The organism is Pseudomonas putida, from assembly GCF_028682635.1.
Taxonomy (GTDB): Bacteria; Pseudomonadota; Gammaproteobacteria; order Pseudomonadales; family Pseudomonadaceae; genus Aquipseudomonas; species Aquipseudomonas putida_AE.
In genome coordinates, this window is the sequence record NZ_JANHLK010000006.1 from 283,011 (window position 1) to 334,281 (window position 51,271).

The window sequence follows — 51,271 nt, forward strand, 5'->3', positions numbered from 1 at the left end:
CAAGCATCACCTCCAGTGAGATCAATGGTCTGACCTTGCAGGGCGGACACCTGAGTTCAACCAGCCTGCGCAACGAGGCGGGTGATGAAAAAATGCAGGCGATGCTCGGGCATGTGCCGCAACGTCAGGTCAGCAGTGACGGGTTCAACTTTGCCGGTGGCGATTATGCCTTCAACGACAAGCGCACCTCGGTCAGCGCCTGGTACGGGCAACTGGAGGACATCTACAACCAGCGCTTCCTCGGCCTCAAGCACAGCGAACCCGTGGGTGACTGGATCCTCGGCGCCAACCTCGGCTACTTCGATTCGCGCGAGGACGGCAAAAAACTGCTGGGCAACATCGACAACCAGGCGTTCTACTCGTTGCTGTCGGCCAAACGTGGCGGCCACACCTTTTATGTCGGCTATCAGGGCATGTTTGGCGACAGCGCGTTCCCGCGGGTATTCGCCAACATCTCACCGTTGGGTAACGAGGTGCCCACCTATGAGTTCGCCTACACCGATGAACGTTCCTGGCAGGCACGTTACGACTACGACTTCGCGGCCCTGGGTGTACCGGGCTTGACCAGTACCCTGCGCTACATCAGCGGCAACAATGTCGATACCGGCAAGGGGTATGAGGGCAAGGACCGTGAGCGCGACCTGGACATCGGCTATGTGCTGCAGAGCGGCAGCCTCAAAGGCCTGGGGATCCGCGTGCGTAATGCGATGGCGCGGTCCAATTACCGCAGTGATATCGATGAAAACCGCCTGATCCTCAGCTACACCTGGACGCTGCTCTGAGTGCAGCGGCGAATCACAGGTTGCTGGTGCAATCGCCGATGACGTTGTACGTCACCCGCCGGGTCTGGCCCTGATGATCGACATACACCATGGTCGCCGGCACAACCCCGCAGGCGGTCGCGGTGTCCGAAACAGACACCACCTTGGCGATGTCCAGCGGCTGCGCGGGGTTGTACAAGACAGCGAGAGGCTCGTTGTCAGCGGCCATGGCCGAGGTGGCGATGACGGCCAGAAACAGGCTGATCAACGTTTTCATGCTGGCGTGCTCCGCGTGGGTTTCGATGAGTTGATTTTAGTCTTCGGCACCCGTGGATAAAGGGGCCAACGGCGGATGCAGCGTTACGCAAAATGTAATAGTCGCAACTGTAGGAGCGAGCTTGCTCGCGAAAAACCTGAGAGCTGCGCGGGTGTCAGGCTCCCCGCGTCATCGTTGACCTCCATCGCGAGCAAGCTTGCTCCTGCAGGTTTCTCGCAATGAACAGTATTTTCGCCCGAGGGGGGCTTATGGATTTGCTTAACAACTTGCGCGTGTTCATCCGTGTGGTGGACTGCGCCAGTTTCACCGCCGCGGCCGACACGCTGGATCTGTCCACGGCGCAGGTATCCCGATTGGTCGCGGACCTGGAAGAACATCTCCAGGCACGCCTGCTGCAACGCACCACGCGACGCCTGAGCCTGACCGAAGCAGGCGAGCGATTCCTGTTGCGCAGCCGGCAGATCGTCGAAGAAATGGACGAGGCGACGGCCGAGGCCCGTGGCGCGCATATCAACCCCGCCGGGCGCCTGCGGGTGCACAGCATGAACGGCCTGGGCGTACTGATCACGCCTCTGATCGCCCGCTACAGCGAGCTATATCCCGACGTGGTGTTCGAACTGACCTTGTCCCAGCGCAATCCCGATCCACTGGAGGAGGGGCACGACGTGGTGATTTCGATCGCCCCCGAACTGCCCGATTCGCAATTGGTCGCCCAGGCCCTCGGACAGATCTACAGCGTACCTTGCGCCTCCGCAGACTACCTGCGCCGCAAGGGCATTCCACAGCAACCGCTGGCGCTGAACGAGCATCAATGCCTGCGCCTGCTTGATCCCTTGTATGGCGATCAATGGGTATTCCAGGACGAACACGGTGAACATGCCATCAGTCCTGCCAAGACCTTCCAGTGCAATGTCGCCGAGTCGATGGTCAAGGCCTCGGAGGCCGGCATGGGCATCAGCCTGCTGCCTTTCCACACCGCCACACGGCCCTTGAGCGATGGCACCTTGTTGCGTGTATTGCCGACCTGGCGATTGCGCGAGCGCAATGTCTATGCGCTGTATCCATCACGGCGTTTTCTCGATGCCAAGGTCCGCACCTGGGTGGATTTTCTCAAGGCCGAGCTTCCCAAATTGTTTGCCGAACATGAAGCGGTGATGAACGATCCACGTCATTGGGCTTGAGGTCGAAGGGGCGGTGAAGGGCGGTGTAGACTGAGGCTCTTTCTCTTTCGGAAAGACAGGGGAGTGGGCCCAGCCATGATCGGTGCCGAGTTATTGTCATCCCAGACCCTGAACGTGGGGTGGTTGATCTACATACCGGTATTACTCTGGGCCGTCGTGCGCGCACCCTGGGTCGAGTTGTTCACCGACAATCGTCGCCAGCATCTGCTGTTCGGTACGGTGTTCGCGCTGTTCATGCTGTGGCTGGTGCGGCGGGACTTCGATACCGGCGTGTCCTATCACTTCATCGGCATGACAGCGGTGACGCTGTTGCTGGACTGGCCGCTGGCAATCGTCGGCGGTCTGGTGGCGCAGGCAGGCCTGGTGTTGCTGGGGCGTCAGGACCTGATGGCCATGGGGGTCAATGGCACGCTGTTCATTTTGTTGCCGGTGTTGATCACTGAATGCTGTGCGATAGCGGTGGAGCGCGCGCAGCCACGAAATCTCTTCGTGTATATCTTCGTTTCCGGTTTCTTCGCCGCAGCCCTTTCAGCATTGCTGTGCCTGGTGCTGGCGCTGACGTTGTTGTGGTACGACGAACGGTTCGCCATGCCGTATTGGCTGGAAGATTTTGTCGGTTACCTGTGGTTGATCATTTTTCCCGAGGCGTTCATCAACGGCATGGTGGTGAGCGCGCTGGTGGTGTTCAGCCCTGAGTGGCTCGAGACCTTCAACCGCACGCGTTATCTGTCGGCGCCCTGGAAGGACGACGACCCCGAATCTTGATCCATTTCAGATTCGCCAAATGATGACGATCCCATACTCCGTTTTTCCAGCGGTTCCCTAAATCTGCTGATCAATCAAAACCGCGTTGCTATAGATCAAGCTACCATCGCTCGCGCGGTGCCCAACCAAATGGTATTGACCACGATCGAGGTGCAAATAGACGCGCATTTGGCAGTCGGACAAGGGGTCGAATCCCTCTGGCAGTTTCAAATCCAGAGTGCTCATGTCGACATCAACCATGGCTTCAGGCCCATGGGAACTCTTCAGGTGTTCTTCAGCCTGCTCCAGGCGCTGACGAAGTGGCACATCGACGTAAAAATGGATTTCACCTATTGGGGTGGATTTTTGGTCGGGGCTGGTTTTGCACCAGCCTTCGATCGTCATGGCGCTCATAACGAAGCCTCCGTCGTAGACTGCTGGATTCTATTGCTCTGTCTCTGATCTGAAATTCAGTATAGCTGGCAACCGGGACTCGCTTGCCAACCTCACGGCACAACCCGATGGCACTATACTTTTAACTGACTTTGCCACCCGGATGGGTGGTACTTGTCTGCCCTGCCTGGACGTCAGTGGCGATGCTTGCGCATAACCAATGAGCAACAGGAATAGGATGAAGAGAAATGGCAATAGCAATTGTCCTGGTACTCATCGTTATTGGATCAGTGCTATTCCATGTACTAGCGCCTTGGCATGCAACACCGGCAGCTTCCAACTGGGGATCAATAGACACCACTCTGTTTATCACCCTGATCATTAGCGGAATCTTTTTCATCGCCATTACGCTATTCATGGCGGTAGCCGTGATGCGTTATCGTCATAAAGAGGGGGCCAAGGCCCACTACCAGCCGGAAAGCAAGAGGTTGGAATTCTGGTTGATTGTCGTTACCTCGATAGGTATTGCCGCGATGTTGGCGCCAGGCCTGGTTGTTTACAACGATTTCATCCGGGTACCAAAAAATGCTTATGAACTTGAAGTGGTCGCCCAGCAGTGGCAGTGGGCCTTTCGTTTTCCGGGCCAGGACGGGAAACTGGGCAAGTCTGAAATTAAGTTAGTTGATTCCGTCAACCCGTTTGGCGTTGATCCCAAGGATCCCGCCGGCCAGGACGATGTGCTAATAAAAAGTAACGAAGTCAGACTTCCGCTGGATCGACCGGTAAAAGTTTTACTGCGCTCTAAAGATGTATTGCACAATTTTTATATACCGCAAATTCGCAGCAAGATGGATATGGTGCCGGGGATGGTGTCGTACTTCTGGTTTACGCCGACTAAAACCGGGAAATATGAAGTCCTTTGCGCTGAATTTTGTGGCGTAGGTCATTACAACATGCGCGGCCAGATGATCGTGGAGGAGCAGGGTGCCTTCGATCAATGGCTCAGCAGCCAGCCGACTTTTGCCCAGACATTAGCCACAGCCGCCAAACCCGGTCATGACAGCGTACTGGAAAAAGGTCGTCAGTTGGTCGAACAATACGGCTGCGGTGCCTGCCACAGCCAGGATGGCAGTACCAGCCTCGGGCCGGGATGGAAGAACCTGTACGGCCGCACCGAACAGCTTGCCGATGGCACCAGCGTTCAGGTCGATGAGGCCTACCTGAAACAATCGATCCTCGAACCGCAGGCCCGTCTGGTACAAGGCTACCCGCCGGTCATGGTGGCCTATACTCTCAATGACGATGAACTGGGTGCGCTCGTCGCCCTGATCAAATCACTGGGTGCTGCGTCGCAAGAACCTTCTGCCAGCGAAGCGCTGGACAGAGGTGACGACTTGGCGACGCAAGGACAGCGGCTAGCCGGGTCGCTAGGCTGTCTGGCCTGCCACAGTGTCGATGGCAGCAAGGGTATCGGCCCGAGCTGGCAGGGCCTGTATAACGAGCCCGTAACCCTTGCCGACGGTACGAGTATCAAGGCAGACGAGGGCTATATAAAGGATTCGATCCTCAATCCCGGTGCCAAAATCGTCAAAGGCTATGCAGCCGTCATGCCGGCCTTTACCCCGAGTGATCAGGACTTGAACGCGCTGATCGCTTTCATCAAATCAAAAGCGAATGCCGACGCTGACGCGAACAAGGCTGAGCCAGGGAAGTCGCCGTAAAGCAGCCAGAAATACACGCAAACTTCGGCAGGAGGATGACGTGATGGCCTATGCGGAGCAAGCCGAAACAGAGGCACTGCACGAGCCCAAGAGTTTCCTGACCAGATACATCTGGAGCCAGGACCACAAGGTCATCGCCATTCAATACTCCCTGACGGCGTTGTTCGTGGGGGTTATCGCCGTGGTGTTGTCTGGCTTGATGCGCATACAGATAGGCTTCCCCGGCAGTTTGGCGTTCATGGACGCCAGTGCTTACTATCAGGCGATGACCATGCACGGCATGATCATGGTCATTTACTTGCTGACGGCCTTGTTTCTGGGGGGCTTCGGCAATTACCTGATCCCACTGATGGTGGGCGCACGCGACATGGTCTTCCCCTATGTCAACATGCTGAGTTACTGGTTCTATCTGCTCGCGGTACTGGTGTTGCTCGCCGGTTTTTTTGTCCCCGGCGGCCCCACCGGTTCGGGCTGGACGCTCTATCCGCCACAGTCCATTACCCAGGGGACGCCTGGGGTCGAGTGGGGCATTGTGCTGATGCTCGTCTCGCTGGCGATTTTCATTGTCGCCGCCACCATGGGCGGATTGAACTACGTCACCACGGTGTTGCAGGCGCGTACCCACGGCATGACGTTGTTTCGCATGCCGCTCTCGGTATGGGGCATCTTCATGGCCTCGATCATGGCCTTGCTGGCTTTCCCGGCGTTATTTGTCAGTGCGGTCATGATGCTGTTCGACAAATTGTTGGGCACCAGTTTTTTCATGCCGGCGATGATCTCGCTGGGACAGCAGCTCGATCACCAGGGTGGCAGCCCGATATTGTTCCAGCACCTGTTCTGGTTCTTTGGCCACCCGGAAGTCTATATCGTTGCGCTCCCTGCATTTGGCCTGGTCTCCGACCTGATCAGTACGCATGCGCGTAAAAACATCTTTGGCTACCGCATGATGGTGTGGGCCATTATTGCGATTGGCGTACTGAGCTTTGTGGTCTGGGCGCATCATATGTATGTCAGCGGAATGAACCCGTATTTCGGTTTTTTCTTCGCCGTCACCACCTTGATCATCGCGGTGCCAACCGCTCTGAAAGTCTACAACTGGGTCCTGACCCTGTGGCAGGGCGACATCCATCTGACCGTGCCGATGCTGTTTGCCCTGGCCTTTATCGTCACCTTCCTGGTGGGCGGTCTGACCGGGCTGTTTCTCGGCAATGTGATTGTGGATATTCCGCTCTCGGACACCTATTTCGTCGTCGCCCATTTTCATATGGTCATGGGCGTCGCACCGGTCCTGGTGGTGTTCGGCGGCATTTATCATTGGTTCCCGAAAGTGACCGGGCGCATGTTGAACGACACCCTGGGCAAGCTGCACTTCTGGATTACCTTCCTGGGCACCTACGCCATCTTCTTCCCCATGCACTATCTGGGCTTCCAGGGCATGCCTCGCCGCTACTACGCCTACGACAACTACGCGTTCATTCCACAGTCGGCGCAAGAGTTGAATGCCTTCATTACGGTGGTCGCATTGACTGTCGGTGTTTCCCAGCTGCTGTTCCTGTTCAACCTGGCCTGGAGTGTATTCAAAGGCAAACCCGCAGGCGGTAACCCCTGGGGCGCGGCCAGCCTGGAATGGCAAACACCGAACACTCCACCGAAACACGGTAACTGGGGAGAGAAGTTGCCGGTCGTGCATCGCTGGGCCTATGACTACAGTGTGCCGGGCATAGAACAGGATTTCGTTGCGCAAACGGTGTCTGCCGAGGAGTTGGAGCAAATGCGCCAACTCAGTGCCGGAACCCGAATAGCGGACGTTAAACCATGAACAGATTGCTATTGAGAAACGCGGATGACGGTGACCCTGCAGGCGGTTGGAATCGCGATCCTGAAGGTATTCAGGCCGAGGGTGCCGATAGAAGCCGAATCGCAAAAACAGGCCTGCGCTTGTTTCTGGCCGTGGTCAGCTCGTTATTCTTTCTCTTCCTGATCGCCTTTATCGCCCGCTCCCAGATGGTCGACTGGCTACCCCTGACAGAGCCCCTGGCGCCGCTGGCCAATCCATGGCAACTCTGGCTGAATTCGGCGTTTCTAGTGTTCAGTTGCATCGCACTGCAGTGGTCGCGTATGGCGGCCCGACAGGTTCGACTGGACGCCACGGTTATCGGTTTCGTCGTGGCGGGCGTGTTTGCCATTGCCTTTCTGGCGGGACAACTCTGGGTCTGGCAGCAGTTTGTCGCCTGGGGCTACTTTGTCGCCAGCAATCTGGCCAACAGTTTCTTCTACCTGTTGACCGGCCTTCATGGGCTTCACCTGCTGGGCGGATTGATAGCCTGGGGCATGATCGTCGCTAAATTCCTGCATCGCGTGCCGTTGCCGCAACTGCGCGCCAGCGTAGAGCTCTGTGCCATTTATTGGCATTACCTGTTGGGTCTTTGGTTCGTGCTATTCGCGCTGCTGACCAGCACGCCAGAAACCTATGAAGCCATCGCCAGGCTCTGCGGCCTGAGGTGAAAAACCATGGCATCGCATCCACAAGCCCCAGCCGGCTCCGGCTCATCCAATCCACCAGGCTCGCCGCCTGCACCGGGATGGGAGGGCATCGCCAGCGACTGGTCCTCCGATAGAGAGGCGTTCAAGCAGGTGCCTTGGGGCAAGGCAATGATGTGGATATTCCTGCTCAGCGATACGTTTGTATTCACCTGTTTTCTCACCGGCTACATGTCGGTACGCATGACCATCACCGACCTCTGGCCAAATCCCAGCGAAGTGTTTGCATTGACGATCGGCGGTAAGGAAATCCCGCTGATTCTGATCGCCATCATGACTTTTGTGCTGATCAGTAGCAGCGGCACGATGGCCATGGCTGTCAATTACGCCTATCGCCGCGATCGCGCGAAAACCACAGCACTGATGCTGGCGACGGCTGCCTTGGGTGTGACCTTCGTCGGCATGCAGGCCTTTGAATGGAGCAAGCTCATCTCAGAGGGGGTGCGTCCCTGGGGGAACCCCATGGGGGCGGCGCAATTTGGTGCCAGCTTTTTCATGATTACCGGTTTCCACGGCCTTCATGTGTCAATCGGCGCGATTTATCTGAGCATTGTGGCGATGAAAGTATGGCGGGGAGACTATGAGCGCTCCGGAAACTATCAGAACGTCGAGATAGCCGGGCTTTATTGGCACTTCGTGGATTTGGTGTGGGTGTTTATTTTTGCTTTCTTCTATTTGTGGTAGAGGAGCGCGGGTGATGGCACATGCTCAGGGTCAGCAACATCCGATCAGCCTGTATCTCAAGATCTGGGGACTGTTATTCCTCCTCAGTACCCTGTCGTACCTGGTCGACTATTTCAAATTCCACGGCTACCTCAGGTGGTCGCTGATTATCACGTTCATGTTGCTGAAGGCAGGCTTGATTGTCTCCATCTTCATGCATCTGGCCTGGGAACGGTTAGCCATGGTCTACGCCATATTGGTTCCGCCCCTGTGTTTGTTGGTGCTGATCGGACTGATGGCCACCGAGGCGGACTATGTTTTCCTCAGCCGGGTCATTTTCTTTGGCCAATGAACCGCTGTCGGATGGCCCTCAGTCTCCAGGCGCTAACCTGATATCACTCGCTTGAACTGATGCCATTTGTGCTGCCAGGCGACTGTCCAGTGGGGAGCTGCCGCTCCCGTGCCGGCGATCGTCAGATTGGGATGATGGCCGATGACCTGGTCCAATAGCGGTTCCTGATTCGGCTCGACATCCACAAAGAAAATATGTTTGCCTTCTTGCACCGCCTGCTTGAAATTGCGGAAGTGGGTGTTCGGCACCTGGAACCCAAAAAAACCGCCTTCCCAGATGCTGAAGCCCAAAATGACAATGGCCAGGAAGACAAACGGCATCCAGCCTGCGGCGGATTCAGTCCAGCCCATCCACCAGGCGCCACCCAGGACCAGTGCTGCGAGTGGCACACCGACCAGCGCACCAATCTCCCCGGAGTGAACGGTATCCTGTTCCATCAACGAGCTGATCTCGTGGAGGTGATGTTCTTCAACATCGGCAATCTTTTCACTGAGCACATGAATTTGTTCGGAATTGATGCCGCTGGCTTCCAGCTCATTTTCAACGGTTTCAAGATCGTTGAGGTTGTCACTGATGTAATAGTGCCGATTCATGCCACACCTCCCATCTCGTGTTTGCTCTGGACCTCCTCTGTCCTGCAGCCTGTACCCGTGGGGAACGTTGCACACGTCGTGCAATTTGAAAGAAGTATAGCACTCGCTAGCATGATGGATTTTGGGTGTCAATACCCCGGGGCGACATCAGGGCCTGGTTCATCTCGTCGATTTCTGCCGCGAGTCAGGCCCTGCGATGCGCGGAATCAGTGACGCGGGTCGAAATCGCCGCTGAACAGCTCGTCCTCGGCATCCGGGGCCACCGGAATCTTGTGCTCTTCCGACGCCCAGGCGCCCAGGTCGATCAATTTGCAACGGTCGGAACAGAACGGCCGGAACTTGCTCTCGGGGCTCCATTCGACAGGGGCACCACAGGTTGGGCATTCGACGGTTGGGATCTGGCTCATGACTGGCCTCCACGCAAAGTAAGGTAAAAGTGATGCAGGCGTTCGACCTCGCTGTGCAGCCAGGCGAGGTCGCGGTCGTTGACCACCACGTCGTCGGCATGGCTTACGCGATCCTGGCGGCTGGACTGGGCCTTGAGAATCGCCTGGACCTGCTGTTCGCTGGTCTGGTCACGCCGCAGGGTGCGTTCGATCTGCAACTGTTCGGGGGCATCGATCACCAGCACCCGCTGGGTCATGGCGTACTGGCCAGACTCGATCAACAGCGGCGAAACCAGGATCGCGTAAGGTGATTTTGCCAGCGCCAGGTGATGGGCAATCTCTTCGGCGATCAGCGGATGCAACAAGGCTTCGAGCCAGAGGCGTTGCTCCGGTACTTCGAAGATCAGTTTGCGCAACGCGGCGCGGTCCAGTTGTCCGTCGTCTTGTAACACGCCGGGACCGAAGTGTTCGGCAATCTTCGCCAGCGCCGGTCGACCGGGCTCCACCACCCAGCGAGCGGCATGGTCGGCATCGACCGCGTGCACGCCCAGGTCGATGAAGTGTTGGGCCGCCGCGCTTTTGCCGCTGCCGATGCCGCCGGTCAAGCCGAGAATCCAGGGTTTTTCCACAGGGGTATTCATTTCAGACCGACAAACTGCCAATAGAAGTCGGTTATTTGACCACCCCAGAGCAAGGCAATCCAGCCGGCAATGGCCAGATAGGGGCCGAAAGGGATTGGCGTCGATGTTTGCGCCTTGCGCAGGCGCAGGTAAATCACGCCGATGATCGCGCCCACCACGGACGACAGGACGATCGTCAGCGGCAGGATCTGCCAACCGCCCCAGGCGCCAAACATCGCCAGCAGCTTGAAGTCGCCATGACCCATGCCATCCTTGCCGGTGATCAGCTTGAACACCCAGAACACCGTCCACAGCGTCATGTAGCCGGCAATGGCGCCCCACAACGCCTCGGGCAATGACACGAACAGCTCGAGGCTGTTGACGATCAGCCCGAGCCACATCAGCGGCAGCACCAGCACATCCGGCAGGAGTTGATGCTCGGCGTCGATCAGGCTCATGGCCAGCAGGCCCCAGGTCAGGAGCATCGCCATGCCGGCTTGCCAGCCGAACCCGAAGTGCCAGGCAATGAACGCCGACAGCAGCGCGCAGGCCAGTTCGGTCAAAGGATAACGTTTGCTGATCGGCGTCGCACAGGCCGAACAGCGCCCGCGCAGGAACAGAAAGCTCAATACCGGAATGTTTTCCCAGGCGCGAATCCGGTGACCGCAGTGTGGGCACTGGGAGTGGGGCAGCATCAGATTGAAGGTCGACAGCGGCGTTTCGCCGGGCAGGCCGAGGATGTCGTGGGCCTGCACGCGCCACTCGCGTTCGAGCATTTTCGGCAGGCGCCAGACCAGTACGTTGAGGAAGCTGCCAACCAGCAGGCCGACTACCCCGGCGATGACGACGAAAGCCAGCGGGAAGTGGATCAGGATTTCGTTCAAGGGCATGTCAGATCGCTGAGCCGAGTTGGAAGATGGGCAGGTACATTGCAACCACCAGGCCGCCGACAATAACACCCAGCACCACCATGATGAACGGTTCCATCAGGCTGGTGAGATTGTCGACCAGATTATCGACCTCGTCCTCGTAGAAACCGGCGACCTTGTCGAGCATGTCGTCCAGTGCGCCAGACTCCTCGCCAATGGCTGTCATCTGAATGGCCATGTTGGGAAACACGCCGGTCGTACGCATGGAGAAATTCAGCTGCATGCCCGTCGCAACGTCCTGCCGGATGCGCAGCACCGCGCGTTTGAACACGATGTTGCCGGTGGCGCCGGCCACCGACTCCAGGGCTTCCACCAGCGGCACTCCGGCAGCGAAGGTGGTCGACAGCGTGCGGGCGAAACGCGCCACGGCGGACTTGTACATCAAGGTACCCGCCAGCGGCAGTTTCAGCAGCCAGGTGTCCTTGCGATCGCGAAAACCCTGCGAGGTTTTCAGCGCGTGACGCACAGTGAAAGCGCCCGCGCTGAGTGCGCCCAGCAGCATCCACCACCACGCCTGCAGCCATTGCGACAGGTCGATGACCATCAGGGTGAAGGCCGGCAGTTCAGCGCCAAAACCCTTGAATACCGACTCGAACTGCGGCACCACGTTGATCAGCAGGATAGCGGTCACAATGATCGCCACGCACACGACGATCAGCGGGTAGGTCATGGCTTTCTTGATCTTCGCCTTGAGGCTTTCGCTTTTTTCCTTGTAGGTCGCCACCCGTTCCAGCAGGGTGTCCAGCGCGCCGGCCTGTTCCCCGGCGTCCACCAGGTTGCAGTACAACTCATCGAAGTATTGCGGCTTCTTGCGCAGGGCCGTGGCGAAGCTGTTGCCTGCCGCCACGTCCTGTTTCACCTCGTCGATCAGCTTGCGCATGGCCGGGTTGTCGAAGCCTTCACCGATGATGTCGAAGGAATGCAACAACGGCACGCCGGCTTTCATCATGGTCGCCATCTGCCGGGTAAAAAGGGCAATGTCCTGGGGCGTGATGCGTTTGCCCAGCTTGAACATCGACGTGGATTTCCTGCGCACCTTGCCGGGATTGATGCCTTGCTTGCGCAATTGCGCCTTGATCAGTGCCGGGTTCTGGCCGCTCAGCTCGCCCGTCACCTTCGCGCCTTTCCTGTCTGTGCCTTCCCAGCTGTACACGCTGGTGCTTGCTGCCTTGACTGCCATGTTCAGCCCTTTGTAACCGCCGATGCGTTGATCGCAAGCCGACCGGCTCATAGATCGTGAATGTGCCGATGCGTTCCTCGGGAAACGACTTATAGCCTAGTCAATCGGTGGAACCAAACAGCGCTGTCGAGGTGACGAAAAGTGTCAGATAGTGCGGTTCCTGGGGGTGGGAAGGTGCCTCGTCGCGATCGCGCACCCCCGAGAACAGGGCGCGCCGGGCTTGGCATGGGCTGTGCTGCTGCAGGTGCAGATCATGAGATTTCGACTCATGCATGGAGGCTGTCCTTGAACAATCAAAAAGGTTTTACCCTGATCGAGCTGCTGATCGTGGTGGCGATCATCGGGATTCTGGCGACGTTTGCGATACCGGCTTACTCCAAGTACCAGGCGCGGGCCAAGGTGACGGCGGGGCTGGCCGAGATATCGGCGTTGAAGGTGGCGTTCGAGGATGTGATCAATCAAGGCGACGACCCTGATTTGTCCAATGTCGGCGGCGCTGCATTAACGTCCAACTGCACGACCTCGGCCAGCGGTAAAGCCACTGATGGTTCCGGGACTATCGGTTGCACGATCCTTAACGCGCCGGCTCAGGTGCTGAATAAAACCATCACCCTTTCGCGTACGGTGGCAGGCTGGACCTGTGCCACCACCGTCGACCAGGAGTACGCGCCGAAAGGCTGCACGGGGGTTGCCCCGAAAGCCTGATCCATTCATTTATTGCCTGATACCCCGCCTGTGCGGGGTATTTTTTGTTCGACGTTCAGGACTTATCGAGTATTTGAGAAAACTTCCGACAATTCATGGCCTTAGGCCTTACTCAAAACCCGCAACTTGCATGTAGAGAATTTCCAACTCATGCATTTTGCATGATTTCGAGAAATCGCTGATTTTATAAGTTGTTGATTTATATGGTATTTGCATCTGTTTCAAAGTTGGCACAGCGTTCGCAATATCTCCGGTAAGCCTGCTGAAAAGACAATCAGCAGATTTTCCAGAAAAACAGGAGTTACTCGTATGAAGAAGTTCGCTATCGCTGCCGCTACTGCTACCGCGCTGACCCTGACCATGGCCAACGCTGCATTTGCCCAGACTCAGGCCACACAAGCACCCATGATGCTGGCCGCCGGTGAAGTCACCGAAGCGAAAGAGGATGTTTCCGATACCTGGATCACTACCAAAGTCAAATCGGACCTGGTCACCGAAAAAGGCATTCCCGGCACCGACATCAAAGTGGAAACCAATAAAGGTGTTGTGTCTCTGTCGTCCACCGTTGCGGTAACGGATGCCCAGAAAACCACCGCAGTGGCTATCACCAAGAAAATCAAAGGCGTCAAGGCGGTCTCCGCTGACGGCCTGAAAGCCGAGTAAGGCAAGACTTCTCGCCTGGACTGGGAGAAGGCGCGGTAGGCGGGCCGAGTCATACGTCTGCCGCAACTGAGAAGTTCATGCGACCGGCCACAGGGATGTGGCCATTACAGGCCCCGGCATTCGTGTCGTGGCCTGTTCTATTTAGGACCAGGCAAAACAACTGTGGGAGCTACCCTGCTGGCGATAGCGATGTAACATTCAACACCTATGTTGACTGTCACACCGCTATCGCCAGCAGGCTGGCTCCCACATTGGGATGTGTGGTGTTCAATTGCAGCGTTTGTCTATCACTCGGCATCCAGCATCCAGCATCCAGGCCCCGGCATTCGTGTCGGGGCCTGTTCTATTTAGGACCAGGCAAAACAGCTGTGGGAGCTAGCCTGCTGGTGATAGCGGTGTGACATTCAACGCCTATGTTGACTGTTACAGCGCTATCGCCAGCAGGCTGGCTCCCACATTGGGATGTGTAGTGTTCAATTGCAGCGTTTGTCTATCACTCGGCGTCCATTATCCAGTCCCTGGCATTCGTGTCGGAGCCTGTTCTATTTAGGACCAGGCAAAACAACTGTGGGAGCTAGCCTGCTGGCGATAGCGATGTAACATTCAACACCTATGTTGACTGTCACACCGCTATCGCCAGCAGGCTGGCTCCCACATTGGGATGTGTGGTGTTCAATTGCAGTGTTTGTCTATTACTCGGCGTCTTGGTGCATCCAGTCCCTGGCATTCGTGTCGGGGCCTGTTCTATTTCAGTCCAGGCAAAACAACTGTGGGAGCTAGCCTGCTGGCGATAGCGATGTAACATTCAACACCTATGTTGACTGTCACCCCTCTATCGCCAGCAGGCTGGCTCCCACAGTGGTATGTGCGTTGTTTAAATGCAGTGTTTGCCCATCACTCGGCGTCCAGGTGCATTGGGGTGACGACCTTGCCGTCCTTTTCCGCTTCGCCCAACTGGGCGTCGATGAAGTACACCCGGTCGTCCGCGAGCTGACCCTTGTCGACCAGATAATCCTTGATGCTGCTGGCGCGTTCCTGGCCCAGCTCACGCAACAGCACTTCGCTGGAGCTCCAGAACTGGATCACGTCCGCTCGCATTTTCGCCGTGCGTTCTTCCTTGCCCAGGTCTTTCCATTCGGCGGGCGGCTGGACCTTCAGGCGCGTGCGGTAGATCCCTTCGAGCAGCGGACCTTTCTCGCTGTCCGGTACCTCAACCAGATTCGCCTTCGCCGGCACCTTGTCGCCGCGGCGCTGGAGCATTTTGTAGTAGTTGTACTGATATTCCCGTTCCAGGCGTTGCTCGGCGAGCAGCGGGCCATCACTGCTCTTGGCAGCGGTGCCTTCGATTTCCAGGCGCAAGGTCGGGCGTTCCTTGAGGGCCTGGGACAGTTTGACCAGGGCCGCTTCGGCGTCCTTGCTCAGGTCGCTCGAGCCCGGCGCGAATGACACGGTACCCAGGTCCTCCGAGCCACCACCGGCCACCAGGCCACCAATGAGTTTGAACGGCGCGGCGGCAGCCTTGACGATCAGGTTGCGCAGGGTTTGCCAGACAATCGGCATCACGCTGAACTGCGGATTGTTGAGGTCGCCGGTCACCGGCAGTTCGATGGAAATCTTGCCGTCGACGTCCTTGAGCAGGGCGATCGCCAGTTTCAGCGGCAGGCTCACGGCATCCGGGCTGTCGACTTTTTCGCCCAGTTGCAACTGCTCGACCACTACCTTGTTTTCAGCCTTGAGCTGGCCTTTGGTGATCACGTAATGCAGGTCGAGGTTGAGTCGGCCTTTGCGGATGCGATAACCGGCGAACTTGCCGGAGTAGGGGGTCAGCGTGGTCAGTTCCACGCGTTTGAAGCTGGTGGCGATGTCGAGGCTGGCCATCGGGTCGAACGGGTTGACCGCGCCCTTGATGGTCACCGGTGCGTAGCGGTCGACCTTGCCCTTGATATCGACAGTGGCCGGTTTCGCCTGGCGGCTGTCGATGGTGCCGATCGAACCGTTGAGCTGCTGGATGGCGGTGGCGAAGTTCGGGGTCAGGCTGAAGTCGGCGAAGTTCGCCGAACCGTCGTTGATGGCAATGCCGCCGATATGGATGCCCAGGGGCTTGTCCTTGCTGGCGACGGGTTTGGCCGCGGCAGGCTTTGCCCCTGCGTCGGGCGGTTGCGGAATCAGCAGGTCATCGATGTTGGTGGTGCGGTCATCGTTGATCATGAAGCGTGCATAGGGTTGCAGCAGGTTGATCTTGTCGATCGACAGGCTGTCGCCATGTTGGTAGTTCAGGCCTTCGACCACCAACTGCTGCCACTTGAGAAAGTCCCGGGTTTTCAGGGTGTCGAGGGTGTGCAGCTGATCGACCTGAGCGCGGCCGGTGACGCTGAGGGCCAGAGGCTCGGTGCTTTTCAGGTTGACCGCCAGGTCGCTGCCGAGCATGCCGCTGCGCAGCTCCAGGCGAATGAACGGGCTGATGTAGGACTGGGCGACACGCAGGTCAATGTCCTTGGTCTGTACGTTGAGCCTGGCGCTGACAGGCGCCAGGTTGACCTCGCCATCGGCCGTGAGCTTGCCCTGCTTGCCCACGCCGGTGTCGAGCTTGAGGGCGAAGGGCGAGCCATTGAGGCTGTCGAACTTCTGCAAGTCGAGATTCAGCGGGCTCAGCTCTACTTCCACCGGCGGTTGCGCCTTGCGGTCCGCCAGATGCACTTTGTAATCGCGCAATTGCACATCGGTGAGCAGCACTTGCCAGGGTTTGCCAGGCTCTGCCGGTTCGGGTTTCGGCGAATCGGCGGCCGCCGGGGTGCTCGGCGGTTCGGCGTTGGCCTTGGCCGCCGGTTTTGACGGTTGGCTGGCGAACAGTTTCTGCCAGTCGAGCTGGCCATCGGCTTCCAGTGCCGCCCAGGTTTCCAGCTTTTGGCTGCGGATCTTGCCGACCACCACTTGCTGTTTGGCCAGGTCCACCGTGGTTTCGCTGATGTCCAGACGCTCGAGCTTCGCCAGCGGCCGTCCGTCCGGGGCCTTGATCGCGAAGGGTGCGACGCTGACTGCGAGGTTGTTCAGCAGCAGTTCGGTCTGCTTGGCCAGGCTGAGTTTGTAGTCGGTACTGAGGCTCATCACCCCGCTTTCGAGGTCCAGGGGCACGGCGTCGCGGACATAGGGCCAAAAGGCTTTCATCTTGCCGTCGGTAATTTTCAGCTTACCTTCAGAGGCGAACGGAATGAGGCTGAAGTTGCCGGTCCAGTCGACCTGGCCACCGTTGGGGCCAATAGCGACCAGTTCCATGTCGGCGCTGTCTTCGGGCAAGGTGCTGAGGTTTTTCAGTTCGAAGTCGAGTTTGTCGTAGAGAAATTCGATCGGTTCGCTGGGGCGCTCATCCTTGAAGTGCAAGGCGCCGCCCGCCAGTTTGATCCGGTCTATGCGCAGCGGGAACGGCTTGGCGTTCGGATCGGCCGGCGTGGGTTCGCTCGCTGGCAGTTTGAACAGCCCGCGCAGATTGAGTTTGCCGTCCTTGCCGAAGAGGATTTCGGTCTTGGATTTTTCCAGTTCGATTTCCGACAGGTGCAGCGCCTGGGTCCAGAGGCTGTCGAGCTGCAGGTTGGCGTACAGGCGTTCGAAGCCGACCTGCTCTTTGCCGGGCTCGCCGATGTTCAGGCCCCAAAGGGTCACTTCAAGGCTGAACGGGTTGAGTTCGATACGCTGGAGGGTGGCGGGCGTCGTGGCGTAGTGGGCCAGTTGTTGGTTGGCAACGCGCAATGCGATGCCCGGCAAAATCAGAAAGCCCAGCAGACTGTAGAGCGCCAGAGCAGTCAACAAGGCGCCGATGGCGCGAATCAATCCTTTGTACATGTGCGGCTTCATCTGTCTGGATCGGAGTGCCTTGGAGTATGGCACGCGATTTCGGTTCCGAAGTCCTCACATCCTGCGGGATTTGTCGGAAAACAACGGCGACATTCAGAACTGCAGAATCAGGGTTTTCAGGGGTGGCTGCTGGTCCATCGACGGGAAATCGCCGCCTGGTTTCATCACCGTCCACTCCCGTACCGGCCGGCCGGCTTTCTCGGCGCAACGCAAAACCTGCTCGCGCCAGTCGTCCATGCTGACTTTTGCCAGGTTGTTGCAGCAGATCAGCACGCCGTTGTCAGCGGTGGTCAGGACTGCCGGCTTGAGCAGGCTCTGATAGTCGCGCAGCAGGTCGACGGTACCGAAAGCACTCTTGGCCCAGGCCGGTGGATCGAGCAGCACCAGGTCGTACTGTCGCTGTTCCAGGCGCTGATAGCTCGGCAGTTTCTGCCCGCGACGCTGGCTGATGGGCAGGCCGGCCAACTGGCGAATGGCCGGGAAGTAGTCGGACTGGATGAATTGCATGGTCGACAATTGCGGGTTGAGCAAGCCATTCTCGCGCCCGACCGCCAGGTTGCCTTCGGCGAAGTCCAGGTTGCACACCTCGCTGGCACCCCCGGCTGCGGCGCTGAGACCGACCCCGCAGGTGTAGGCGAACAGGTTCAGTACGCTTTTGTTTTTGCTGTGGTCCTTGACCCAGCCACGGGTGTTGCGCAGGTCGAGGAACAACAGCGGGTCCTGCCCGGCGTGGCGCCCGCGCACCCGATAATTGAGGCCCCACTCGTGGCCCACCAGGTCTTGCAGCGCGGCTTCGTCGGCACGGTAGACAGTGTCTTCGCGGTCGATGCGCGAGTTGCCACGGGAGCGGTCGTTGTAGACCAGCAGGGTTTCAAACCCCAAGTGTTGATTGACCATTTCGTGCAGTTGCAGCAACGCTTCGCGGTCGAGCGACTGGTGGAAACTCTGCACCATCAGTTGCGGGCCGTAGCGGTCGATGGTCAGGCCGCCGGCGCCTTCCTGGCTGCCATGGAACAGGCGATAGCAGTCGGTGCCCTGGCTGTGCAGTTCGGCCAGCAGATCCTGACGATGTTCAAGGGCGGCGCGCAGCGCCTGATTCAAGGAGGACATGCCGGGCGCCTTGCAGGTGGAATTGGGCGCGGGAGTTTAGCAGGTACTGAGTTTGAAGCTTCAAGCTTCGAGCTTCAAGCTTGCCGCTCCGAGCTTCAGCTCAGCAGACCCATCCGTCTCTTCGCACGATGTACCGAGCCATTGCGCACCGCCCAGCGCAGCATCGGCGCACTGCGGTTGACGCTGGCGCGGATCAATTTGCGTTGCAGCGGGCCTTGGTGCACGCCAAGCATGTCACTGGCCCAGTCCGGCAGCAGATCGATCCCGGCCTGCATCATCAAACCGCCGAATGGCTTGGCCAGACGGCTGGGGGAGGGGGCGTTCAACAGCAATCGCAGCACTTCCCGACTGCGTTCGTCGCACAGCAGCTGCGGGCGAATGCGCTCAAGATAAGCGGCAATCTCCTGCCGGGAGCGCGGCACGTCACGGGCGCCCAGGCGTTCGGCCACCAGCGCGATCTCTGCGTAATAACGATCCTGATCGGCCAGGGACAGGTGCGGATTGCGATAACGCAAATGGGCGGCGAGGAAGTTGCTGACCTCCGCCACATGCACCCAGGTCAGCAGATCGGGGTCGCTGGCGGCATAGGGCCGGCCATCGGGTGCGGTGCCTGTGACTTGCAGGTGGATGGTGCGCACTTTTTCGATCAGCCAGTCGGCATCCTGTCGTGAGCCAAAAGTGGTGCCGGAAATGAATTGCCCGGTGCGACGCAGGCGACCGAGCATGTCCTCGCGAAAGTTCGAATGGTCCCACACACCCGCCAGGGCCAGCGGGTGCAGGGCCTGCAACATCAGGGCGCTGATGCCGCCGATCAACATGCTGCTGAAGTCGCCGTGGACTTGCCAGCTCACCGAGTCGGGCCCGAACAGCCCGGGGTCGCCCTTGGGGTTTTCCAGGTCGAGTTTGCCCAGGGACAGGCCGGTCAGGCTCATGATCTGGGTTTCGATGCGATTGCGGATGAATTCCATGGTGTCCCGGTGATTGACTGTAGGAGCTGCCGCAGGCTGCGATCTTTTGATCCTGAAAGCAACGTCAAAAGATCGCAGCCTGCGGCAGCTCCTACAGGAGGCGGCAGTACGTTATTGATTCAGGCGCTTGTCGATCAGGCCCTGGACCACGCTCGGATCGGCCAGGGTCGAGGTGTCGCCCAGGCTGTCCAGTTCGTTGCAGGCGATCTTGCGCAGAATGCGCCGCATGATCTTGCCTGAACGGGTTTTCGGCAAGGCCGGCGCCCACTGGATCAGGTCGGGCTTGGCGAAGCTGCCGATTTCCTTGCTGACGTGGGCGAGCAGGGCTTTTTTCAGTTCTTCATTTTGCTCGACGCCGTTCATGGGGGTGACGAAGGCGTAGATGCCCTGGCCCTTGACGTCATGCGGGTAACCGACCACGGCGGCTTCGGCGATGTTGTCGTGCAGGACCAGGGCGCTCTCCACTTCGGCGGTGCCGATGCGGTGCCCGGAGACGTTGATGACATCGTCGATGCGCCCGGTGATCCAGTAGTCGCCATCTTCGTCGCGGCGGGCGCCATCGCCGGTGAAGTAGTAGCCGGGGTAGGGCTTGAAGTAGGTGTCGACCATGCGTTGCGGGTCGCCATAGACGCTGCGGATCTGCGCCGGCCAGCTGGATTTGATCGCCAGCACGCCGCTGCCGGCGCCTTTGATTTCCTTGCCATGCTCGTCCAGGAGCACCGGTTGTACGCCGAACATCGGCTGCGTCGCGCAGCCCGGTTTGATCCGTTGCGCACTGACCAGCGGGCTGAGCATGATGCCGCCGGTTTCGGTCTGCCACCAGGTATCGACAATCGGGCAGCGCTGTTCGCCGACGACATTGAAGTACCACTCCCAGGCTTCCGGGTTGATCGGCTCACCGACAGTGCCGAGCAATCTGAGGCTGGCGCGAGACGATTCCTTCAACGGTTCTGCGCCTTCGCGCATCAGCGCGCGCAGTGCAGTAGGGGCGGTGTAGAAAATGTTCACCTTGTGCTTGTCGATCACCTGCCAGAACCGCGAGGTGCTCGGGTAGCTCGGCACGCCTTCGAAGATCAGGGTGGTGGCGCCATTGGCCAGGGGGCCGTAGACGATGTAGCTGTGGCCGGTGACCCAGCCGACGTCGGCGGTGCACCAGAACACTTCACCGTCGCGGTAGTCCAGCACGTATTTGAAGGTCATGGCCGCTTGCAGCAGGTAGCCCCCGGTGGTGTGCAGCACGCCTTTGGGTTTGCCGGTGCTGCCGGAGGTGTAGAGGATGAACAGCGGGTCTTCGGCGTCCATCGGCTCAGGCGGGCAGTCGTCGCCTACGTCGCGTAGCGCCTGGTGATACCAGAGGTCCCGGCCCTCGACCCAGTTCACCGGGTTCTGGGTTCGTTCGACCACGACCACGGTGCTGACATCCGGGCAGCTTTGCAGCGCCTTGTCGACATTGTGCTTGAGTGGCACGAATTTGCCGCCGCGCACGCCTTCATCGGCAGTGATCACTGTGCGGCAGTCGGCGTCGAGGATCCGGTCGCGCAGCGAATCCGGCGAGAACCCGCCGAACACCACCGAATGCACCGCGCCGATGCGTGTGCAGGCGAGCATGGCGTAGGCCGCTTCGGGGATCATCGGCATGTAGATGCACACCCGGTCGCCTTTCTTCACGCCACGACTTTTGAGCACGTTGGCCAGGCGGCAGACGTAATGGTGCAGTTTCTTGTAAGTGATCTGGGTGGATTCGGCGGGGTCGTCGCCTTCCCAGATGATCGCGGTTTGATCGCCGCGCTTGGCCAGGTGACGGTCAATGCAGTTGAAGCTGACGTTCAGTTTTGCGCCGGCAAACCAGTGGGCTTCACCGGTCTTCAGGTCGTAGCGCTGGACGGTTTGCCACGGTGTGCTCCAGTCGAGGAAGCGGGTGGCTTGTTCGGCCCAGAAGGTGCTGGGGTGTTCGATGGATTCGCGGTACAGGCGGTGATAGTCGTCCTGACTCAGTTGTGCAGCCCGGCGCACGGCATCGGCTTTAGGGAACGTGCTGATATCGAACATGACGGTTCCTTCTTCTTGTTGTGGCGAAGAGGGGAGCTGCGCGACCCTCGTAGGAGCTGGCTTGCCAGCGAAAGCGGTGTATCAGTCGACATAAGTATTGCCTGATATACCGTCTTCGCTGGCAAGCCAGCTCCTACAAAGGTTAGTACAAGCGTCAAATCAGCCGCGGTGACGTCCGCGGAAGTAGTTGATCAAGCCCTGGGTGGACGCGTCGTCAGCCGGGGTTTCTTCGCTGCCGACCAGGCGGTTGTAGACGCCTTTGCCCAGTTCCTTGCCCAGCTCCACACCCCATTGGTCGAAGGCATTGATGCCCCAGATCACGCTTTGCACGAAGACTTTGTGCTCGTACATCGCCACCAGCGCACCCAGGCGCCGCGGGCTGATGCGCTCGACCACCAGGGTGTTGCTCGGACGGTTGCCCGGGATGACCTTGTGCGGCGCAAGGCTCTGCACCTGCTCTTCGCTCATGCCTTTGTCACGCAGCTCGGCCTGGGCTTCGGCCAGGGTCTTGCCGAGCATCAGCGCCTGGCTTTGCGACAGGCAGTTGGCGTACAGCCACTGGTGGTGGTCGGCCACCGGGTTGAAGCTGACGATCGGCACGATGAAGTCGGCCGGGATCAGTTGGGTGCCCTGGTGCAGCAACTGGTGGTAAGCGTGCTGGCCGTTGCAACCTACGCCACCCCAGATCACCGGGCCGGTGTCGGTGCTGACGGGCGTACCGTCCTGGCGCACGCTCTTGCCGTTGGATTCCATGTCCAGCTGTTGCAGGTGCTTGGTGATGTTACGCAGGTAGTGGTCGTACGGCAGGATCGCGTGGCTTTGCGCGCCCCAGAAATTGCCGTACCACACGCCGAGCAGGGCCAGCAGCACCGGCATGTTCTGGTCGAACGGGGTGTTCAGGAAGTGCTGGTCCATGGTGTACGCACCGGACAGCAGTTCCTTGAAGTTCGACATGCCGATGGCCAGGGCGATCGGCAAACCGATGGCCGACCACAGCGAGTAACGCCCGCCGACCCAGTCCCACATCGGGAAGATGTTCTCTTCGCGGATGCCGAACGCTACGGCGGCGGCGTTGTTGCTCGATACTGCGATGAAGTGGCGATGCAGTTCGGCTTCCGAGCCACCCTGGGCCAGGTACCAGGCACGTGCGGCCTGGGCGTTTTTCAGCGTTTCGAGGGTGTTGAAGGATTTCGACGAAACGATGAACAGCGTGGTCTCGGCGCGCAGCTTCATGGCCAGTTCGTGGAACTCGCTGCCATCGATGTTTGCCAGGTAGTGGCAACGCACACCTTTCTGGGCATAGGCCAGCAGGGCTTCGGACACCAGCTCGGGCCCCAGGAACGAACCACCGATGCCGATGTTGACCACGTCAGTGATCGGCTTCTCGGAGTAGCCGCGCCACAGGCCGTCGTGGATACGGCCCACGAGGTCGGTGATCTGGTTCAATACCTTGTGCACCTCAGGCATCACGTTGACGCCGTTGACCGACAACTTGTCGCCGACCGGACGACGCAGGGCGGTGTGCAGGGCAGGGCGTCCTTCGGAGGCGTTGACGATCTCGCCATCGAACAGCGATTTGATCGCGCCCTTGAGGTCGACTTCGTCGGCCAGGCCCACCAGCAGGTCGCGGGTCTGGGCGTTGATCAGGTTCTTCGAGTAGTCGAGAAACAGACCGCAGCTACTGAGGGTGAATTGATTGAAGCGCTGCGGGTCGGCGTTGAAGGCCTCGCGCATGTTGAAATCCTGCATGGCCTGGCGGTGGTCTTTCAACGCCTGCCAGGCGGGCAGGGCGGTCACGTCGTGGGGGGTGCGGTAATACGCCATCGCTGCGGGTTTCCTTTTACTTGAACTGCCTTTAAGACACTGAAAATACCGGAATGTCCTGACCACTGACTGGCGGTAACCCGGTTAGCCTGCGTGCACACGATTAAATAGCGCAGACCGGTAACAGTAAACCCAGTGAGACGATCTGTCTTGGCTTTGTCGGACCTGCGACCGGTACTTTTTTGTACCGGTGCGGTCGTGGGGGGATTTCAGGCGGGGGTGTCGAGGTTCAGGTGCAGGTTGTCGATCAGGCGCGTCGTCCCCAGGAACGCCGCCACCAGGATCACCAGGTCGCGATCTTCCGGGGTGGCCGGGCGCAGGCTCAGCCCATGGCGAATTTCCAGGTAGTCGGGACGCAGGCCCGCCGCTTCGAGCTGTTGCAGCTTGGCACGGATCAGGGCCGGGTAATCGCGCTCGCCTTGTTTGATCGCTTCGGCGATCTCGCTCAGCGTGCGATACACCACCGGCGCCACGGCGCGCTGATCTGCGTCGAGGAAGCCATTGCGCGACGACAGCGCCAGGCCATCGGCCGCCCGCACCGTCGGCTCGCCAATGATCTGGATCGGCATGTTCAGGTCATGCACCAGCGCGCGAATGACTGCCAGTTGCTGAAAGTCTTTCTGGCCGAAGATCGCCAGGTCCGGCTGGACCATGTTGAACAGCTTGCTGACCACCGTTGCCACGCCTTCGAAATGCCCCGGACGGCTGGCGCCGCACAGGCCTTCGGAAAGCTGCGGGACGCTGACGCGGGTCTGGCCGGTCATGCCGCCGGGGTACATCTCTTCAACGGTCGGCGCGAACAGCAGGTCGCAACCGGCTTCGAGCAGTTTTTCCTGGTCGGCGGCGAGGGTGCGCGGGTATTTGTCGAGGTCTTCGCCAGCACCGAACTGCAGCGGGTTGACGAAAATGCTCGCGACCACGAAATCCACCCGCTGGGTGGCCTTGGTGATCAGCGCGACATGCCCGCTGTGCAGGTTGCCCATGGTCGGCACAAAGCCGATGCGCTTGCCTTCACTGCGGGCACGGGCCACGGCGGCCCGTAGTTCGCGTACGGTTTTGACGGTGTTCATGCAGAGAATCCGTGTTCGATGCCTGGGAAAGTCGCCGCTTTGACTTCAGTGACGTAAGCGCTCAGGGCCGCGTGAATGCTTTCCTGGCCGGCCATGAAGTTTTTCACGAACTTGGGGACGCGACCGGTAATCGACAGGCCCAGCATGTCGTGCAGGACCAGTACCTGGCCGTCGGTGCGGTGGCCGGCGCCAATCCCGATGACCGGAATGCCCACGGCCTGGGTGATTTCTTCGGCCAATTCGCTCGGCACGCATTCGAGCAGCAGCATCGACGCGCCGGCCTGTTCCAGCGCGATGGCATCGGCACGCATCTGCCGCGCCTGGTTTTCGTTGCGACCCTGGACCTTGTAGCCGCCGAGGATGTTCACCGATTGCGGGGTCAGGCCCATGTGGGCACAGACCGGAACGCCCCGTTCTGCCAACAGGCGGATCGAGTCCGCCAGCCACAACGCGCCTTCAACCTTGATCATGTGAGCGCCGGCCTGCATCAGCAGGGCGCTGTTGGTCATGGCCTGTTCCGTGGTGGCGTAGGCCATGAAGGGCAAGTCGGCAAGGATCAGGGCGTCGGTGTTACCGCGTTTGACGGCTGCCACATGGTAAGCCATTTCGGCGGTGGTGACCGGCAGGGTGCTGTCGTGACCTTGCAGAACCATGCCGAGTGAGTCGCCCACCAGCAGCACTTCGACGCCGGCCTGGTTGCAGGCGTGGGCGAAGGTTGCGTCATAGCAGGTCAGCATGGTGATTTTTTCACCTTTTTGCTTGAGACCTTGCAGAGTGGTCAGGGTGATGGCTGGCATGAAAAGTTCCTCATTCAGGCGCTGTGGAAACTACTGCGAGTAACGCGCGTGATTCTTCGTTGAATACAGGCGCACGGTCTTTTGTCGTGCTTTGAAGGCCTGGATTGCGCCCTTGATGCCGTGGTGACGGCAGCGGGACGCCTATAGTCGTGAGGAGAACGTGGGAAGTCAATTGCGTGTGTTACCGCATTGTTACGCCCGCGGTGTTACCGGGGTGACTGATGCGTTTCAGCAAATGCCAACATCAAAAGATCGCAGCCTTCGGCAGCTCCTACAGGTCATCACCGTCCTGTAGGAGCTGCCGAAGGCTGCGATCTTTTGGTGCAACTCAGTCTACCGGCAGGCGTTCCAGCCCGACGAACGGGCAGGCAGCGAGCAAGTCGGCCAGTGCTCGGCCATCGGCCAGGCGTAGGTCGGCGGGCGTCAGTTCGGCCAGGGGATACAGGACGAAGGCCCGCTCCTGCATATGGTAATGCGGGACTTTCAGGCGAGGTTCGTCGATCAGGCGGTCACCGAACAGCAGGATGTCCAGGTCCAGCGTACGCGGGCCCCAGCGCTCAAGGCGCTCGCGGCCCTGGCCGGTTTCGATGGACTGCAAGGCGTCCAGCAGCTCAAGCGGTGCCAGAGCGCTGTCGAGCGCGGCCACTGCGTTGGTATAACGCGGCTGGCCGGGCAGCAACGAGTCGCTTTGATAGAAGGCAGAAACCCCGACCAGTTGCGATTGCGGCAACTGAGCCAGTGCCTCGATGGCGCTGCGCAGCTGTTCGGCGGGGTCAGCCAGGTTGCTGCCCATGCCGATGTAGATGCGTTCCATGGATTACTCGCCCGTGGTGCTCGAAGCGTCCGCTGAGCGCTTGCGCTTGGAGCCGCCGCTGCGGCGACGTTTGCGTGGGCCGCCGGTACCGTCGTCCTTGCCACTGAGGTCGCGAATCATGTCGCGACGCTCGCTGTCATTGGCATCCTGGTAGTCGGTCCACCATTCGCCCAGGCCATCGGTCTGCTCGCCCGCGCTTTCGCGCAGCAGCAGGAAGTCGTAGCCGGCGCGGAAGCGCGGATTGTCCAGCAGCAGGTCGGCGCGTTTGCCGCTGCGCCGTGGCAGGCGCTCCTGCATGTCCCAGATCTCGCGGATCGGCATGGTGAAGCGTTTCGGGATCGCGATGCGCTGGCACTGCTCGGCAATCAGCTCGTGAGCGGCTTCCTGCATCGCCGGAATCGGCGGCATGCCACGATCCTGCAGGCGCAATACGCGCGCCGGCAGAGCGGGCCAAAGCAGGGCGGCAAACAGGAACGCCGGGGTGACCGGCTTGTTCTGCTTGATGCGCAGGTCGGTGTTGATCAGGGCTTCGCTGATCAGGGTGTGGGTGTAGGTCGGGTTGTATTCCAGTGCCTCGGCGCTGGCCGGGAACAGTGGATCGAACAATTGCAGGTCGACCAGCATTTCAAAAGTGTCGGCCGCGTGGCCGGACAGGAATAGCTTGAGCACTTCTTCGAACAAGCGGGCCGACGGGATCTCGCGCAGCATGGGCGCGAGGTCGCGGATGGGCGCGGCACTGTGTTTTTCGATGCCGAAATTCAGCTTGGCGGCAAACCGCACGGCGCGCAGCATCCGTACCGGGTCTTCCTGGTAACGCTGCTTGGGGTCGCCAATCAAGCGGATCAGTTGGTTGCGAATGTCGTGCACGCCGTTGGCGTAATCGAGAATGCGTTCGCTGACCGGATCGTAATACAGGGCATTGATGGTGAAGTCGCGGCGTTGCGCGTCTTCTTCCAGGGTGCCGTAGACGTTGTCGCGCAGGATGCGCCCGCTTTCGTTACGCGAGGATTGATTTTGATCTTCCTCTTCGTCGTTCTGCGGGTGGTTGGCGCGGAAGGTCGCGACTTCGATGATTTCGCGGCCAAAGTGGATATGCACCAGTTTGAACCGGCGGCCAATGATCCGTGCATTACGGAATTCGGCACGTACCTGTTCAGGGGTGGCGCTGGTGGCGACGTCGAAATCTTTCGGCGTGATGCCGAGCAGCATGTCACGCACACAACCGCCGACCAGGTAGGCCTGGTAACCGGCGCCCTGCAGGCGTTCGACGATGTTCACCGCGTAACGGCTGAATTGCCCCTTTTGCAGCGAATGTTGGCCGCTATTGAGCACTTCAGGCGTGCTGCGGATGTGTTGCGTACGACGCACGGGAGTACGGAATGACTGGAACAGCTTCTTCAGCATGGGATGCACTGTTTGAAGGAATGTTCGGCCAAAACGAAGAATGACCGCATGATGGGCGGGGATTCTAGCATTTAGTCGAGGGATGGTGTAGGACACAGCGGATTTGAGGTGTAGGAGCGAGGCGGGGCGGGCGAATCGCAGAAACTACAAGGGGAGCCGAAGCTCCCCAAGAAGTAGTTGCATGCTCATTTTTGTTATTGGTTTCGGGCTTCTTGTTTTTGTTGAGTGCCCTCGCCATGAAGCTTTCCTTCATGACACTCCCAATCGGGAGCCAAGAGCAAACGGATTGCTTTGGTCGCTGTGCTGCAGTGATCTTGCGATCCAACCAGTTCAGGCTCTGTCTTAAGACAGTTTTTTGTTGTTTTCGGCCTGGTCGTGGGGCATGCCCCAAATACAACGCCTCTCCAAAAGAATCAGTTAGCTGCGCCTCTCGCCGTCTTGTTTTTATTGTGCGTGAGTCGATACGTCTTATTTTTATTGTCTTGTGCATTGCTTGTTATTGTTCTTGTACCAAACATATAGCAGGGTGCGTGCCAACTTTTGCGAACCCCAGTAAAACAAGGGGTTAGGCGAACCGAAGGGGTATATGGGGGCGAAAAAAAGCCGGGGCTTCGTTACCGTAAGCCCCGGCTTCTGTTACGTGAAAAACCTGAGGTAACAGTTTTTTCACAAAATCATGTGTTACCCGCACATGAGACAGGTGGGGTTCAGCTTTCGCTGGCCACCCCGGTTTTGCGCCGCGGGATACCCAGGCGCTGACGGCGTTCCCACAGGCATTTGCGACTGACCCCGAGTTTGCGCGCCAGCTCGGTCTCGGTCATGTGGTCCTGATGCTCGAGCACGAAGTGCTGGAAGTAGTCTTCCAGGGACAGGTCTTCGGTCGGCTCATGATTGTTGTTACCGGCGTTGCCGTTGCCCTGTTGTGGGGGCAGGCCGATGAACTCGTCGTCTTCCAGGTCGCCCAGTTCGATGTCGATGCCCAGCAGCTCGGCGGAAATCTCGGGGCTCTCGCTCAGGATGACCGCGCGCTCTACCGCGTTTTCCAGCTCACGAACGTTACCCGGCCACGAGTAGTGACGAATGGCTTGCTCGGCGTCCGCGGCGAACTTGAGGTCGGTACGGTTGATCCGCGCGCTTTGCCGCGCCAGGAAGGCGTTGGCGATTTCATTGACGTCCGCGCCACGTTCGCGCAGTGCAGGCAGTTTCAGGGCGATCACGTGGAGGCGGTAATAAAGGTCTTCACGGAACTGGCCGATCTTTGCCAGGCTCTTGAGGTCTCGGTGAGTCGCGGCGATCAGGCGCACATCGACCTTTTGCGACTGGACCGAGCCCACTCGACGAATTTCACCTTCCTGCAACACGCGCAGCAGGCGCGCCTGGGCTTCCAGTGGCAGCTCACCGATTTCATCGAGGAACAAGGTGCCGCCGTCCGCCGCTTCCACCAGGCCGGCACGTCCGGCGCTGGCGCCAGTGAACGCGCCCTTCTCGTGGCCGAACAGTTCGGACTCGATCAGGCTTTCAGGAATGGCGGCGCAGTTCACCGAGATCATCGGTGCCTTGGCCCGCTTGGAGAGGTTGTGCAGCGCACGCGCCACCAATTCCTTACCGGTACCGGACTCGCCCTGGATCAGGACATTGGAGTCAGTCGGCGCGACTTTGCGAATCTTGCCATACAGGTCTTGCATCGGTGGGCACGAGCCGATGATGCCGATCTCGCCGTTGCTGTTGTCGGTGCCGGGTTTGGCCGCGCCATTGCCGGCTTTGGCGGCAACCGGTTCGCTGCTGGCTTGCGCCGATTGCCGGTCACGCAGGATGCGCGCGACGGCCTGGAGCATTTCGTCGTGATCGAAAGGCTTGGCGATGTAGTCCACCGCGCCCATCTTCATCGAGTCCACTGCCGAGCGCAGGCTGGCATAGCTGGTCATGATCAGCACCGGCGTGCCCTGGCCCAGCTTGATCAACTCGGTGCCCGGCGCGCCCGGCAGGCGCAGGTCACTGACGATCAGGTCGAACGTGGGAATGGTGAAGCGTTCTTGTGCTTCCTGCACTGAACCGGCTTCGCTGACCTGGTACTGGTTGCGTTCCAGCAGGCGGCGCAAGGCGGAGCGGATAATTGTTTCGTCTTCGACGATCAAAATGTGCGGCATTGATTCGATACTCTCGACGGTCTCAGTTCACAGCGGACGTCGCTTCGACATGACGCGGTAAAGTCACCCGGATCCGGGTGCCGCGTTGGCTCTGTACATCAGCCGGGCTGTCGATGGTGATTTGTCCATAATGCTCTTCAACGATGGAATAGACCAGTGCAAGGCCCAGACCGGTACCTTCACCCGGGTCCTTGGTGGTGAAGAAGGGTTCGAACAATCGGTCCATGATGCTCTTTGGAATTCCGCTGCCTTCGTCTTCCACGATCAGGTCGACCGTGTGTTCGCCGGCTTCGCTTTTTACCCGCACCGCGCTGCCCGCAGGCGAAGCGTCGCGGGCGTTCGAGAGCAGGTTGATCAAGACCTGGGCGAGCCGCTGCGGGTCGCCTTCGACCCAGTGGTCGGGGTCGCACAGGTTGTAGAACTGCACTTCGAAATTGCGCCGGTTCAGGGCCAGCAGGCCGATGGCGTCCTGGGCCACTTCCGCCAGACAGACGGGCTCGTCGCTGTGCTGGTGGCTGCCGGCATGGGCGAAGCTCATCAACGACTGCACGATGCGCGACACGCGCTTGGTCTGTTCGAGGATCTGCCCGCTGATTTCCTTGAGCTCGCCGTCTTCCTCGCGCTCTTCGCGCAGGTTCTGCGCCAGGCAGGCGATGCCGGTGATCGGGTTGCCGATTTCATGGGCCACGCCCGCGGCCAGGCGACCGATGCTGGCCAGGCGCTCGGAATGCACCAGTTTGTCTTCGAGCATCTGGGTTTCGGTCAGGTCTTCCACCAGCAACACCAGGCCACTGTTGCCCGGTGCGAGTGGTTCATCGATCGCCGCTTTGTGCAGGTTCAGCCAGCGAGTCTGGCCGTCGAGGGCCAGGTGCTGTTTGTGCAAGTGCTCGTCCGGGACATTGATGAAGCCCTGCAGCAGCGCTTTCCACGGATCGGCAATGGTGCTCAGGCGCGAACCGACCACGCGTTGCGCGGCGATCCCGGTCAGTTCCTCCATGGCTTTGTTCCACATGAGGATTTCCTGGTCCTTGGCCAGCGAGCAAACGCCCATCGGCAACTCTTGCAGGGTCTGGCGGTGATAACGGCGCAGGGCATCGAGTTCGGCGGCCAGGCCGGTCAGGCGCGAGTGGTAGTCCTCGAGGCGGCTTTCGATGAAGTGGATGTCTTCGGTGACATAGTTTTCGCCGCCGGCCTTGTAGGGCAGGAACGTCTCGACCATGTCCTGGGCCACGCTCGGCCCCATCAGGCCGGAGAGGTTGGCTTCGATCCGGTCGCGCAGGCGGCGCAAGGCGTACGGCCGCCGTTCGTCGAAGGGCAGGTAGAGATCGCGCAGGGCCTGCTCGACCTCCTTCTGCGCGGCCTTGGCACCCAGCGGTTTAGCCAACTGGGTGGCGAATTCCTGGGGCGAGGCGGCGTGCAGTTCGCGGCGTTGCGGGCGGCGCACGTTGTCCACGGCGCAGGCTTCGGCGGCGCTGGCTTCTTCGGTGCTGGCATTGGTGAACAGCGAAATCAGGGTGAACATCAGCACGTTGGCGGCCAGGGAGGCGATCGCGGCCATGTGCCAACTGGTGTCGTCGAGCACGTAGATCATGTTCAGCAACGGGATATAGAAGCCCTGCAGGTTGCCGACCAGCGGTAGCAACATGGTCACCAGCCACACCAGGATCCCCGCTAGCAGCCCGGCAATGAAGCCGCGACGGTTGGCGGTCGGCCAATACAGCACAGACAATACGCCAGGCAGGAACTGCAGGGTGGCCACGAAGGCGACGATGCCGAGGTTGGCCAGGTCCTGCTCGGCACCCAGCAGCAGGTAGAAGCCGTAGCCGGCCATGATGATGGCGACGATCAGGGCTCGACGGGTCCACTTCAGCCAGCGGTAGATGTTGCCTTCGGCCGGCGGCTGGTACAGCGGCAGCACCAGGTGGTTCAGAGCCATGCCGGACAGGGCCAGGGTGGTGACGATGATCAGGCCGCTGGCGGCGGACAGTCCACCGACATAGGCCAGCAGTGCCAGGGCCTTGCTGTTGGCGGCGATGCCGATGCCCAGGGTGAAGTATTCCGGGTTGGTGGTGGCGCCGAGCTTCAGGCCTGCCCAGAGAATCAGCGGCACGGCCAGGCTCATCAGCAACAGGAACAGCGGCAGGCCCCAGCTGGCGCTGACCAGCGAGCGCGGATTGAGGTTTTCGGTGAAGGTCATGTGGTACATGTGCGGCATGACGATCGCCGAGGCGAAGAACACCAGCAGGAGTGTGCGCCAAGGGCCTTCCTGCAGTGGCGTGTGCAGTGCGGCGAGGGCGGTCTGGTTTTGCAGCAGCCACAGTTCCAGCTGTTGCGGGCCGTCGAACACGCCATACAGCGCATAGAGGCCGACGCCGCCGAGGGCGATCAACTTGATCACCGACTCGAAGGCAATCGCGAACACCAGGCCTTCATGTTTTTCCCGGGTGGCGATGTGCCGGGAGCCGAAAAAGATCGTGAACAGCGTGATCAGGGCGCAGAAGCTCAGTGCCACGCGATGCTGGACCGGCTCGCGGGTGAGGATGCCGATGGAGTCGGCGACCGCCTGGATCTGCAGCGCCAGCAGGGGCAGAACCCCGACCAGCATGAAAATCGTGGTCAGCGCGCCGGCCCAGGTGCTGCGAAAGCGGAAAGCGAACAGGTCGGCCAGGGACGACAGTTGATACGTGCGGGTGATCTTCAGGATCGGATACAGCAACACCGGCGCCAGCAGGAATGCACCGGAAACGCCCAGGTAGCTGGACAGGAAGCCGTAACCATACTGATAGGCCAGGCCCACGGTGCCATAAAAGGCCCAGGCACTGGCATAGACCCCCAGCGACAAGGTGTAGGTCAGTGGATGGCGAATGATCGCCCGGGGGATCATGCCCCGTTCGCTGACCCAGGCCACGCCGAACAGCACCGCCAGGTACGCGGCGCTGATCAGGATCATCTGGGTCAGGCTAAAGCTCATCGGCATCTTTTTGGCTCTGCAGGATGAAGGTCACGACGATCAGGATCAGCCAGAGCAGATAAGGGCGATACCAGGCGCCAGTGGCGTCGATCCACCAATCCATGATGGCCGGGGAAAACAGATAAATCCCCACTACCAGGAGCAGGACCAAGCGATAGATGTACATCCCGGCCTCTCTTTTTTATGCGCGTGCCCGAAAACGTGCGGCGATGGTAACGGATGGGCGCGCCACTGCAAGCACGATCACTGTAGCTGCGCCTCGGGCAGGCTCAGTGTGCGCGGGATCAGCAGGGCATCCCAGTGGGTTATGCCCCAGTCCAGCACTTCCCGTGGCGTGGCGTAGGCCAGTTCGGCGCCGGGTTTCTGCCCCAGTGCGCGCAGGGCCCGCAGCAACAAGGGGGTGGCCTGGTCTTCGCTCAAGGGTGGTGAGCGGTAGGACTTGCCGAGCTTGTTACCATCGGGCTGGGTAATCAGCGGGATGTGCAGGTAGCGCGGCTGGCGCAGGCCGAGCAGTTCCTGGAGGTAGAGCTGGCGCGGCGTCGAGTCCAGCAGGTCGGCACCGCGGACGATGTCGGTGATGCCTTGCCAGGCATCGTCCAGGACCACCGCCAGTTGATACGCGTACAGCCCGTCGCGGCGGCGAATCACGAAATCGCCGACATCCCGGCCCAGGTGCTGGTGGAACTCGCCCTGCACGCGGTCGATGAAGTGATAATCCAGTTCAGGCACGCGAATACGAATGGCGGCGTCTTCCGTGCCGTGTCCGGCATTGCGGCACAGCCCCGGATAAATGCCGTGGTACGGCTCCAGCTGTTTGCGCGAGCAGGTGCAGGCGTAGGCCAGACCCTGGCTGAACAGGCGATTGAGCACTTCGGCATAGGCCTCGTGGCGGTCGCTCTGGCGGACCATCTCACCATCCCACTCGAAACCGTAGCTCTCCAGAGCCTTGAGGATCGCCGCCTGGGCGCCGGGCTCTTCGCGGGGCGGGTCGAGGTCTTCCATGCGCATCAGCCAGCGGCCACCCACCGAGCGGGCGTCGAGGTAGGAGGCCAATGCGGCGACCAGCGAACCGAAATGCAGGTGGCCACTGGGCGTGGGGGCAAAACGCCCGATGTAGGTAGAGGCGGCGATGGCAGTCATAAGGGCAATATTACTTTTTCCAGGCTTGCGCCAACCACCCTGTGGGAGCGGGCTTGCTCGCGAAGAGGCCATCAGCCTCAACATCAATATAGGCTGATGCACCGCTTTCGTCGGAACGCCGCCCGGAGCAAGCCCGCTCCCACAGGGTTTCCTGCCGAAGCAAATATCAGAAACAAAAACGGAGCGTTCGCACGCTCCGTTCTTCGTTCAAGCCGCGATTATTTGCCGACTTGCTTTTCCTTGATTTCCGCCAGTGTCTTGCAGTCGATGCACAAGTCAGCGGTAGGACGGGCCTCAAGGCGCTTGACGCCGATCTCGATGCCGCAGGATTCACACCAGCCGTACTCTTCGTCTTCGATCAGCTGCAGCGTCTTGTCGATCTTCTTGATCAACTTGCGCTCACGATCGCGGGCTCGAAGCTCGAGAGCGAACTCTTCTTCCTGGCTGGCACGGTCTGCCGGGTCCGGGAAGTTGGCCGCTTCGTCCTTCATGTGGTCCACAGTCTTGTCGACACCTTCCATCAGCTCTTTTTTCCACTGATTCAGAACCTTGGTGAAGTGCTTGCGCATGGGCTCGCCCATGTACTCTTCGCCAGCTTTCTGAACATAGGGCTCGAAGCCGCTGATCGTCTGATTCGCTTGTTGCTTTGCTTGGGTGGACATGAAATAGACCGCCTCTACTCTTGTAATCCATCTGCGCAGGATTGCTCCATCACCGGCACCTGCCGGCCCTGCGGCTGCAAGCGGGCGAACTTACCAGATCAAATCAGACCGCGCTACTCCCGGATGTCGAGGGCGCAGCCCGCGGTGCTGGCAAATGCTGGCAAAGTGTTGCCTGGTGGCTCTGGAACCCGGCTCAATTAATGATTTTAGTCAAACCTGGGGCACTCGCTCAGTTCGTTTGTGGCCCGGGTCATATGGCCTCTGACCGCTTTAGGTTCTCGCTCGTTCCTGCGCTTGGGTAGAATCGATTCTTTTCCCTGTTGAAGGAAGGCCAATGGCTCAGTCCTACAGTGCCCGCAGTCGCGCGATCGAACCATTTCATGTCATGGCGTTGCTGGCGCGGGCCAATGAATTGCAGGCTGCCGGTCACGATGTGATCCACCTGGAAATCGGCGAACCGGACTTCACCACCGCCGAGCCGATCATCCGCGCCGGGCAGGCCGCGCTGGAAGGGGGCAAGACGCGCTACACCGCCGCCCGTGGCATTCCCGAGCTGCGTGAGGCCATTTCGGCCTTTTATCAGCAGCGTTATGGCTTGAACATCGACCCGCGCCGCATTCTCATCACGCCCGGCGGTTCCGGTGCGTTGCTGCTGGCCAGTGCCTTGCTGGTCGATCCAGGCAAGCACTGGCTGCTGGCCGACCCGGGTTACCCGTGCAACCGGCACTTCCTGCGACTGGTGGAAGGCGCGGCGCAGCTGGTCCCGGTCGGACCGGAGGTGCGTTATCAACTGACCCCGGATTTGATCGCCCGGCATTGGGATCACGACAGCGTGGGCGCGCTGGTGGCTTCCCCGGCCAACCCGACCGGCACCATCCTCACCCGCGACGAGCTGGCTGGCCTGTCCCAGGCCATCAAGCAGCGCCACGGCCACCTGGTAGTGGACGAGATCTATCATGGCCTGACCTACGGCACCGATGCGGCCAGCGTGCTGGAAGTCGACGACAGTGCCTTTGTGCTAAATAGTTTTTCCAAGTATTTCGGCATGACCGGCTGGCGCCTGGGCTGGCTGGTAGCGCCGGACGCGGCGGTGGGCGAGCTGGAAAAGCTTGCGCAAAACCTCTACATCAGCGCGCCAAGCATGGCCCAGCACGCGGCGCTGGCCTGTTTCGAGCCGGCCACCATTGCGATCCTGGAAGAGCGTCGCGCCGAATTCGGTCGTCGTCGGGATTTCCTCCTGCCGGCCCTGAGAGACCTCGGTTTCGGCATCGCCGTCGAGCCGGAAGGTGCTTTCTACTTGTACGCCGATATCAGCAAGTTCGGCGGCGATGCCTTCGCGTTCTGCCGTCACTTCCTCGAAACCGAACATGTCGCCATCACCCCCGGGCTGGACTTCGGTCGTTATCAAGCCGGGCACCACGTACGGTTTGCCTACACCCAAAACCTCGAACGCTTGCAGGAAGCGGTGGAGCGTATCGGTCGTGGCCTGCGGAGCTGGCAAGGCTGATGCGTTTTCATCCTCCCCTCGAAGAAGGTCGGCTGATTCGCCGCTACAAACGTTTTCTCGCCGACATCGAAACCGTCGATGGCGAGTTGCTGACCATTCACTGCCCCAATACTGGCTCGATGCTCAATTGTCAGGTCGAAGGCGGGCAGGTCTGGTTCAGCCGCTCCAATGACCCCAAGCGCAAGCTGCCCGGCACCTGGGAAGTCGGCGAGACCCCGCACGGGCGCTTGTTCTGCGTGAACACGGGGCGGGCCAATGGCCTGGTCGAAGAGGCGCTGCGGGCGGGCGTGATCACCGAGTTGAACGGTTTCACCGAACTGAAACGCGAAGTTGCCTACGGCCAGGAAAGCAGTCGCATCGATTTCCGCCTCGATTACCCGGGTGGCCCAGCGTACGTGGAGGTCAAAAGCGTCACCTTGGGTTACGACGGCACGCCCGTGGCGGCGTTTCCCGATGCGGTTACCCAGCGTGGGGCCAAGCATTTGCGTGAATTGGCGCATCTGGCCCGGGACGGGATTCGCGCGGTGCAGTTGTATTGCGTCAATCTCACGGGCATCGAGGCCGTGCGGCCGGCTGAAGAGATCGACTCAGCCTACGCCCAGGCCTTGCGCGAAGCCGTGGCGTGCGGAGTTGAAGTGCTGGCCTACGGCGTACGCCTGAGCCATGAGGAGATGGTGGTGGACCGGCGTCTGCAGGTGTTGCTCGGCGGTTAGAGGCTGACCCAGATGCCTTGCGCGTCTTCGCGGCAATCGACACGGGTCAACGATTGCCCTGCGCAAGGGCCGGCGACACATTCGCCATCTTCGATCAGGAACAGGGCGCCATGGGTGGCGCACTGGATCAGGCTGTTGCTGGGGTCGAGGAACTGGTCGGGGCTCCATTCCAGTCCGACGCCACGGTGCGGGCAGCGGTTGATATAGACGTAGACCTGGCCGCCCCGGCGCACGGCGAACAGCCTCTGGCCGTCAATGTCGAAACCGCGGCTGCTGGCATCGGCCAACTCGATGCCGGTACAGAGAAATTTCATGCTGATCCTCAAATGGCGCAATTGCCCGGTGCGAGCAGAACTCAGGTGCTCAGGATACTTGGCGCAGCGCCGGATGACTTTTCCACAGGCAAAAAAAGACCCGGCAAGAGCCGGGTCAAATAACCGTGATTAGCCTGATGAGGAGATAATCTGAGAGTCCGAACCAAGGGCTTTTCAGAAGATCGACCAGTCTCGCGACCAGTTGTGATAATCATATCGATTCTCATTACCAAGTCAACAGGTGATTTTCCATTTCTTCGATTCGTGTCGCACGCTCGTTCCAGGTCCTTGTATTCATTGAGCTCTGCCTGTCGTTTTCAGTGCCATCAGTTGTGTAACCTGTTTATTCAGCAGGTCGATACGGCGGGCCATGCTCTCGATCAGGCAGCTGGCAATCTTCGGATTGCTCTGGGTGAGGCTCAGGAACTGGTCCTTGGGAATACGCATTATGGTGCTTGGTTCGCTGGCGATGACCGTAGCGCTGCGTTTCTCGCCGGTAAACACCGCCATGGCGCCGAAAATCTCGTCCTTGGGCACATCGCCCACTTTGAATCCATCGACAAATGCTTCGGCGTGACCCTCGATGATCACGAACACATGGTCCGCCTCATCGCCCTGATGGATCAGCGTTTCGCCGCTGGCGACGCGCTGGAAGCCGTTGGTGGCGCGAAATTCCGGTTGCTTGAGGCGCGCTACGGCATCGGACAGCAGGGCCGTCTGGCCTGCCATGTATTGCAGGAACAGTTCCGAGCGGGTCGGGTCGGCGTAGATGTGCTGGAACACCTGCGATCGAAGGTAGGGCGTCAGCGCCAGAGGCGTCTTGCTGCACAGGCGACAGCGCGGCAACCCCGCGTCCTGGCGCAGGCCGATCAGGTCGCCCTGGCGCAGATAGAACAGTGCGCGATCATCGATGCATCCGTGCAATCGACCGCTGTCCAGCATGTACAGCTGATCGCTGGGTAGCGCCGCGGCGAGGTCGTCGATGGCAGGAAACTCGACGGCGGGCCCACTCGGTGCCAACCCCTGCAACAGGCGGGCAGGGAGGTTTTGCAGTCGATTGATCAGTGTTTCGGCGTAAGCCGGTTGTTCCCCGAGTAAGTACATGGCGAGCGGTACTCGTTCAATTCTTGTGGCGTGACGAGATGGCTTCGAGTTGTTTGTTCAAGGCTTCCTTGCGTTCGGCGGGAATGTCGTTCCAGTGCACGTCCATCAACGCGCCTTCGATTGCGTACAACAACACCTTGGACGCCCGAAACCCGCGCGTGCGCACGGCCCGATAGGCATCCACCGCCCCCAGGCGACGCAAGTCCGAGGCGCTGTGGATGCCCACGGCATGCAGCCACTGCGCCGACGTCTTGCCAAGATTCTTCAGGTGTTGCAGTTCATCATTCATCAAGCCTCCTTGCGATGGCCGAATGGTGCGTGGGCAAGCTTCTGAGGAGTGTAGCCATCAGTAGGAAAAGCGTGATTGTTTGCTCGTTTTTGACGCAAACGCTTCTAAGAGGGTGCAGGCGCGAGTGCTTCGAAAAGCTGCGAAGAGGAGGGTAAGGATGATAAAAACGATAGAATTTCAGGAAAAAAAGCACGCAGTCAAGCGCGAGGCGAGGGCGCTGGACTTGTCAATTCAGACGGGCGATCAGCGGGTGCGATAACGCAGGCGCGTACCGAAGTTCATCGACATCAGGATTTCGTCGGCGCTCAGTTCCACCGGGAAGTAGGCGCCGGAAATCTGCGCGTGGGCGAGGCTCGCCCCTTCAAGCGATGCGTTGCGAAAATCGATGCCGCGCAAATCGGCGGAGCGGAAATAGGCGTCGGTGAAGTCGATGCCGTCGGCGTTCAGTTCGCGCAGGTCCAGGCCGCGGAAATCACCACCGACCATGTCGATAGGCCCTTGCTCGGGGCGTTCTTTATTGAAGCCCGCGATGTCGTCTTTGTGCAGCAAGGCGTAGAGCGGGGTGTCGAGCAGTTTCGGTTGGCTCATTTTGCGTCACCTGTTGGATTCATGACGCGAGTGTAGTGCCACTATCTAAAAGCCGCGAAGCCGGGGCAGGCTTCACGGCCCAAAGGTTTGCTTACAGTCCCGGCAGGCGCTGGCGAATCTGTTCCACCACCGTGTCGAGGGTGCCGCTTTCATTGGTCTGTACGCGCTTGCTGCAGAGAATTTCTGCAGGCGTCAACGCTTCACGGCTGGCTTGCTGGGCTTCGATCACTGCCAGGGTAGCGTCGGACGGATCCTTCTTGTCGACCTGGCGCAGGGCCAGCCAGCTCTCGATCACTGCTTGCGGTGCATTGCAGTCAAGGATCAGGAACGGTGCGCCGGTTGCCTCGGCCACTTTCGCCGCGCTGTCGCGCTGCGCATGCTTGAGGTAAGTGGCGTCGACCACCACCGGGAACCCGGCGTGCAGGATCACCGCGGCAATGTCGTGCAGGCGCTGGTAGGTCGCGGCGCTGGCGTCAGCGCTGTAAATGCCGGCCTGCAGGTCATTGGCCACGGTTTGCTCGCCGAACAGACGCTTGCGTTCGACATCGGAGCGCAGGCGAATCGCCCCCAGTGCTTCCACCAGGCGCATCGCCACGTGGCTTTTGCCCACGGCGGACACACCGTGGGTGATGGCCATGAAACGCGAAGGGATGGTGCTGTAGCTTTCCGCCAGGTTGGCGTAGTTGCGGTATTGGCGCAGTGTCGTGGCGCGCTGTACCGGGGTCGCCTCGGCCGGCATGCTGAACAGACTTACCTTGGCGCGAACCAGGGCGCGGTAGGCCTTATAGAAGTTGAGCAGTTCCAGGCCCTGGTAATCGCCGGTCAGCTCCAGGTATTGGCTGATGAAGCGACGGGCCAGGCACTTCAGGCCGCGGTCTTCGAGGTCCATCGCCAGGAACGCGGTGTCGGCGTACACGTCGGTGAAGCGGAACGGTTCGTTGAATTCGATGCAGTCGAAGATCACGACCTGGCCGTCAATCACCGTAGCGTTGCCCAAGTGGATATCACCGTGGCATTCGCGAATGAAACCCTCGGCCTTGCGCTGGCTGAACAGTGGCTTGAGGCGTTCGAAGCTGCTGTCGGCCCAGGCCTGCAGGGCGTCCAGTTGCAGCAGGTCGGCCTTGTCGCTGAGGAAGGGGCGAATCTGCTCGAAGTTTTGCCGCACAGGGGCCATGACACTGTCCGGGGTCCCGGCTTCGTGTTCTGCCGGCACGCGCGGTGCGTCAAGGTGGAAGCGGGCGATCTGGTCAGCCATCTGGTCGACGTGCGCGGGCGTCAATTCGCCGTTGGCTTGCAGCGTGCTGAGCAAACCGTCCTGGCCAAACTGGCGCATTTTCAGGGCGTACTCGATGGCAGGACCTTCGCCGCCCAGTTGCGGTGCTTCGGCGCTACCGGTGATCGGCAGCACTTCGAGATAAAGATCCTGGGTCAGGCGCTGGTTCAGGCGCAGCTCTTCAGCGCAGAAATGCCCGCGAGCCTCGAGGGTGGTGAAGTCGAGGAAGCCGAAGTTCATCGGCTTCTTCACTTTATAAGCAAAGGGGCCGGTAAGCACGACCCAGGAAATGTGGGTCTCGATGACCTTGAATCCATCTACAGGATGCGGGTAGAGGGCCTTGTTTTGCAGGGCGGCGATCAGGGACTGGCTCACAGGCGATCCTTAAGAGTCGGAAAAAATTCAGGTCGTCATTATGGCGTCTAGCCAGCCTAACGCAAACTTGCGGGCCTCCTGTTGAGTATGAATAAAGTGCGTATAATCCGCCGCCATGACTCGTACTCGATCCCCCCGTACCCCAAAAAAACCACCCTCCAGAGGCCTGCGGCCCTGGCTGGGCTGGGCCCTTAAACTCAGCCTGGTCGGCCTCGTGGTGCTGGCCGGGTTCGCCGTGTACCTCGATGCCATCGTGCAGGAGAAGTTCTCCGGCAAGCGCTGGACCATTCCGGCCAAGGTCTACGCGCGCCCGCTCGAGCTGTTCGTCGGACAAAAGCTGAGCAGGGACGATTTTCTCACCGAGCTCGATGCCTTGGGCTATCGCCGTGAAAGCGTGGCCAACGGTCCGGGTGCGGCGTCGGTCAACGGCAATACCGTCGATCTGAATACCCGTGGCTTCCAGTTCTATGAGGGTATGGAGCAAGCGCAGCCGGTGCGTGTGCGCTTCTCGGGTGATTACGTGGCCGAGCTGTCGTCGACCAAGGGCTCGAAGTTGTCGGTGGTGCGCCTGGAGCCGCTGCTGATCGGCGGCCTGTACCCGAAAAACCTCGAAGACCGGATCCTGATCAAGATCGACCAGGTGCCGCCGTATCTGCTCGAAACCCTGGTCGCTGTCGAGGACCGTGATTTCTATCACCACTTTGGTGTTTCGCCGAAGTCGATCGCCCGTGCGATCTGGGTCAACGGTTCATCGGGCCGCATGCGCCAGGGTGGCAGTACCCTGACTCAACAGCTGGTCAAGAACTTCTACCTGACCAACGAGCGCAGCCTGAGCCGTAAGCTGACCGAAGCGATGATGGCGCTGCTGCTCGAACTGCACTACGACAAGCGTGAAATCCTCGAGGCTTACCTCAACGAGGTGTTTGTCGGCCAGGACGGTCAACGCGCGGTGCACGGTTTCGGGTTGGCCAGCCAGTTCTTCTTCAGTCAGCCTCTGGCCGAGCTCAAGCTGCATCAGGTGGCCTTGCTGGTCGGCATGGTCAAGGGGCCATCCTCCTACAACCCGCGCCGCTATCCGGAGCGTGCACTCGAGCGGCGTAACCTGGTGCTCGATGTGCTGCAGGAACAGGGCGTTGCCACGGCCGAGCAAGTCGAAGCGGCGAAGAAAATGCCGCTGGGCGTGACCAAGCGCGGCAGCCTGGCGGACAGCTCGTTCCCTGGCTTCCTGGACCTGGTCAAGCGCCAGCTGCGCGAAGATTACCGCGACGAAGACTTGACCGAGGAGGGGCTGCGGATCTTTACCAGCTTCGATCCGATCCTGCAGATGAAAGCCGAAGCGTCGGTCAATGACACCTTCAAGCGCCTCTCCGGCCGCAAGGGGTCGGATGATGTCGAGGCGGCCATGGTCGTGACCAACCCGGAAACCGGTGAGGTGCAGGCGATGATCGGCAGTCGCCAGGCCAGCTTTGCCGGGTTCAACCGGGCGCTGGACGCGGTGCGGCCGATCGGCTCGTTGATCAAGCCGGCGGTTTATCTGACGGCGCTGGAAAAACCCAGCCAGTACACATTGACCAGTTGGCTGTCGGATGAGTCCTTCTCGGTCAAGGGCGCGGACGGCCAGGTCTGGAAACCACAGAACTACGATCGCCGCTCCCACGGCACGGTTTTCCTTTATCAAGGGCTGGCGCACTCCTACAACCTGTCGACCGCGCGCCTGGGCCTGGCCGTGGGCGTGCCGAATGTCCTCAAGACACTCGGGCGCCTGGGTGTCAGCCGCGAGTTCCCGGCCTTCCCGTCGATGTTGTTGGGTGCCGGCGGCATGACCCCGATCGAAGTGGCAACCATGTACCAGACGCTCGCCAACGGTGGTTTCAATACGCCAATGCGCGGGATTCGCAGTGTATTGACGGCTGAAGGCGAGCCGCTCAAGCGCTATCCGTTCCAGATCCAGCAGCGTTTCGACCCGGCGTCGATCTACCTGATCCAGAGCGCTATGCAGCGGGTCATGCGCGAGGGTACCGGCAGCTCGGTTTACAACGTGTTACCAAAGACTTTGACCCTGGCCGGCAAGACCGGGACCAGTAACGACTCGCGGGACAGTTGGTTCGCCGGGTTCAGTCAGGACTTGCTGGCGGTGGTCTGGTTGGGGCGCGACGATAACGGCAAGACCCCGTTCACCGGTGCCACCGGTGCGTTGCAGGTCTGGACCAGCTTCATGCGCAAGGCCGACCCGTTGCCGCTGGACATGCCGCAGCCGGATAATATCGTTCAGGCCTGGGTCGATTCGCGCACCGGACAAGGTTCCGACGCCGGTTGCCCGGGCGCCGTGCAGATGCCGTATATTCGCGGCAGCGAACCGCCTCCCGGTGCCGCTTGCGGTGGCGAAAGCCCTTCCGGCGAAACGGTGATGGATTGGGTCAAGGGCTGGATGAATTAAGCAAAGAGGGTTTCAAGTGAACAAGTGGTTGATTCCAGCGGTTACCGCCGTGGCTTTGCTCAGCGGCTGCTCCACGGTGCAGCGCGGCTCGATTCCGGTGGAGGACTCCGGCACCAGGGTTTCCAACAGCGAGCGCGTATCGGCGAACGGCGGATACCGTCAGACGACGGTGCAACGTCCTGTGCAGTCCAGGCCTCAGGAGATTCCACAAGGCGATACCGGTGTGGTCGTGATGGTGCCAGGTGGTGGTGCGGTGGCGTCGGCACCGATCAGCACTGGTCCAATTACTCCGGGGCCCATTACTCCAGGACCAATAACGCCAGGCCCGATCGACACGTCGCCTGTACAGTCGGCACCGGTCAATCAGGGCAGCTACAGCATGCCGTCGACGCCGAGCGGTATTCCGTCGGCCAGTAGTTCCGGTGGCCTGTCCGCCGACGAGCAACTGGACGGTCCGGTACTGGCCCTGTTGACCACCGCTCAGCAACAACAGGCCAGCGGCGACCTCAATGGCGCTTCGTCCAGCCTCGAACGTGCCCAGCGTGTGGCCCCGCGTGAGCCGCAAGTGCTGTATCGCCTGGCACAAGTGCGCATGGCCCAAGGCGATGCGCCGCAAGCCGAGCAATTTGCCCGCCGTGGCCTGACCTTCGCCAACGGCCGTCCGGCACTTCAAGCCAGCCTGTGGGAACTGATCGCCCAGGCGCGTGAGAAGCAGGGCGACTCCTCGGGCGCGGCACTGGCTCGTCAGAAAGCCAAGGTCACGTCGTAATGGATGCACGCTTTCTAAAAATCGCCGATCAGCTACTGCTGATCGAGCGTGAATTGCGCGTGCAAGGGTGGTGGGACGAAGTTCCACCCTCCGCTGAAGCGCTGTCCAGTGTTGAGCCGTTTTCGGTCGATACACTGGACTTCGAGCAGTGGCTGCAATGGATCTTCCTGCCGCGCATGAAGATGATCCTCGAGCAGGACCTGCCATTGCCGAACGCATCGGGCATCCAGGAAATGGCGGAAATGGTCTTCGCCGGACGCAATGTCCAGGGCAGGGATCGCCAGCTACAGGTGTTGCTCAAAGAGTTCGATCAACTGATCACTGCCTCCCGCTAACCCCGACCTGTGGGGCCTGCGGGAACCTGTAGGAGCTGTCTCGTGGAACGAGGCTGCGATCTTTTCAAAGATCAAGAGATCGCAGCCTCGTTCCACGAGACAGCTCCTACATGCAGTTGTCGGCAATCTGTTTCTGCGTTTCGCCGATGCGCTCCTGACGTTGCGTGTCATCAAGGCGTCGCATCTGGCCATCCACTTCCTCTCTCAAGCGCGGATTATTCTGCAACTGCGCCAGGTTGGTTCGTGCCTGTTCGCAGAAAGCCCTCAATTGATTCTGTTGCTCGGCCACCTGCTTTTTCACCGACTTGTCGATGGCCTGCTGGTCGCCAATGGCGCCGCTGTGCGCGGCGGCGCCGGATATTCCAGAGGAGGAGGCGGGCGTGACGAGGGTTGTGGCTGGCTGATCCCTGGGCGGTTGCGCATCGAAATGGGTAACGCCCTGGGCGTCTACCCACTGGTAAATTTGCGCGGCCAGGGACAGCGGGCTGAGGGCGGCCATCAGGCCGGCGATGAAGAAGTGCGTACGCATGCCAATTCCTAGTCAAAAGTTGCGCAATTGAAGCTAACACACTGGGGGTTTACAGGTTTTTTCTTGCGTTCTCATGTGGTTAGTAGAATAAACCTCATAGACGACTTGACTTGCAGGGGACGAAACAGAAGAATCCAAAGTCCGCTGTAGAGGGACTGCCAGAAGCAGACCCACTCGGCAGATCATGAGGCGCACATCCGCGCCGACCTGTTACACCCGCAACGCGTTACCTCGCGCTGGGTGGGAAAGGCCCGCAACACTTGGGACGATCCCAATACTTGCTCAGTCAGTGCTGACGTAGTCGGCGACCACCGTCGCTCATGCTCTGCTGAGAAGTAAACCTATTAAGACCCGTCCCTTTTGTGGGCGGTATTCTGGCGTTTTAGAGGTGAACAACGTGGAGCTTTTATCTGGCGGTGAGATGCTCGTCCGCTTTTTGCGTGACGAAGGCGTCAAATATATCTACGGGTACCCGGGTGGTGCTCTTCTTCATGTCTATGATGCCCTGTTCAAAGAACCGGAAGTGACCCACATCCTGGTTCGTCACGAGCAGGCCGCGACCCATATGGCTGACGGCTACGCCCGTGCCACCGGTAAAGCCGGCGTGGTACTGGTGACTTCCGGCCCGGGCGCGACCAACGCCATCACCGGTATCGCCACGGCCTACATGGACTCCATTCCGATGGTGGTGATTTCCGGCCAGGTGCCGAGCACCATGGTCGGTACCGACGCCTTCCAGGAAACCGACATGATCGGTATCTCCCGGCCAATCGTGAAACACAGCTTCATGATCAAGCACGCGTCGGAAATCCCGGAAGTCATGAAGAAAGCCTTCTACCTGGCGCAATCCGGTCGTCCTGGTCCTGTCGTTGTCGATATCCCGAAAGACATGACCAACCCGGCCGAGAAGTTCGAATACATCTTCCCGAAAAAAGCCAAGCTGCGCTCCTACAGCCCGGCCGTTCGCGGCCACTCGGGGCAAATCCGCAAGGCGGCAGAAATGCTCCTGGCGGCCAAGCGTCCCGTGATGTATTCGGGCGGTGGCGTGATTCTCGGCAACGGCTCCGCGCCGCTGACCGAGCTGGCGAAAATGCTCAACCTGCCAGTGACCAATACCCTGATGGGCCTGGGCGGTTTCCCTGGCACCGACCGTCAGTTCATCGGCATGCTGGGCATGCACGGCAGCTACACCGCCAACCTGGCGATGCACCATGCTGACGTGATCCTGGCCGTCGGCGCACGGTTCGACGACCGCGTCATCAACGGCGCATCGAAGTTCTGCCCGAACGCCAAGATCATTCACATCGACATCGACCCGGCTTCGATCTCCAAGACCATCAAGGCCGATGTGCCTATCGTGGGTCCGGTCGAGAGCGTCCTGACCGAAATGGTCGCGATCCTCAAGGAAATCGGCGAGACCCCGAACAAGGAGTCCGTTGCCAGCTGGTGGAAGCAGATCGACGAGTGGCGCGGTGACCGCGGCCTGTTCCCTTATGACAAGGGCGACGGCAGTGTCATCAAGCCGCAAGCGGTGATCGAGACCCTGTGCGAAGTGACCAAGGGCGATGCCTTTGTGGCTTCCGACGTGGGTCAGCACCAGATGTTCGCCGCGCAGTACTACAAGTTCAACAAGCCGAACCGCTGGATCAACTCCGGTGGCCTGGGCACCATGGGCTTCGGTTTCCCGGCGGCCATGGGTATCAAGTTGAGCTTTCCGGATGACGACGTCGCCTGCGTAACGGGCGAGGGCAGCATCCAGATGAACATTCAGGAACTCTCGACCTGCCTGCAATACGGTTTGCCGGTAAAAATCGTCATCCTGAACAACGGTGTGCTGGGCATGGTTCGCCAGTGGCAGGACATGAGCTACGGCAGCCGCCACTCTCATTCCTACATGGAATCGCTGCCTGATTTCGTCAAGCTGGCAGAGGCCTACGGCCACGTTGGCGTGCGCATTACCGATTCGAAAGATTTGAAGTCGAAGATGGAAGAGGCGTTCGCCATGAAAGATCGCCTGGTGGTGATCGATATTTCGGTCGACACCAGCGAGCACGTCTACCCGATGCAGATCAAAGACGGCTCCATGCGCGATATGTGGCTGAGCAAGACGGAGCGTACTTAATCATGCGGCACATTATTTCCTTGCTTCTGGAAAACGAACCTGGCGCTTTGTCTCGTGTAGTCGGCCTGTTCTCGCAGCGCAACTACAACATCGAAAGCCTGACCGTGGCGCCAACCGAAGACCCGACCCTGTCGCGTCTGACGCTGACCACCGTGGGTCACGATGAAGTCATCGAGCAGATCACCAAGAACCTGAACAAGCTGATCGAAGTGGTCAAATTGGTCGACCTGTCGGAAAGTGCTCACATCGAGCGCGAACTGATGCTGGTCAAGGTCAAGGCCACCGGCGCCCAGCGCGCCGAGATCAAGCGCACCACCGATATTTACCGTGGACAGATCGTCGATGTCAGTGCCAGCGTGTATACCGTTCAATTGACCGGTACCAGCGACAAGCTCGACAGCTTCATCCAGTCCATTGGCACCGCCTCGATCCTGGAGACCGTCCGCAGTGGCGTCACCGGTATCGCCCGCGGCGACAAAGTACTCAGCATCTAAACCAAATTAGCGAATGGCCTGAACGGCCTGATATAGGGGAAATTCATGAAAGTTTTCTACGATAAAGACTGCGACCTGTCGATCATCCAGGGCAAGAAAGTTGCCATCATCGGTTACGGTTCCCAGGGCCACGCTCAAGCGTGCAACCTGAAAGACTCCGGTGTTGACGTGACTGTTGGCCTGCGCAAAGGCTCGGCCACCGTTGCCAAGGCTGAAGCCCACGGCCTGAAAGTGACTGACGTTGCTTCCGCCGTTGCTGCTGCCGACCTGGTCATGATCCTGACCCCGGACGAGTTCCAGTCCTCCCTGTACAAGAACGAAATCGAGCCGAACATCAAGAAAGGCGCCACCCTGGCCTTCTCCCACGGCTTCGCGATCCACTACAACCAGGTAGTGCCACGCGCTGACCTCGACGTGATCATGATCGCGCCGAAGGCACCAGGCCACACCGTGCGTTCCGAGTTCGTCAAAGGCGGCGGTATCCCTGACCTGATCGCGATCTACCAGGACGCTTCGGGCAACGCTAAAAACGTAGCACTGTCCTACGCAGCTGGCGTGGGTGGCGGTCGTACCGGCATCATCGAAACCACTTTCAAGGACGAGACCGAAACCGACCTGTTCGGCGAGCAAGCCGTTCTGTGCGGCGGTACCGTTGAACTGGTAAAAGCCGGTTTCGAAACCCTGGTTGAAGCTGGCTACGCGCCAGAAATGGCCTACTTCGAGTGCCTGCACGAACTGAAGCTGATCGTTGACCTCATGTACGAAGGCGGTATCGCCAACATGAACTACTCGATCTCCAACAACGCCGAGTACGGCGAGTACGTGACCGGCCCGGAAGTCATCAACGCCGAATCCCGTCAGGCCATGCGCAACGCCCTGAAACGTATTCAGGACGGCGAATACGCCAAGATGTTCATCAGCGAAGGCGCTACCGGCTATCCTTCGATGACCGCCAAGCGTCGTAACAACGCCGCGCACGGTATCGAAGTCATCGGCGAGCAACTGCGCTCCATGATGCCGTGGATCGGTGCCAACAAGATCGTCGACAAAGCCAAGAACTAAGTCGAGCTCTTGTACGAAAAACGCGGCTTAGGCCGCGTTTTTTCGTTTGGGGGGCTGGTTCTGGTATAAAGCTGCATCGTTTGCGGTCGAACCGTCGTCCCAGACACCTGTCGAAACTTTCCACCCCGTTGCAAGGTAATGTCCATGAGCGAACGTCCCGAAGAGCCAAACCAGGCCTCTGACGCCGAAAGCCTGCTGCCCATCGATGAACATGTCGAAGAAGGGCATGACGCTGAAGGCCGTAAAGTCCGGCATCGTGGTATCTATCTTCTGCCGAATCTGTTTACCACGGCGAACCTGTTCGCCGGTTTCTATTCCATCATCAACTCGATGAGTGCCCAGGCTGCCTTGAGCGCCGGTGACTCGATCGGTGCGAGCAAGTATTTCGCCTTTGCCGCCATCGCGATTTTCGTGGCCATGGTGCTCGACGGCCTCGACGGCCGCGTTGCGCGCATGACCAATACCCAGAGCGCCTTCGGTGCCGAGTACGACTCACTGTCGGACATGGTCGCCTTTGGTGTGGCACCGGCATTGCTCGCCTTCGGCTGGGCCCTGGGCGACATGGGCAAGGTTGGCTGGATGGTCGCCTTCATCTATGTAGCGGGCGCGGCGTTGCGCCTGGCGCGTTTCAATACCCAGGTCGGTACCGCCGACAAGCGCTATTTCATCGGTCTGGCCAGCCCGGCCGCAGCCGGTGTGGTGGCGGGGATAGTCTGGGCGTTCAGCGATTACGGCATCCAGGGTTCGAAGATGTCCTTCCTGGTGGCGCTGTTGGTTGCGGCGGCCGGCATGCTGATGGTCAGCAACATCAAGTACAACAGCTTCAAGGAACTGGATTTGAAGGGGCGCGTACCTTTCGTGGCGATCCTCGCCGTGGTGCTGGTGTTTGCGGTCGTGTTCAGTGATCCGCCGCGTATCCTGCTCCTGGTATTCCTCGGCTACGCAGCCTCAGGTCCCGTGCAATACCTGTTACATCTTCGTCGGCGCAAAAGCGCCGAGTGATGTAATTTCCCTCATACTCCGCAGTACGTTGGTGCGTCTGTTCTCCAATGCTGCGGAGTAGCCATGCTGATCAAAGTCCCAAAAGCGTCCGACTGCCATGAGTCGGACGTCACGCCTGAATCCCTCTATCTTTCCCGACGCAATGTTTTGGGTGCGGCCGTGGCCGGATTGGCCGTGAGCAGTCTGCCTCGATGGGCTGTGGCCGATGAAGCGGCGCGTTACCCGGATGTCGAGCCTGGCAAGGCACCGTCCTGGTTTGCCGAAAAGCTTCCATCCACCCAGTGGGGCGCCGTCAGCGTGAAGGACGAAGCGATCACCCCGTTCAAGGACGCCACGCACTACAACAACTTCTATGAGTTCGGCGCAGACAAAGGCGACCCGGCTGCCAACGCCGGCGCACTGAAGACCCAGCCCTGGACCGTGGTCGTGGACGGGGAGGTGGGCCGGCCTGGGCGGTATGCGCTGGAAGACTTCATGAAGCCTTATCAGTTGGAAGAGCGCATCTACCGTCTGCGCTGCGTGGAGGCGTGGTCGATGGTGATTCCATGGATCGGTTTCCCGATATCGGCATTGCTCAAACAGGTGGAACCTACGTCAAAAGCCAAATTCATTCGCTTCGAAACCCTGCAGGATCCCAAGAGCATGCCAGGCCAACGGTCCGGGTTCGCCTTGATCGACTGGCCTTATGTAGAAGGGCTGCGATTGGATGAAGCCATGAACCCACTGGCAATACTGGCGGTGGGCATGTACGGGCGTGAGTTGCCGAATCAGAACGGGGCACCCCTGCGTCTGGTGGTGCCATGGAAATACGGGTTCAAAAGCATCAAGTCCATTGTCCGGATAAGCCTGGTGAGCGAGCAGCCTGAAACCACCTGGCAGAGTATTGCCTCCGACGAGTACGGCTTCTACGCGAACGTGAACCCTACGGTTGACCACCCGCGCTGGACTCAGGCGCGCGAGCGTCGATTGCCCAGTGGCCTGTTCAAGCCGAATGTACGCGACACGCTGATGTTCAACGGCTATGCGGATGAAGTCGCTTCTTTATATGCAGGGCTCGATCTGCGGAAGAATTACTGATGCGCCATCCGCTCTGGCGTACAGCGGTTTTCGTGAGTGCAATGGTGTGGCCGCTGCTGTGGTTGTACCAGGCCTGGCAGGATGCACTGGGGCCAGATCCTGGCAAGGTGCTGGTGGACCGGTTGGGGTTGGGGACGCTTGTTCTGTTGCTCATCACATTGAGCATGACGCCGCTGCAAAAGCTCACGGGTTGGGCCGGGTGGATAGCTGTCCGGCGGCAACTGGGGTTGTGGTGTTTCGCTTACGTCGTCCTGCATTTGAGCGCCTACCTGGCGTTCATCCTTGGGTTCGACTGGTCGCAGCTGGGTGTGGAGCTGCGCAAACGTCCGTACATCATTGTCGGGGCCTTGGGCTTTTTGTGTTTGCTGGTGTTGGCGTGCACTTCCAATCGCTACAGTCAGCGGCGTTTGGGCGTGCGCTGGAAGAAGCTGCATCGTCTGGCGTATCTGATTCTGGTGCTCGGATTGCTGCACATGCTCTGGATCGTGCGTGCCGATCTGAAGGAGTGGGCGATCTATGCGTCCATAGGTGCGCTGTTGTTAGTGCTGAGGCTGCCGCCCCTGGCGCGTCGAATCCCGCGTTTGGTGGCTAAAAAGGGCACTTCTGCCAAAAAGGCCTAATTAGTGGTTGACGGCAGATTCTGGAAGCCTATAATTCGCCCCACTTCCGGCGCAGTCGAAACGGAAAACTCCTTGTTAAACAATGGGTTACGCAGTTTTGACAGTGGGTTGCTTCAGTTCATCGAAGCCGAAAGGAAGTTGAAAAAG

At 59.8% G+C, this 51,271-nt stretch carries 49 protein-coding genes (1 of these 49 running past the window's edge); 21 read left to right on the top strand and 28 right to left on the bottom strand.

All coding sequences use genetic code 11. The annotated features are described in order from the left end of the window. Window positions 1–782, top strand: partial view of an OprD family porin gene (locus NPS56_RS10600; RefSeq protein ID WP_274074558.1) — the 3' portion only. The gene continues 487 nt to the left of window position 1, outside the view; only the last 782 of its 1,269 coding nucleotides appear in the window; its start codon lies beyond the left edge, outside the window; its stop codon occupies window positions 780–782. A gap of 13 nt (window positions 783–795) precedes the next feature. Here the strand turns inward: NPS56_RS10600 and NPS56_RS10605 are convergent, their stop codons facing one another. Further along, window positions 796–1,038, bottom strand: coding sequence for a DUF2790 domain-containing protein (locus tag NPS56_RS10605; protein WP_274074559.1), 243 nt, complete (start codon window positions 1,036–1,038; stop codon window positions 796–798). A gap of 248 nt (window positions 1,039–1,286) precedes the next feature. On the opposite strand from NPS56_RS10605, the gene NPS56_RS10610 reads away from it, so the two are divergent. Together NPS56_RS10610 and NPS56_RS10615 are read left to right on the top strand one after the other, a co-directional pair. After that, a complete protein-coding gene (locus tag NPS56_RS10610; protein ID WP_274074560.1) occupies window positions 1,287–2,219 on the top strand; it encodes a LysR family transcriptional regulator in 933 nt (310 codons plus the stop codon). Window positions 2,220–2,294: 75 nt separating this feature from the next. Further along, complete coding sequence (locus NPS56_RS10615) at window positions 2,295–2,984, top strand: energy-coupling factor ABC transporter permease (protein WP_274074561.1); 690 nt, start codon at window positions 2,295–2,297, stop codon at window positions 2,982–2,984. 57 nt (window positions 2,985–3,041) lie between these two features. Here the strand turns inward: NPS56_RS10615 and NPS56_RS10620 are convergent, their stop codons facing one another. Continuing rightward, on the bottom strand, window positions 3,042–3,377 hold the full coding sequence (locus tag NPS56_RS10620) for a hypothetical protein (RefSeq protein WP_274074562.1): 336 nt from the start codon (window positions 3,375–3,377) through the stop codon (window positions 3,042–3,044). A 227-nt stretch (window positions 3,378–3,604) separates the two neighbouring features. On the opposite strand from NPS56_RS10620, the gene NPS56_RS10625 reads away from it, so the two are divergent. From NPS56_RS10625 to NPS56_RS10645, 5 genes are read left to right on the top strand one after another with little or no spacing between them, the layout of a single operon-like run. Further along, window positions 3,605–5,077: a c-type cytochrome gene (locus NPS56_RS10625; RefSeq protein ID WP_274074563.1), complete on the top strand. Its 1,473-nt coding sequence runs from the start codon at window positions 3,605–3,607 to the stop codon at window positions 5,075–5,077. A 43-nt stretch (window positions 5,078–5,120) separates the two neighbouring features. After that, window positions 5,121–6,896, top strand: coding sequence for a cytochrome c oxidase subunit I (gene ctaD / locus NPS56_RS10630; RefSeq protein ID WP_274074608.1), 1,776 nt, complete (start codon window positions 5,121–5,123; stop codon window positions 6,894–6,896). Next, window positions 6,893–7,582 (top strand): cytochrome c oxidase subunit 3, encoded by a 690-nt coding sequence (locus tag NPS56_RS10635; protein WP_274074564.1) that lies wholly within the window; start codon window positions 6,893–6,895, stop codon window positions 7,580–7,582. The genes ctaD and NPS56_RS10635 overlap by 4 nt, the downstream gene beginning before the upstream one ends. 6 nt (window positions 7,583–7,588) lie before the next feature. Next, on the top strand, window positions 7,589–8,302 hold the full coding sequence (locus NPS56_RS10640) for a heme-copper oxidase subunit III family protein (RefSeq protein WP_274074565.1): 714 nt from the start codon (window positions 7,589–7,591) through the stop codon (window positions 8,300–8,302). A gap of 13 nt (window positions 8,303–8,315) precedes the next feature. Beyond that, a complete protein-coding gene (locus NPS56_RS10645) occupies window positions 8,316–8,633 on the top strand; it encodes a cytochrome C oxidase subunit IV family protein (protein ID WP_274074566.1) in 318 nt (105 codons plus the stop codon). A gap of 32 nt (window positions 8,634–8,665) precedes the next feature. On the opposite strand, the gene NPS56_RS10650 is transcribed toward NPS56_RS10645, so the two are convergent. The 6 genes from NPS56_RS10650 to NPS56_RS10675 all read right to left on the bottom strand — a co-directional run bounded on the left by NPS56_RS10650 (window position 8,666) and on the right by NPS56_RS10675 (window position 12,615). After that, a complete protein-coding gene (locus tag NPS56_RS10650; protein WP_274074567.1) occupies window positions 8,666–9,226 on the bottom strand; it encodes a magnesium transporter in 561 nt (186 codons plus the stop codon). Between the two features lie 206 nt (window positions 9,227–9,432). Then, entirely contained in the window at window positions 9,433–9,633 is a 201-nt protein-coding gene (yacG, locus tag NPS56_RS10655; RefSeq protein WP_060543361.1) for a DNA gyrase inhibitor YacG, read from the bottom strand. Then, window positions 9,630–10,253 (bottom strand): dephospho-CoA kinase, encoded by a 624-nt coding sequence (gene coaE, locus NPS56_RS10660; RefSeq protein ID WP_274074568.1) that lies wholly within the window; start codon window positions 10,251–10,253, stop codon window positions 9,630–9,632. The genes yacG and coaE overlap by 4 nt, the downstream gene beginning before the upstream one ends. Next, window positions 10,250–11,122, bottom strand: coding sequence for a prepilin peptidase (locus NPS56_RS10665; protein ID WP_274074569.1), 873 nt, complete (start codon window positions 11,120–11,122; stop codon window positions 10,250–10,252). The genes coaE and NPS56_RS10665 overlap by 4 nt, the downstream gene beginning before the upstream one ends. A gap of 1 nt (window position 11,123) precedes the next feature. After that, window positions 11,124–12,341 carry a type II secretion system F family protein gene (locus NPS56_RS10670; RefSeq protein WP_274074570.1) on the bottom strand — a complete coding sequence of 406 codons (1,218 nt, stop codon included), beginning with the start codon at window positions 12,339–12,341 and terminating at the stop codon, window positions 11,124–11,126. A 100-nt stretch (window positions 12,342–12,441) separates the two neighbouring features. Beyond that, complete coding sequence (locus NPS56_RS10675) at window positions 12,442–12,615, bottom strand: hypothetical protein (RefSeq protein WP_274074571.1); 174 nt, start codon at window positions 12,613–12,615, stop codon at window positions 12,442–12,444. Window positions 12,616–12,626: 11 nt separating this feature from the next. Between NPS56_RS10675 and NPS56_RS10680 the strand changes: the two genes are divergently transcribed. Continuing rightward, window positions 12,627–13,046, top strand: a complete 420-nt coding sequence (locus NPS56_RS10680; RefSeq protein ID WP_274074572.1) for a pilin — start codon at window positions 12,627–12,629, stop codon at window positions 13,044–13,046. A 309-nt stretch (window positions 13,047–13,355) separates the two neighbouring features. Continuing rightward, the gene (locus NPS56_RS10685) at window positions 13,356–13,709 is read left to right on the top strand and encodes a BON domain-containing protein (RefSeq protein WP_274074573.1); all 354 of its coding nucleotides are present in this window, start codon (window positions 13,356–13,358) and stop codon (window positions 13,707–13,709) included. Window positions 13,710–14,603: 894 nt separating this feature from the next. On the opposite strand, the gene NPS56_RS10690 is transcribed toward NPS56_RS10685, so the two are convergent. The 14 genes from NPS56_RS10690 to dksA all read right to left on the bottom strand — a co-directional run bounded on the left by NPS56_RS10690 (window position 14,604) and on the right by dksA (window position 34,514). Next, on the bottom strand, window positions 14,604–17,558 hold the full coding sequence (locus tag NPS56_RS10690) for a DUF748 domain-containing protein (RefSeq protein ID WP_274074574.1): 2,955 nt from the start codon (window positions 17,556–17,558) through the stop codon (window positions 14,604–14,606). Window positions 17,559–17,651: 93 nt separating this feature from the next. Then, window positions 17,652–18,668, bottom strand: coding sequence for a class I SAM-dependent rRNA methyltransferase (locus tag NPS56_RS10695; RefSeq protein WP_274074575.1), 1,017 nt, complete (start codon window positions 18,666–18,668; stop codon window positions 17,652–17,654). Window positions 18,669–18,763: 95 nt separating this feature from the next. Continuing rightward, window positions 18,764–19,636, bottom strand: coding sequence for an oxygenase MpaB family protein (locus NPS56_RS10700; protein WP_274074576.1), 873 nt, complete (start codon window positions 19,634–19,636; stop codon window positions 18,764–18,766). Window positions 19,637–19,747: 111 nt separating this feature from the next. Then, window positions 19,748–21,685: an acetate--CoA ligase gene (gene acs / locus NPS56_RS10705; RefSeq protein WP_274074577.1), complete on the bottom strand. Its 1,938-nt coding sequence runs from the start codon at window positions 21,683–21,685 to the stop codon at window positions 19,748–19,750. 159 nt (window positions 21,686–21,844) lie between these two features. Beyond that, complete coding sequence (gene pgi, locus NPS56_RS10710; RefSeq protein ID WP_274074578.1) at window positions 21,845–23,509, bottom strand: glucose-6-phosphate isomerase; 1,665 nt, start codon at window positions 23,507–23,509, stop codon at window positions 21,845–21,847. Between the two features lie 209 nt (window positions 23,510–23,718). Further along, complete coding sequence (panC, locus tag NPS56_RS10715) at window positions 23,719–24,579, bottom strand: pantoate--beta-alanine ligase (protein ID WP_274074579.1); 861 nt, start codon at window positions 24,577–24,579, stop codon at window positions 23,719–23,721. Then, entirely contained in the window at window positions 24,576–25,376 is an 801-nt protein-coding gene (panB, locus tag NPS56_RS10720) for a 3-methyl-2-oxobutanoate hydroxymethyltransferase (RefSeq protein WP_274074580.1), read from the bottom strand. The genes panC and panB overlap by 4 nt, the downstream gene beginning before the upstream one ends. Window positions 25,377–25,704: 328 nt before the next feature. Continuing rightward, complete coding sequence (folK, locus tag NPS56_RS10725; protein WP_274074581.1) at window positions 25,705–26,190, bottom strand: 2-amino-4-hydroxy-6-hydroxymethyldihydropteridine diphosphokinase; 486 nt, start codon at window positions 26,188–26,190, stop codon at window positions 25,705–25,707. Window positions 26,191–26,193: 3 nt separating this feature from the next. Continuing rightward, window positions 26,194–27,594: a polynucleotide adenylyltransferase PcnB gene (locus tag NPS56_RS10730; protein WP_274074582.1), complete on the bottom strand. Its 1,401-nt coding sequence runs from the start codon at window positions 27,592–27,594 to the stop codon at window positions 26,194–26,196. A gap of 707 nt (window positions 27,595–28,301) precedes the next feature. Beyond that, window positions 28,302–29,741: a sigma-54-dependent transcriptional regulator gene (locus NPS56_RS10735; protein WP_274074583.1), complete on the bottom strand. Its 1,440-nt coding sequence runs from the start codon at window positions 29,739–29,741 to the stop codon at window positions 28,302–28,304. Window positions 29,742–29,763: 22 nt separating this feature from the next. Further along, the gene (locus tag NPS56_RS10740) at window positions 29,764–32,718 is read right to left on the bottom strand and encodes a sensor histidine kinase (RefSeq protein WP_274074584.1); all 2,955 of its coding nucleotides are present in this window, start codon (window positions 32,716–32,718) and stop codon (window positions 29,764–29,766) included. Then, window positions 32,702–32,878: a hypothetical protein gene (locus NPS56_RS10745; protein ID WP_003176118.1), complete on the bottom strand. Its 177-nt coding sequence runs from the start codon at window positions 32,876–32,878 to the stop codon at window positions 32,702–32,704. The genes NPS56_RS10740 and NPS56_RS10745 overlap by 17 nt, the downstream gene beginning before the upstream one ends. 77 nt (window positions 32,879–32,955) lie before the next feature. Next, window positions 32,956–33,852, bottom strand: a complete 897-nt coding sequence (gluQRS, locus tag NPS56_RS10750; protein ID WP_274074585.1) for a tRNA glutamyl-Q(34) synthetase GluQRS — start codon at window positions 33,850–33,852, stop codon at window positions 32,956–32,958. Window positions 33,853–34,070: 218 nt separating this feature from the next. Beyond that, entirely contained in the window at window positions 34,071–34,514 is a 444-nt protein-coding gene (gene dksA / locus NPS56_RS10755; protein ID WP_046815673.1) for an RNA polymerase-binding protein DksA, read from the bottom strand. Between the two features lie 334 nt (window positions 34,515–34,848). Here dksA and NPS56_RS10760 point away from each other — a divergent pair, with 334 nt between their 5' ends. Together NPS56_RS10760 and sfsA are read left to right on the top strand one after the other, a co-directional pair. Beyond that, window positions 34,849–36,021 (top strand): pyridoxal phosphate-dependent aminotransferase, encoded by a 1,173-nt coding sequence (locus NPS56_RS10760; RefSeq protein ID WP_274074586.1) that lies wholly within the window; start codon window positions 34,849–34,851, stop codon window positions 36,019–36,021. Next, window positions 36,021–36,734, top strand: coding sequence for a DNA/RNA nuclease SfsA (gene sfsA, locus NPS56_RS10765; RefSeq protein WP_274074587.1), 714 nt, complete (start codon window positions 36,021–36,023; stop codon window positions 36,732–36,734). The genes NPS56_RS10760 and sfsA overlap by 1 nt, the downstream gene beginning before the upstream one ends. On the opposite strand, the gene NPS56_RS10770 is transcribed toward sfsA, so the two are convergent. The 5 genes from NPS56_RS10770 to NPS56_RS10790 all read right to left on the bottom strand — a co-directional run bounded on the left by NPS56_RS10770 (window position 36,731) and on the right by NPS56_RS10790 (window position 40,677). After that, window positions 36,731–37,048 (bottom strand): Rieske (2Fe-2S) protein, encoded by a 318-nt coding sequence (locus NPS56_RS10770; RefSeq protein ID WP_274074588.1) that lies wholly within the window; start codon window positions 37,046–37,048, stop codon window positions 36,731–36,733. The genes sfsA and NPS56_RS10770 overlap by 4 nt on opposite strands. Before the next feature lie 294 nt (window positions 37,049–37,342). Beyond that, on the bottom strand, window positions 37,343–38,152 hold the full coding sequence (locus NPS56_RS10775) for a Crp/Fnr family transcriptional regulator (RefSeq protein ID WP_274074589.1): 810 nt from the start codon (window positions 38,150–38,152) through the stop codon (window positions 37,343–37,345). A 16-nt stretch (window positions 38,153–38,168) separates the two neighbouring features. Then, complete coding sequence (locus tag NPS56_RS10780) at window positions 38,169–38,441, bottom strand: TfoX/Sxy family protein (RefSeq protein ID WP_007971093.1); 273 nt, start codon at window positions 38,439–38,441, stop codon at window positions 38,169–38,171. Window positions 38,442–38,684: 243 nt separating this feature from the next. Continuing rightward, window positions 38,685–39,029: a pentapeptide repeat-containing protein gene (locus NPS56_RS10785; protein WP_274074590.1), complete on the bottom strand. Its 345-nt coding sequence runs from the start codon at window positions 39,027–39,029 to the stop codon at window positions 38,685–38,687. 91 nt (window positions 39,030–39,120) lie between these two features. After that, a complete protein-coding gene (locus NPS56_RS10790) occupies window positions 39,121–40,677 on the bottom strand; it encodes an AAA family ATPase (protein WP_274074591.1) in 1,557 nt (518 codons plus the stop codon). A gap of 115 nt (window positions 40,678–40,792) precedes the next feature. On the opposite strand from NPS56_RS10790, the gene mrcB reads away from it, so the two are divergent. The 3 genes from mrcB to NPS56_RS10805 are packed head-to-tail and all read left to right on the top strand — an operon-like array spanning window position 40,793 to window position 44,218. Further along, window positions 40,793–43,114: a penicillin-binding protein 1B gene (gene mrcB, locus NPS56_RS10795; RefSeq protein WP_274074592.1), complete on the top strand. Its 2,322-nt coding sequence runs from the start codon at window positions 40,793–40,795 to the stop codon at window positions 43,112–43,114. Window positions 43,115–43,130: 16 nt separating this feature from the next. Next, window positions 43,131–43,883 (top strand): tetratricopeptide repeat protein, encoded by a 753-nt coding sequence (locus tag NPS56_RS10800; protein WP_274074593.1) that lies wholly within the window; start codon window positions 43,131–43,133, stop codon window positions 43,881–43,883. Further along, window positions 43,883–44,218: a YqcC family protein gene (locus tag NPS56_RS10805; protein ID WP_154910693.1), complete on the top strand. Its 336-nt coding sequence runs from the start codon at window positions 43,883–43,885 to the stop codon at window positions 44,216–44,218. The genes NPS56_RS10800 and NPS56_RS10805 overlap by 1 nt, the downstream gene beginning before the upstream one ends. Before the next feature lie 106 nt (window positions 44,219–44,324). Here the strand turns inward: NPS56_RS10805 and NPS56_RS10810 are convergent, their stop codons facing one another. Beyond that, a complete protein-coding gene (locus NPS56_RS10810; protein WP_274074594.1) occupies window positions 44,325–44,747 on the bottom strand; it encodes a DUF4124 domain-containing protein in 423 nt (140 codons plus the stop codon). 397 nt (window positions 44,748–45,144) lie between these two features. On the opposite strand from NPS56_RS10810, the gene NPS56_RS10815 reads away from it, so the two are divergent. The 6 genes from NPS56_RS10815 (at window position 45,145) to msrQ (ending at window position 51,124) form a co-directional block, all read left to right on the top strand. Continuing rightward, window positions 45,145–46,869, top strand: a complete 1,725-nt coding sequence (locus NPS56_RS10815) for an acetolactate synthase 3 large subunit (protein WP_274074595.1) — start codon at window positions 45,145–45,147, stop codon at window positions 46,867–46,869. 2 nt (window positions 46,870–46,871) lie between these two features. After that, a complete protein-coding gene (gene ilvN, locus NPS56_RS10820) occupies window positions 46,872–47,363 on the top strand; it encodes an acetolactate synthase small subunit (protein ID WP_003176102.1) in 492 nt (163 codons plus the stop codon). A gap of 45 nt (window positions 47,364–47,408) precedes the next feature. Continuing rightward, window positions 47,409–48,425: a ketol-acid reductoisomerase gene (ilvC, locus tag NPS56_RS10825; RefSeq protein WP_007909969.1), complete on the top strand. Its 1,017-nt coding sequence runs from the start codon at window positions 47,409–47,411 to the stop codon at window positions 48,423–48,425. 144 nt (window positions 48,426–48,569) lie between these two features. After that, on the top strand, window positions 48,570–49,427 hold the full coding sequence (pssA, locus tag NPS56_RS10830) for a CDP-diacylglycerol--serine O-phosphatidyltransferase (RefSeq protein WP_274074596.1): 858 nt from the start codon (window positions 48,570–48,572) through the stop codon (window positions 49,425–49,427). 63 nt (window positions 49,428–49,490) lie between these two features. Beyond that, the gene (gene msrP / locus NPS56_RS10835; protein WP_274074597.1) at window positions 49,491–50,504 is read left to right on the top strand and encodes a protein-methionine-sulfoxide reductase catalytic subunit MsrP; all 1,014 of its coding nucleotides are present in this window, start codon (window positions 49,491–49,493) and stop codon (window positions 50,502–50,504) included. Continuing rightward, entirely contained in the window at window positions 50,504–51,124 is a 621-nt protein-coding gene (msrQ, locus tag NPS56_RS10840) for a protein-methionine-sulfoxide reductase heme-binding subunit MsrQ (protein WP_274074598.1), read from the top strand. The genes msrP and msrQ overlap by 1 nt, the downstream gene beginning before the upstream one ends. Window positions 51,125–51,271: the final 147 nt, after the last annotated feature.

Bases quoted from the DNA above. Each gene is read 5' to 3' on its own strand.
- NPS56_RS10650 (WP_274074567.1), bottom strand. From the start codon at position 9,226: ATGAATCGGCACTATTACATCAGTGACAACCTCAACGATCTTGAAACC.
- NPS56_RS10810 (WP_274074594.1), bottom strand. From the start codon at position 44,747: ATGCGTACGCACTTCTTCATCGCCGGCCTGATGGCCGCCCTCAGCCCG.
- NPS56_RS10735 (WP_274074583.1), bottom strand. From the start codon at position 29,741: ATGCCGCACATTTTGATCGTCGAAGACGAAACAATTATCCGCTCCGCC.
- ilvC (WP_007909969.1), top strand. From the start codon at position 47,409: ATGAAAGTTTTCTACGATAAAGACTGCGACCTGTCGATCATCCAGGGC.
- panB (WP_274074580.1), bottom strand. From the start codon at position 25,376: ATGCCAGCCATCACCCTGACCACTCTGCAAGGTCTCAAGCAAAAAGGT.
- NPS56_RS10610 (WP_274074560.1), top strand. From the start codon at position 1,287: ATGGATTTGCTTAACAACTTGCGCGTGTTCATCCGTGTGGTGGACTGC.
- NPS56_RS10605 (WP_274074559.1), bottom strand. From the start codon at position 1,038: ATGAAAACGTTGATCAGCCTGTTTCTGGCCGTCATCGCCACCTCGGCC.
- NPS56_RS10635 (WP_274074564.1), top strand. From the start codon at position 6,893: ATGAACAGATTGCTATTGAGAAACGCGGATGACGGTGACCCTGCAGGC.
- NPS56_RS10615 (WP_274074561.1), top strand. From the start codon at position 2,295: ATGATCGGTGCCGAGTTATTGTCATCCCAGACCCTGAACGTGGGGTGG.
- ctaD (WP_274074608.1), top strand. From the start codon at position 5,121: ATGGCCTATGCGGAGCAAGCCGAAACAGAGGCACTGCACGAGCCCAAG.
- coaE (WP_274074568.1), bottom strand. From the start codon at position 10,253: ATGAATACCCCTGTGGAAAAACCCTGGATTCTCGGCTTGACCGGCGGC.
- NPS56_RS10745 (WP_003176118.1), bottom strand. From the start codon at position 32,878: ATGTACATCTATCGCTTGGTCCTGCTCCTGGTAGTGGGGATTTATCTG.
- dksA (WP_046815673.1), bottom strand. From the start codon at position 34,514: ATGTCCACCCAAGCAAAGCAACAAGCGAATCAGACGATCAGCGGCTTC.
- NPS56_RS10685 (WP_274074573.1), top strand. From the start codon at position 13,356: ATGAAGAAGTTCGCTATCGCTGCCGCTACTGCTACCGCGCTGACCCTG.
- mrcB (WP_274074592.1), top strand. From the start codon at position 40,793: ATGACTCGTACTCGATCCCCCCGTACCCCAAAAAAACCACCCTCCAGA.
- NPS56_RS10620 (WP_274074562.1), bottom strand. From the start codon at position 3,377: ATGAGCGCCATGACGATCGAAGGCTGGTGCAAAACCAGCCCCGACCAA.
- NPS56_RS10645 (WP_274074566.1), top strand. From the start codon at position 8,316: ATGGCACATGCTCAGGGTCAGCAACATCCGATCAGCCTGTATCTCAAG.
- NPS56_RS10690 (WP_274074574.1), bottom strand. From the start codon at position 17,558: ATGAAGCCGCACATGTACAAAGGATTGATTCGCGCCATCGGCGCCTTG.
- yacG (WP_060543361.1), bottom strand. From the start codon at position 9,633: ATGAGCCAGATCCCAACCGTCGAATGCCCAACCTGTGGTGCCCCTGTC.
- folK (WP_274074581.1), bottom strand. From the start codon at position 26,190: ATGGAACGCATCTACATCGGCATGGGCAGCAACCTGGCTGACCCCGCC.
- pgi (WP_274074578.1), bottom strand. From the start codon at position 23,509: ATGGCGTATTACCGCACCCCCCACGACGTGACCGCCCTGCCCGCCTGG.
- NPS56_RS10665 (WP_274074569.1), bottom strand. From the start codon at position 11,122: ATGCCCTTGAACGAAATCCTGATCCACTTCCCGCTGGCTTTCGTCGTC.
- ilvN (WP_003176102.1), top strand. From the start codon at position 46,872: ATGCGGCACATTATTTCCTTGCTTCTGGAAAACGAACCTGGCGCTTTG.
- NPS56_RS10740 (WP_274074584.1), bottom strand. From the start codon at position 32,718: ATGCCGATGAGCTTTAGCCTGACCCAGATGATCCTGATCAGCGCCGCG.
- panC (WP_274074579.1), bottom strand. From the start codon at position 24,579: ATGAACACCGTCAAAACCGTACGCGAACTACGGGCCGCCGTGGCCCGT.
- NPS56_RS10700 (WP_274074576.1), bottom strand. From the start codon at position 19,636: ATGGAATTCATCCGCAATCGCATCGAAACCCAGATCATGAGCCTGACC.
- NPS56_RS10625 (WP_274074563.1), top strand. From the start codon at position 3,605: ATGGCAATAGCAATTGTCCTGGTACTCATCGTTATTGGATCAGTGCTA.
- NPS56_RS10805 (WP_154910693.1), top strand. From the start codon at position 43,883: ATGGATGCACGCTTTCTAAAAATCGCCGATCAGCTACTGCTGATCGAG.
- msrQ (WP_274074598.1), top strand. From the start codon at position 50,504: ATGCGCCATCCGCTCTGGCGTACAGCGGTTTTCGTGAGTGCAATGGTG.
- NPS56_RS10675 (WP_274074571.1), bottom strand. From the start codon at position 12,615: ATGCATGAGTCGAAATCTCATGATCTGCACCTGCAGCAGCACAGCCCA.
- NPS56_RS10775 (WP_274074589.1), bottom strand. From the start codon at position 38,152: ATGTACTTACTCGGGGAACAACCGGCTTACGCCGAAACACTGATCAAT.
- acs (WP_274074577.1), bottom strand. From the start codon at position 21,685: ATGTTCGATATCAGCACGTTCCCTAAAGCCGATGCCGTGCGCCGGGCT.
- NPS56_RS10730 (WP_274074582.1), bottom strand. From the start codon at position 27,594: ATGCTGAAGAAGCTGTTCCAGTCATTCCGTACTCCCGTGCGTCGTACG.
- NPS56_RS10780 (WP_007971093.1), bottom strand. From the start codon at position 38,441: ATGAATGATGAACTGCAACACCTGAAGAATCTTGGCAAGACGTCGGCG.
- NPS56_RS10785 (WP_274074590.1), bottom strand. From the start codon at position 39,029: ATGAGCCAACCGAAACTGCTCGACACCCCGCTCTACGCCTTGCTGCAC.
- NPS56_RS10760 (WP_274074586.1), top strand. From the start codon at position 34,849: ATGGCTCAGTCCTACAGTGCCCGCAGTCGCGCGATCGAACCATTTCAT.
- sfsA (WP_274074587.1), top strand. From the start codon at position 36,021: ATGCGTTTTCATCCTCCCCTCGAAGAAGGTCGGCTGATTCGCCGCTAC.
- pssA (WP_274074596.1), top strand. From the start codon at position 48,570: ATGAGCGAACGTCCCGAAGAGCCAAACCAGGCCTCTGACGCCGAAAGC.
- NPS56_RS10670 (WP_274074570.1), bottom strand. From the start codon at position 12,341: ATGGCAGTCAAGGCAGCAAGCACCAGCGTGTACAGCTGGGAAGGCACA.
- gluQRS (WP_274074585.1), bottom strand. From the start codon at position 33,852: ATGACTGCCATCGCCGCCTCTACCTACATCGGGCGTTTTGCCCCCACG.
- NPS56_RS10770 (WP_274074588.1), bottom strand. From the start codon at position 37,048: ATGAAATTTCTCTGTACCGGCATCGAGTTGGCCGATGCCAGCAGCCGC.
- msrP (WP_274074597.1), top strand. From the start codon at position 49,491: ATGCTGATCAAAGTCCCAAAAGCGTCCGACTGCCATGAGTCGGACGTC.
- NPS56_RS10695 (WP_274074575.1), bottom strand. From the start codon at position 18,668: ATGTCCTCCTTGAATCAGGCGCTGCGCGCCGCCCTTGAACATCGTCAG.
- NPS56_RS10640 (WP_274074565.1), top strand. From the start codon at position 7,589: ATGGCATCGCATCCACAAGCCCCAGCCGGCTCCGGCTCATCCAATCCA.